The 56,467-nt window shown below is 60.5% G+C and carries 56 protein-coding genes and 1 pseudogene (1 of these 57 cut by a window edge); 27 read left to right on the plus strand and 30 right to left on the minus strand.

Features of this window, described 5'->3' with window-relative positions; all coding sequences use genetic code 11:
* Positions 1-566: 566 nt before the first annotated feature.
* The 6 genes from HFO99_RS05950 to mug form a co-directional block, all read right to left on the minus strand.
* On the minus strand, positions 567-971 hold the full coding sequence (locus HFO99_RS05950) for a type II toxin-antitoxin system VapC family toxin (protein ID WP_222359925.1): 405 nt from the start codon (positions 969-971) through the stop codon (positions 567-569).
* Positions 968-1,237: an antitoxin gene (locus HFO99_RS05955; protein WP_222359927.1), complete on the minus strand. Its 270-nt coding sequence runs from the start codon at positions 1,235-1,237 to the stop codon at positions 968-970. The genes HFO99_RS05950 and HFO99_RS05955 overlap by 4 nt, the downstream gene beginning before the upstream one ends.
* 140 nt (positions 1,238-1,377) lie before the next feature.
* Positions 1,378-1,596: a hypothetical protein gene (locus tag HFO99_RS05960; protein ID WP_003547964.1), complete on the minus strand. Its 219-nt coding sequence runs from the start codon at positions 1,594-1,596 to the stop codon at positions 1,378-1,380.
* A 60-nt stretch (positions 1,597-1,656) separates the two neighbouring features.
* Positions 1,657-2,502: a pirin family protein gene (locus HFO99_RS05965; protein ID WP_222359929.1), complete on the minus strand. Its 846-nt coding sequence runs from the start codon at positions 2,500-2,502 to the stop codon at positions 1,657-1,659.
* Positions 2,503-2,597: 95 nt separating this feature from the next.
* Positions 2,598-4,358 carry an MOSC and FAD-binding oxidoreductase domain-containing protein gene (locus tag HFO99_RS05970; RefSeq protein WP_222359931.1) on the minus strand — a complete coding sequence of 587 codons (1,761 nt, stop codon included), beginning with the start codon at positions 4,356-4,358 and terminating at the stop codon, positions 2,598-2,600.
* A 52-nt stretch (positions 4,359-4,410) separates the two neighbouring features.
* On the minus strand, positions 4,411-4,953 hold the full coding sequence (gene mug, locus HFO99_RS05975; RefSeq protein WP_261316488.1) for a G/U mismatch-specific DNA glycosylase: 543 nt from the start codon (positions 4,951-4,953) through the stop codon (positions 4,411-4,413).
* Between the two features lie 263 nt (positions 4,954-5,216).
* Between mug and HFO99_RS05980 the strand changes: the two genes are divergently transcribed.
* A complete protein-coding gene (locus HFO99_RS05980) occupies positions 5,217-5,702 on the plus strand; it encodes a DMT family transporter (RefSeq protein WP_027690174.1) in 486 nt (161 codons plus the stop codon).
* On the plus strand, positions 5,699-6,136 hold the full coding sequence (locus HFO99_RS05985; protein WP_222359933.1) for a DMT family transporter: 438 nt from the start codon (positions 5,699-5,701) through the stop codon (positions 6,134-6,136). The genes HFO99_RS05980 and HFO99_RS05985 overlap by 4 nt, the downstream gene beginning before the upstream one ends.
* 128 nt (positions 6,137-6,264) lie before the next feature.
* On the opposite strand, the gene yghX is transcribed toward HFO99_RS05985, so the two are convergent.
* Positions 6,265-7,152, minus strand: coding sequence for a YghX family hydrolase (gene yghX, locus HFO99_RS05990; RefSeq protein WP_222359935.1), 888 nt, complete (start codon positions 7,150-7,152; stop codon positions 6,265-6,267).
* 329 nt (positions 7,153-7,481) lie between these two features.
* Here yghX and HFO99_RS05995 point away from each other — a divergent pair, with 329 nt between their 5' ends.
* From HFO99_RS05995 to HFO99_RS06025, 7 genes are all read left to right on the plus strand, one after another.
* Positions 7,482-8,639 carry a Gfo/Idh/MocA family protein gene (locus tag HFO99_RS05995; RefSeq protein WP_222359937.1) on the plus strand — a complete coding sequence of 386 codons (1,158 nt, stop codon included), beginning with the start codon at positions 7,482-7,484 and terminating at the stop codon, positions 8,637-8,639.
* A 13-nt stretch (positions 8,640-8,652) separates the two neighbouring features.
* Positions 8,653-9,537, plus strand: a complete 885-nt coding sequence (locus HFO99_RS06000; RefSeq protein WP_222359939.1) for a carbohydrate ABC transporter permease — start codon at positions 8,653-8,655, stop codon at positions 9,535-9,537.
* Entirely contained in the window at positions 9,534-10,391 is an 858-nt protein-coding gene (locus HFO99_RS06005) for a carbohydrate ABC transporter permease (RefSeq protein ID WP_018071212.1), read from the plus strand. Before HFO99_RS06000 ends, HFO99_RS06005 begins: the two co-directional genes overlap by 4 nt.
* Before the next feature lie 73 nt (positions 10,392-10,464).
* The gene (locus tag HFO99_RS06010) at positions 10,465-11,670 is read left to right on the plus strand and encodes an ABC transporter substrate-binding protein (RefSeq protein ID WP_222300861.1); all 1,206 of its coding nucleotides are present in this window, start codon (positions 10,465-10,467) and stop codon (positions 11,668-11,670) included.
* Between the two features lie 94 nt (positions 11,671-11,764).
* Positions 11,765-12,898, plus strand: a complete 1,134-nt coding sequence (locus tag HFO99_RS06015; RefSeq protein ID WP_222359940.1) for an ABC transporter ATP-binding protein — start codon at positions 11,765-11,767, stop codon at positions 12,896-12,898.
* A 158-nt stretch (positions 12,899-13,056) separates the two neighbouring features.
* The gene (locus HFO99_RS06020; RefSeq protein WP_222359942.1) at positions 13,057-13,596 is read left to right on the plus strand and encodes a hypothetical protein; all 540 of its coding nucleotides are present in this window, start codon (positions 13,057-13,059) and stop codon (positions 13,594-13,596) included.
* A 317-nt stretch (positions 13,597-13,913) separates the two neighbouring features.
* Positions 13,914-15,002 carry a Shedu immune nuclease family protein gene (locus HFO99_RS06025; protein WP_222250449.1) on the plus strand — a complete coding sequence of 363 codons (1,089 nt, stop codon included), beginning with the start codon at positions 13,914-13,916 and terminating at the stop codon, positions 15,000-15,002.
* A gap of 284 nt (positions 15,003-15,286) precedes the next feature.
* Here HFO99_RS06025 and HFO99_RS06030 read toward each other — a convergent pair whose 3' ends face one another.
* From HFO99_RS06030 to HFO99_RS06040, 3 genes are read right to left on the minus strand one after another with little or no spacing between them, the layout of a single operon-like run.
* The gene (locus tag HFO99_RS06030; RefSeq protein WP_222359944.1) at positions 15,287-16,387 is read right to left on the minus strand and encodes a D-TA family PLP-dependent enzyme; all 1,101 of its coding nucleotides are present in this window, start codon (positions 16,385-16,387) and stop codon (positions 15,287-15,289) included.
* The gene (locus tag HFO99_RS06035) at positions 16,388-17,863 is read right to left on the minus strand and encodes a M81 family metallopeptidase (protein ID WP_222359946.1); all 1,476 of its coding nucleotides are present in this window, start codon (positions 17,861-17,863) and stop codon (positions 16,388-16,390) included.
* Between the two features lie 31 nt (positions 17,864-17,894).
* Entirely contained in the window at positions 17,895-18,377 is a 483-nt protein-coding gene (locus HFO99_RS06040) for a hypothetical protein (RefSeq protein WP_222300804.1), read from the minus strand.
* Between the two features lie 111 nt (positions 18,378-18,488).
* Here HFO99_RS06040 and HFO99_RS06045 point away from each other — a divergent pair, with 111 nt between their 5' ends.
* The 5 genes from HFO99_RS06045 (at position 18,489) to HFO99_RS06065 (ending at position 23,079) form a co-directional block, all read left to right on the plus strand.
* Positions 18,489-18,878 (plus strand): RidA family protein, encoded by a 390-nt coding sequence (locus tag HFO99_RS06045; protein ID WP_222300802.1) that lies wholly within the window; start codon positions 18,489-18,491, stop codon positions 18,876-18,878.
* Between the two features lie 22 nt (positions 18,879-18,900).
* Positions 18,901-19,764 carry a MurR/RpiR family transcriptional regulator gene (locus HFO99_RS06050; protein WP_222359948.1) on the plus strand — a complete coding sequence of 288 codons (864 nt, stop codon included), beginning with the start codon at positions 18,901-18,903 and terminating at the stop codon, positions 19,762-19,764.
* Between the two features lie 24 nt (positions 19,765-19,788).
* Positions 19,789-20,565, plus strand: coding sequence for an SDR family oxidoreductase (locus HFO99_RS06055; protein WP_222359950.1), 777 nt, complete (start codon positions 19,789-19,791; stop codon positions 20,563-20,565).
* A gap of 15 nt (positions 20,566-20,580) precedes the next feature.
* Positions 20,581-21,780: an MFS transporter gene (locus HFO99_RS06060; RefSeq protein WP_222359952.1), complete on the plus strand. Its 1,200-nt coding sequence runs from the start codon at positions 20,581-20,583 to the stop codon at positions 21,778-21,780.
* Positions 21,781-21,876: 96 nt separating this feature from the next.
* A complete protein-coding gene (locus HFO99_RS06065; protein WP_222359954.1) occupies positions 21,877-23,079 on the plus strand; it encodes an ROK family transcriptional regulator in 1,203 nt (400 codons plus the stop codon).
* Between the two features lie 34 nt (positions 23,080-23,113).
* Here HFO99_RS06065 and HFO99_RS06070 read toward each other — a convergent pair whose 3' ends face one another.
* The gene (locus tag HFO99_RS06070; protein ID WP_222359956.1) at positions 23,114-24,028 is read right to left on the minus strand and encodes a DMT family transporter; all 915 of its coding nucleotides are present in this window, start codon (positions 24,026-24,028) and stop codon (positions 23,114-23,116) included.
* 277 nt (positions 24,029-24,305) lie between these two features.
* Between HFO99_RS06070 and HFO99_RS06075 the strand changes: the two genes are divergently transcribed.
* Positions 24,306-25,046, plus strand: coding sequence for a helix-turn-helix domain-containing protein (locus HFO99_RS06075; RefSeq protein ID WP_222300859.1), 741 nt, complete (start codon positions 24,306-24,308; stop codon positions 25,044-25,046).
* A gap of 79 nt (positions 25,047-25,125) precedes the next feature.
* Here HFO99_RS06075 and HFO99_RS06080 read toward each other — a convergent pair whose 3' ends face one another.
* Positions 25,126-25,941 carry an oxidoreductase gene (locus HFO99_RS06080; RefSeq protein ID WP_222359959.1) on the minus strand — a complete coding sequence of 272 codons (816 nt, stop codon included), beginning with the start codon at positions 25,939-25,941 and terminating at the stop codon, positions 25,126-25,128.
* Between the two features lie 90 nt (positions 25,942-26,031).
* On the opposite strand from HFO99_RS06080, the gene HFO99_RS06085 reads away from it, so the two are divergent.
* Positions 26,032-26,508 carry a winged helix-turn-helix transcriptional regulator gene (locus tag HFO99_RS06085; RefSeq protein WP_222300789.1) on the plus strand — a complete coding sequence of 159 codons (477 nt, stop codon included), beginning with the start codon at positions 26,032-26,034 and terminating at the stop codon, positions 26,506-26,508.
* Positions 26,509-26,594: 86 nt separating this feature from the next.
* Here HFO99_RS06085 and HFO99_RS06090 read toward each other — a convergent pair whose 3' ends face one another.
* Positions 26,595-28,616 (minus strand): beta-N-acetylhexosaminidase, encoded by a 2,022-nt coding sequence (locus HFO99_RS06090; protein WP_222359961.1) that lies wholly within the window; start codon positions 28,614-28,616, stop codon positions 26,595-26,597.
* Between the two features lie 490 nt (positions 28,617-29,106).
* On the opposite strand from HFO99_RS06090, the gene HFO99_RS06095 reads away from it, so the two are divergent.
* Together HFO99_RS06095 and HFO99_RS06100 are read left to right on the plus strand one after the other, a co-directional pair.
* A complete protein-coding gene (locus tag HFO99_RS06095) occupies positions 29,107-30,648 on the plus strand; it encodes a DHA2 family efflux MFS transporter permease subunit (protein ID WP_222359963.1) in 1,542 nt (513 codons plus the stop codon).
* A gap of 105 nt (positions 30,649-30,753) precedes the next feature.
* Positions 30,754-34,041, plus strand: a complete 3,288-nt coding sequence (locus tag HFO99_RS06100) for a GH36-type glycosyl hydrolase domain-containing protein (RefSeq protein WP_222359965.1) — start codon at positions 30,754-30,756, stop codon at positions 34,039-34,041.
* A gap of 21 nt (positions 34,042-34,062) precedes the next feature.
* Here the strand turns inward: HFO99_RS06100 and HFO99_RS06105 are convergent, their stop codons facing one another.
* From HFO99_RS06105 to kduI, 3 genes are read right to left on the minus strand one after another with little or no spacing between them, the layout of a single operon-like run.
* On the minus strand, positions 34,063-34,803 hold the full coding sequence (locus HFO99_RS06105) for a FadR/GntR family transcriptional regulator (protein WP_222359966.1): 741 nt from the start codon (positions 34,801-34,803) through the stop codon (positions 34,063-34,065).
* 43 nt (positions 34,804-34,846) lie between these two features.
* Positions 34,847-35,611, minus strand: a complete 765-nt coding sequence (kduD, locus tag HFO99_RS06110) for a 2-dehydro-3-deoxy-D-gluconate 5-dehydrogenase KduD (protein ID WP_315860472.1) — start codon at positions 35,609-35,611, stop codon at positions 34,847-34,849.
* On the minus strand, positions 35,608-36,444 hold the full coding sequence (kduI, locus tag HFO99_RS06115; RefSeq protein ID WP_222250482.1) for a 5-dehydro-4-deoxy-D-glucuronate isomerase: 837 nt from the start codon (positions 36,442-36,444) through the stop codon (positions 35,608-35,610). Before kduI ends, kduD begins: the two co-directional genes overlap by 4 nt.
* A 212-nt stretch (positions 36,445-36,656) precedes the next feature.
* On the opposite strand from kduI, the gene HFO99_RS06120 reads away from it, so the two are divergent.
* Positions 36,657-36,917 carry a hypothetical protein gene (locus tag HFO99_RS06120; RefSeq protein WP_130687737.1) on the plus strand — a complete coding sequence of 87 codons (261 nt, stop codon included), beginning with the start codon at positions 36,657-36,659 and terminating at the stop codon, positions 36,915-36,917.
* Positions 36,918-37,068: 151 nt separating this feature from the next.
* On the opposite strand, the gene HFO99_RS06125 is transcribed toward HFO99_RS06120, so the two are convergent.
* From HFO99_RS06125 to HFO99_RS06145, 6 genes and pseudogenes are all read right to left on the minus strand, one after another.
* Entirely contained in the window at positions 37,069-37,215 is a 147-nt protein-coding gene (locus HFO99_RS06125; RefSeq protein ID WP_003548073.1) for a DUF1127 domain-containing protein, read from the minus strand.
* 182 nt (positions 37,216-37,397) lie between these two features.
* Entirely contained in the window at positions 37,398-38,378 is a 981-nt protein-coding gene (locus HFO99_RS06130) for a 3'-5' exonuclease (RefSeq protein WP_222359968.1), read from the minus strand.
* Positions 38,379-38,472: 94 nt separating this feature from the next.
* Positions 38,473-39,852 (minus strand): sensor histidine kinase, encoded by a 1,380-nt coding sequence (locus HFO99_RS06135; RefSeq protein WP_222359969.1) that lies wholly within the window; start codon positions 39,850-39,852, stop codon positions 38,473-38,475.
* Entirely contained in the window at positions 39,849-40,523 is a 675-nt protein-coding gene (locus HFO99_RS06140) for a response regulator transcription factor (RefSeq protein WP_011655266.1), read from the minus strand. Before HFO99_RS06140 ends, HFO99_RS06135 begins: the two co-directional genes overlap by 4 nt.
* Before the next feature lie 135 nt (positions 40,524-40,658).
* Positions 40,659-40,921 (minus strand): annotated as a pseudogene (locus tag HFO99_RS33785) (hypothetical protein).
* A 96-nt stretch (positions 40,922-41,017) separates the two neighbouring features.
* On the minus strand, positions 41,018-41,908 hold the full coding sequence (locus HFO99_RS06145) for a haloalkane dehalogenase (RefSeq protein WP_222359970.1): 891 nt from the start codon (positions 41,906-41,908) through the stop codon (positions 41,018-41,020).
* On the opposite strand from HFO99_RS06145, the gene HFO99_RS06150 reads away from it, so the two are divergent.
* The 3 genes from HFO99_RS06150 (at position 41,909) to HFO99_RS06160 (ending at position 45,019) form a co-directional block, all read left to right on the plus strand.
* Positions 41,909-42,421: a MarR family winged helix-turn-helix transcriptional regulator gene (locus HFO99_RS06150; protein WP_222359971.1), complete on the plus strand. Its 513-nt coding sequence runs from the start codon at positions 41,909-41,911 to the stop codon at positions 42,419-42,421. It abuts the gene before it with no gap.
* A 62-nt stretch (positions 42,422-42,483) separates the two neighbouring features.
* Positions 42,484-43,755 (plus strand): flavin monoamine oxidase family protein, encoded by a 1,272-nt coding sequence (locus tag HFO99_RS06155; RefSeq protein WP_222359972.1) that lies wholly within the window; start codon positions 42,484-42,486, stop codon positions 43,753-43,755.
* A 232-nt stretch (positions 43,756-43,987) separates the two neighbouring features.
* Positions 43,988-45,019, plus strand: coding sequence for an aldo/keto reductase (locus HFO99_RS06160; protein ID WP_222359973.1), 1,032 nt, complete (start codon positions 43,988-43,990; stop codon positions 45,017-45,019).
* A gap of 153 nt (positions 45,020-45,172) precedes the next feature.
* Here HFO99_RS06160 and HFO99_RS06165 read toward each other — a convergent pair whose 3' ends face one another.
* On the minus strand, positions 45,173-45,817 hold the full coding sequence (locus HFO99_RS06165) for a LysE family translocator (protein ID WP_222359974.1): 645 nt from the start codon (positions 45,815-45,817) through the stop codon (positions 45,173-45,175).
* A 131-nt stretch (positions 45,818-45,948) separates the two neighbouring features.
* Positions 45,949-46,776, minus strand: a complete 828-nt coding sequence (locus tag HFO99_RS06170; RefSeq protein ID WP_222359975.1) for a helix-turn-helix transcriptional regulator — start codon at positions 46,774-46,776, stop codon at positions 45,949-45,951.
* 195 nt (positions 46,777-46,971) lie between these two features.
* Between HFO99_RS06170 and HFO99_RS06175 the strand changes: the two genes are divergently transcribed.
* A complete protein-coding gene (locus HFO99_RS06175; RefSeq protein WP_222359976.1) occupies positions 46,972-47,448 on the plus strand; it encodes a carboxymuconolactone decarboxylase family protein in 477 nt (158 codons plus the stop codon).
* 73 nt (positions 47,449-47,521) lie between these two features.
* Here HFO99_RS06175 and HFO99_RS06180 read toward each other — a convergent pair whose 3' ends face one another.
* Complete coding sequence (locus tag HFO99_RS06180) at positions 47,522-49,306, minus strand: APC family permease (RefSeq protein WP_222359977.1); 1,785 nt, start codon at positions 49,304-49,306, stop codon at positions 47,522-47,524.
* Positions 49,307-49,554: 248 nt separating this feature from the next.
* Here HFO99_RS06180 and HFO99_RS06185 point away from each other — a divergent pair, with 248 nt between their 5' ends.
* The 4 genes from HFO99_RS06185 (at position 49,555) to HFO99_RS06200 (ending at position 53,483) form a co-directional block, all read left to right on the plus strand.
* Complete coding sequence (locus tag HFO99_RS06185) at positions 49,555-51,924, plus strand: DUF1989 domain-containing protein (protein ID WP_222359978.1); 2,370 nt, start codon at positions 49,555-49,557, stop codon at positions 51,922-51,924.
* A gap of 268 nt (positions 51,925-52,192) precedes the next feature.
* Complete coding sequence (locus tag HFO99_RS06190; RefSeq protein WP_003548109.1) at positions 52,193-52,402, plus strand: cold-shock protein; 210 nt, start codon at positions 52,193-52,195, stop codon at positions 52,400-52,402.
* Positions 52,403-52,629: 227 nt separating this feature from the next.
* Positions 52,630-52,854 carry a hypothetical protein gene (locus tag HFO99_RS06195; RefSeq protein WP_222359979.1) on the plus strand — a complete coding sequence of 75 codons (225 nt, stop codon included), beginning with the start codon at positions 52,630-52,632 and terminating at the stop codon, positions 52,852-52,854.
* Positions 52,855-53,102: 248 nt separating this feature from the next.
* Positions 53,103-53,483: a DUF6481 family protein gene (locus tag HFO99_RS06200; RefSeq protein WP_222359980.1), complete on the plus strand. Its 381-nt coding sequence runs from the start codon at positions 53,103-53,105 to the stop codon at positions 53,481-53,483.
* A 43-nt stretch (positions 53,484-53,526) separates the two neighbouring features.
* Here HFO99_RS06200 and minE read toward each other — a convergent pair whose 3' ends face one another.
* From minE to HFO99_RS06225, 5 genes are all read right to left on the minus strand, one after another.
* Positions 53,527-53,787: a cell division topological specificity factor MinE gene (minE, locus tag HFO99_RS06205; protein ID WP_003574994.1), complete on the minus strand. Its 261-nt coding sequence runs from the start codon at positions 53,785-53,787 to the stop codon at positions 53,527-53,529.
* A complete protein-coding gene (minD, locus tag HFO99_RS06210; RefSeq protein ID WP_025397600.1) occupies positions 53,784-54,599 on the minus strand; it encodes a septum site-determining protein MinD in 816 nt (271 codons plus the stop codon). The genes minE and minD overlap by 4 nt, the downstream gene beginning before the upstream one ends.
* Positions 54,600-54,683: 84 nt before the next feature.
* Complete coding sequence (minC, locus tag HFO99_RS06215; RefSeq protein ID WP_222359981.1) at positions 54,684-55,403, minus strand: septum site-determining protein MinC; 720 nt, start codon at positions 55,401-55,403, stop codon at positions 54,684-54,686.
* A 209-nt stretch (positions 55,404-55,612) separates the two neighbouring features.
* Positions 55,613-56,215, minus strand: a complete 603-nt coding sequence (locus tag HFO99_RS06220) for a PAS domain-containing protein (RefSeq protein ID WP_222359982.1) — start codon at positions 56,213-56,215, stop codon at positions 55,613-55,615.
* Positions 56,216-56,335: 120 nt separating this feature from the next.
* Positions 56,336-56,467: the 3' portion of an NAD(P)-binding domain-containing protein gene (locus HFO99_RS06225; RefSeq protein ID WP_222359983.1), read on the minus strand. It continues 1,206 nt past the right edge of the window; 132 of the gene's 1,338 nt are visible here — the last part of the coding sequence; its start codon lies beyond the right edge, outside the window — the gene reads right to left on this strand; its stop codon occupies positions 56,336-56,338.

Here is a 56,467-nt window from a genome sequence, read left to right on the forward strand (position 1 = left end):
CTGAGGTCGAGCAGTTCGGCAGCCTGGACAACGCTCAGGCGTTCGTCACGGATCTTCTGGATGACTTCGAGGCGATGCAACTCTTTCTGCGACATGGTGATCATAAAGGACATGACGACTCCGACCGTTCCTGGTCTCGACCAGGCTGAAGGTCGTCATCCTTGCTCCCGACGTTGGCATTGACCAGTGCGTCGAGAGGCGAGACTGTCGCATCTCTAACTGGCCCAACTGTCGCATTACTAAATAGCCCTTACATGTCAAAGTGGCGTAATCCATCTTATGGAACAGATGGAACTATATGCGTGTGCGTGGCTTTGGGTTATCCGCAATCCTGCGACATTTGCCTGCTCCACGGCCGTCGTCGGGGATCTGGTTTAAGTAGGTCGAGGGACATTCGCCGGACGCGACCGCGATGATCCAATGCGCCGGCGCTCAACATCGAGGCTGATATCTTCCATCCGTGACCAATGATCCTTTTGGTTGGTCCGGAGTGCAGGCCGGATCCCAGGTAAGAAGGAACACGCCAGGACAAATCGACATTGAATTTCCAAAATGGCTTATGGCCATCAAACCAACCAGTTTTCGACCCGCAAGGCGCGAATACGCATGAACTCGCCAACGTTCGCCGTCACTAGAACCGCTCCGAGGGCAGATGCGTGGGCAGCGATGAATAGGTCATTCGGACCGATAGGCTTGCCAGCGGCCTCCATTTCGACCCGGATGCCGCCGTATGCAGCATCGGCGGGCACATCCAGCGCAAGCACCGATAGGCTGCCAAGGATGGCTTCGATCTGGGCTAGTAGTTTCGGTGATCCCTTCTTGGCGCACCCGTAGCGCAACTCCGACGCCATGATAATGCTGACGCAGATTGCATCGGGCCCAGCTTCGGCGATGCGTTGGGCGACTACGCCCCTGGGGTTTCGAGCAAGCTCCGACACGATATCGGTGTCCAGCATATAAAGCCTGCTCAAAGGTCAATTTCTTTCACAGGAAGCAGGGTATCGCCTACCTCAGGAAACTGATCGTCAGGACCAAGCGACTCCAAACCGGCGAGAACCTCCAGGAGGTTTTTGCGGTGCACAGGCTCAATAATGAGCCGATCTCCGTCGCGGTGGATCATCACCCGGTCACCGGGTAGCTCAAAGTCAGCCGGGATTCGCACAGCCTGACTCTTGTTGTTTCTGAAAAGCTTCGCCTCCCGCGGGGGAATAGGTTCTCGATGTAGGGAATAGGCCACATCAGACTCCTGTGTATATACATATGCATATACAATGCGTCGGCGAAGATTTCAACCAAGGTCGAGCCTTGTTGATCTCCTATCTGATAGAACCGGAAGGTGCTTTGCCAACCTCGCAGCCGATCTTGTCGGTTTCTCGGTCAGGCCGTTCGTCCAAGGGTGGAAAGTGCATCCTGCAGTCTGAGCGCCGCCAATGCCTCGGTTGCCTCATCCGAAGACCATCCCGCTTCCAGCGCCGCAGACAGGACCAGCGATTCCGTTTGAAGCTCGAGCTTCTCATATAGCGGCTCGATGGCTTCGCGGGCTGTTACAACGTGCTGGTCTGGTGGAGTGATGGGTGTGGCGGCAACCGTAGGCATGAAATGCTCCTCCTATTGAACGCTAAGGTTCGAAACCCATTCAGGGCATCCTTGTTCCATTCATATCGCCTTTTCGGTCTTCGAGCGGCGATGCGAAAGATGACGACGCCACATGTGGCGAAATTTCCTCCATCGCAGGAACGCGCGAATGATGATTGCCGGCGGGATCTTCTTGTGGTCGCCGACAGTCCCCTGCCTGGTGATAGATGCGTTCGGGTCGAGCAGAAACGCGACCAACGTGCTTGCACTTTGCGCCTCTACTTCGAGCTTGTCATCCGATAAATGCAGCCCCTGCTCGCCTTCGGCGAACGTCTGCTTATCGACGACAACGGAACCGCTAAAGACATAGAAATAGAGATATCGGCCTTGTTTCTGCGGGAATTCCACCCGTACGCCCGCGTCCAGCCGCATGTCGAAGACATCGATTGCGCTGCGGACATAGAATGGCGCGCCCTCCCCTTCCGGCCCGACCAGGTGTCGCCAGACGTTTGCCGTGGCAGCTGGCATCGGCCCGTGCTGGATCTTCGGCTCGAGATCAAGCGCATAAGGCCGAACGAGGATCTGCAGCATTCGCAGAGGCGGATCGGATGCCAGCGTCTCTTCGGAATGCCAAAAGCTTGCTCCGGCATTCATCACCATCAGATGATCGCGGTCAATCACCAGTCGGCCAGCGGCCTTGTCGTCGTGACGCATGACACCTTCGGGCACCCAGGAAATAATCTCGTCATTCCTGTGCTCGTGCATGGCGATCAAGCGGCCGGGATCGAGGATGGATTCAACGACCATGGCGAGAGGGCCTTGGCCGTGATCGGTCGGCTTCGGCTTCAACCAGCCCGGCATGTTCAGATGCGCGACGAAGCCTCCCATATCCCGCACCACGAATGTTCGTTCGCCCTTGAGCAGCATCGCATCCTCCATGCTTGCAAGGCAGTGACGACACCGGGCGATTACCGCGCCGCGCCTCGTGAGCAAGAATCACGGTCGGCGCGTTCGTCCAGGCATTACAAATCAATCACGATGTCGCCTTCAGGCCTCGCGCAGCAAATCAGCACATAGCCATCCGCCGGCGCATCGACAGGGTCCGGCCGGTAGCCGACGCTTCCCTCCACAAGTCCGGTCTCGCAAGTGTGACAGACGCCGGTTCGGCACGACCATCGCACGGGCACGTCGCAGGCCTCTGCCAGTTCGAGCAAGCTCTGGAATGTCGGCTTCCAGCGCACATTGAGACCGGTGCGGGCAAACGACACCATCGGCCCCGAGCCTGGAAGTCCTGCCGGCAAATGTGGTGGCCGGCGGGGCGAAGCAGCTATGCCGGGGGTCATCGCGGGACCGGCGCCGAACATCTCGGTGTGGATGCGATCAGGCGCGATACCCAAGGCTGCAAGACCGACGGTCAGATCGCTCATGAAGGTCGACGGTCCGCAGACATAGACGTCACAATCGCTCGGCAGGTTGAGCGACTTGAGCGCCTGCGCATCCAGATGGCCGCGAGCGTTAAAATCGATATCGGGCCGATCCTTGGGGTCGGGAGAGCTGTAGCAAATGTGGCTGTGATGATGAGCGAGCGCCTTAAGCAGGCCGCGCGCCTCCTCGGCAAACGGATGTTCGCGGCCGTTGCGGGTTCCATACAACCACCAGACTTCCCGGGGCGATGCTTCGGCCGCCAAAACATTAAGCATCGCCAGCACCGGCGTCACTCCGATCCCGGCACTCATCAGAACAATCGGCCTATCGCCCGGCTGCAATGTGAAACTGCCGCGTGCCGCACTTGCCTGCACGATGTCGCCAACCCGCAGCTCGTCGTCGATGTAGCCGCTGGCTGCACCATGGACCTCCCGCTTGACGCTGACGCGATAATGCGTGGCGCTGGGCTCGCCCGAGAGCGAATAGCTGCGCATCAGCTCACGCGCCGAATCCCGTCCGAGCCGCAGCACCACGAACTGCCCGGGGAGTGCGGCGGCAACAGGTTGGCCATCCGCCGGTTCGAGCACGAGGGAAACCACGCCGCCGCTTTCGCGCACCTTGCGCGATACACGCAGCGGGCGGAACCCGCGCCATGCCGGAGGCCGGCCGGGAGCAGCTGTCAGCCCGGCATTTCCTGTCGTCGCTCCTTCCTTCCGCTCCTGCTTGAGCAGGGCCTCGAAAGAATGACGCCAGCCTGGGCTTAGCGCCGGGATGCGCAGGGCGCGCTCCAACTGATCGCGCGGGTGACCCGGCATATAAAGCAGCGCGTTGATCTCGAAAACGGTCATGCCTTCAGGCCCGGACGCCACCTTGGTGATCTCGTCGCCGGCCTGCACTTCGCCTTCCTCCAGCACGCGGAAATAGAAACCAGGTCGGCCGTGTTTGACCACCAGCGCGGCCATCTCCGGCTCGTCCATGCGTATGCCGAGCCGGTAGCACGTGACGCGCGGTTGCGTCACCTCGAACAAAGCGCCGCCGATCCGGTAACGGTCTCCAATGCAGACCTCTGCATCCGGCAACCCATCGACGGTGAAATTCTCGCCGAACTGACCGTAAACGAAGTCGTCCCGGCGCAATTGCTCCTGCCAGTACCGATAGGAATCGATCTGATAGACAAAGACTGCGCGGCGTTCGCCGCCGTGGCCAGCCAGATCGCCCTGTCCATCGCCGTCCACGTTCAGGCGCCGCACCATACGCGGGCCGTCGACCGGCGTCTTCCAAATGGCAGTGTTGACGATCTTGCCTTGCCAGGTGACGTTGCGCGGCAGGCCCACATTGACCGAAAGCAAGCGTACCATGACATTTCTCCCGAATGACGATCATCGCTATTTCGAGATCGACGGAGGATGGCTACAGCGTCAATCTCAGTTCGAGATAGTGTCCGGTCAAAGTCGTCAAGGTGAAGGCTCTGTTGAGGCCGCTCGGATTTGGCAACAGCCAGACACCTGCGCCGGCAAATTCCTCGGGCTGCCGACCCCATTCAACATTGGCTCGAAGACTGATGGCCGCGTATGCCGGCTTTCCAAGAAAGGCCAGTTTGGCTGGCGCAAACTCTCGTATCTTGTTTTCCAGGATGGGCGCGGCGCTGAGATAATCCTGCCTCTTAAGCTCGCTTGCGCTTTTCGTGGGACGTGAAACCGCCGACGTCAGACCACAGCCATATTGCAGCAGCTCGCGCTCTTCATCGGCGCGCAGCAACCGCGGTGTAAATCCAGCCAGATGCAAGACACGCCAAAAACGATTGCTCGGGTTCGAGAAATTATGCCCGTCGCGAACGGCGGAGAGAGCCGGATTCAATCCGCAGAAAACCACGGAAAGGCCCGGCGCGAGGATTTCCGACAATCCGGCTTTCGGCATCGTGGAGGCGTCTGGACCATCGAGTTCCGCGGACATGGCATCATCTTGCATTGTAGGGCGTCGCTCGAATTTAGCCTGTCAAATACACCAACCATGCGTCGATCGGACGGTGCTAATCATCTTGCTGAAAATGCCGATGAATGGCCTTACTGCATAATTCCTGAAATCGGAATCGATTTCAGGAATTATGCAGCCATTCAAAGTGCTACAGCGTCCTTTGCGCGTCCGAAAAGACGCGCGGCGCTGTAGTGACAATTTGAAAAATATCAGGCGCAATCGATTCTTTGACGGGATCTACAATGACCACCGAAGCAGCGCGTAATTCGCATCCCATCTATTTCATCGGAGCTTTTGCCACGGGTGGGCTCCTGACGTTCATGGTACACCTCAATGGGGAGTTGGCCCGTTATGGGAATCCCCTGTTCTCATCGTGGACCGCTCACGGCACAGGCATCATAGCAGCCGTCGTTCTTCTCCTGGTGGTCCACCGCCGACGCACGCCGAGGCTAGAAAAAGCCCCTAACGCGCCTTGGTGGGCTTACTTCGGTGGGATATCCGGCGCGGCAACGGTCATTCTGACTTCGACCGCGGTCAACTCACCGCTCGGGCTCTCCGGCACCTTGGCTTTGGGTTTGGCAGGCCAGGTCGCCTTCAGCGTCGCGGCCGACAGTTGGGGACTGTTTGGTCTGCCAAAGCGGCATCCGGATACACGAGACATCGTAGCACTCGGCTTGGTCGTCACGGGGGCTGCACTCATTATCCTGTTTGGGCGAGGTGCGGCGTGACGGTGTTCATTCTCCTGGCTTGCCTGGGCGGTGTGCTCGTCGGCCTCAGTCGTCAGCTCAATGGGCGGTTGAGCATATCCACCACGCCGCTGGTCGCATCCTTCTGGAACCATGCCATAGGCTTTGCTGTCCTCACCTGCCTTGGTCTCTTTGCCGGGGGCCTGCTTCCTGCGGGTGCTGCCGAGGCGCCTTGGTATGCCTATCTGGGTGGTTCCATCGGCGTTGTTTTCGTGGCGGCGGGCAGTTGGGTCATCGCCCGAATAGGTGCGGTTAATTCGGCTCTGCTGATCATCGGTGGCCAGATGGTAACAGGGGTAGCGTTTGATTATATCAGCGCCGTTCCAGCGTCATTTTGGGCGAACGCGACCGGAATTGTTCTCATCGTCGGCGGAATGATGATCAGCCGCCGACGCAAAGCCAGCGGCTCGCAATAGCCAAACGCCGTGCTGCGATTACGGTGCTACTGCGACCGGGCAATTTCATCGGCCGGTCGCAAGCCACGGGACGGATGGACGGCGGGGAAAGCCTCCCCGCGCGCATCATCGTTCAGGCCGCAGCCTGCTCAGGCGAGGTATTTCGTAAACCAGTCGACCGTTCGCTGCCAGGCGAGCTTGGCTGCTGCTTCGTCGTAGCGGGGCGTGGAATCATTGTGGAAGCCGTGATTGACGTTAGGGTAGATGTAGACCTCGAATGTCTTTCCAGATGACTTCAGTGCAGCTTCATAGGCCGGCCAGCCTTCGTTGATGTCCTTGTCCAGACCGGCATAATGGAGAAGCAGCGGCGCCTTGATCTTCGGCACGTCTTCGGCGCGCGGCTGCCGTCCGTAAAAGGGCACGGCCGCGGCAAGTTCCGGATAGGCCACTGCCGCCGCGTTGGCCACGCCGCCGCCATAGCAGAAGCCGGTGATGCCGACCTTGCCTGTCGTGAGATCGTTGTTCATCAAAAATTCGACCGCCGCGAAGAAGTCGTTCATCAGCTTTTCCGGGTCGACCTTCTGCTGGAGTTCCCGCCCCTTTTCATCGTTGCCGGGGTAGCCTCCGACCGACGTGAGTCCATCCGGCGCAAGTGCAATGAAACCTGCCTTTGCCACGCGCCGCGCCACATCCTCGATGTAGGGGTTCAGACCTCTATTCTCGTGGACGACCACCACAGCCGCAACTTTGCCGGTCGCGTTTTTGGGGCGGACGAGATAGCCGCGGACATCGCCATTTCCCTTTGGCGAGGGGTAGGTAATGTATTCGGCTGATATATCGGGATCGGTGAACTCGACCTGGGTCGCCAGCGCATAGTCAGGGCTCAGCGATGAAAGAATGGCGGCTGCCGTAAGTCCGCCGACAGCGAATTTGCCGGCCCGGTCGAGAAACTCCCGCTTGGTAATTCTCCCATGCGCGTAATAATCGTAGAGTTCGAGAAGTTCTTGAGGGAAATCCTTGGCTGTCATACGGGTCATGATGGCTCCTCCTTGCCTTCGGGTCTCGCACTATCCTACACACGTAAACTCGTGGCTCTTTTCAACATTTCGCGAGTTCTGCGTGAGCTTGCCGGGGCGATCATTGGCTGCGCCAACTGTCGCTGAATTCGCTGCCTCGGCGTCAAGAGATGCGCCCTGTTCGCTTTGGCAATCGGCATCCGGCCGGTGGCAGCCAGCAATCGACCGCCGGCTACCGATCTATGAAAATTAATTTCATACTCGCGCTTTGAGGCCCGTTTTCTATTGACGCCTCCCGATTTTTGTCCCAACTTAAAGAAAATAAATTACTAAATGGGAACTTGATCGGCATGAAAGTGGGAATCATCGGGCTAGGATTCCGGCTCGGCTATCTCGGCTATGTTTTCAAGGCAATCGATAGCAGCTTCGACATTGTCGGCTATGTGGATCCGGAACCCGCCGGACTTCCTGGATTGACGGAAAAGGGCATTTCAGTCGGCAAGGCCTATGGTTCGCCGGAAGAATTGCTCGCCTCCGAAAAGCTCGATCTGCTGATGATCGGTTCCCCCAATCACATGCATCTCGATCATATCAGGCTCGGGCTTCAAGCCGGTCTCAAGGTCTTTTGCGAAAAGCCGATCGTCACGACGATCGCCGAGAGCATCGAGCTCGCCCATCTGATGGCGAAGTTCGGCCACGAGCGGCTGATGGTGGGTCTCGTATTGCGCTATTCTCCGCTCTACAAGGATCTGCGCGCCATCCAGGCCGAGGGCAAGCTTGGTCAGATCGTGTCGATCGAGGCCTCCGAACATATCGAGCCTTATCACGGCGCCTTCTTCATGCGCGACTGGCGCCGCTATGAGCGCTATTCCGGCAGCTTCATGCTGGAGAAATGCTGCCACGACCTCGATCTCTATAATGGTGTCGTCGGCGCGCGGCCGGAGCGCGTCGCAAGTTTCGGTGGCCGCAAGAGCTTTATCCCGGCCAACGACCCGGCGCGCGAGGGCATCAACGACCTCGAGCTTTTCCACCGCAAGCCGAGCGGATGGATGGGATCGGACAAGGTCTTCGACAGCGATGCCGATATTATCGACTATCAGGTGGCGATCGTCGAATATACCAATGGCGTCGGCATGAACTTCCACACCAATCTGAATGTGCCCGACCAATTCCGCCGCTTCGCCATCATGGGCTCGCGCGGCATGGCCGAAGGCGATTTCGTTCGCGGTTATCTTGATGTGCACGAACAACTGACCGGCAACAAGATTGTCGAAACCAAATATGCCGCCACCGAGCTCTCCCAGCACTACGGCGCCGATGAACAGATGGCGAGCGACCTGCTTGAAAGCGTGCGCACCGGGCTCGAACTCCCCGTGTCCACGCTAAATGCGCTCGAAGCCGGCATCCTCGCCTTGGCGATGGACGAAGCGAGGATGAAGAAGGCGGTCGTCGATCTCAGACCCATCTGGGACCGCTTCGACGAAGCCCTTCACGCAAGAGCGGCTTGAGGGGGGCGGCAGGATGAGTGTTCAAAGAAGCACCTTCATCTTCGCTTGCATCCTTCTTCTTCCGGCTGTGCTCTATGTTCTGGCGATCGTCGCCTATCCGCTGGTTGATACCTTCATTCTCTCCTTCACCGACGCGTCCCTCAGGAAGACCACAAATTGGGTCGGCTGGGTCAATTACGAGAAGATCTTCAACGAGCGGTTTGCGGAAGTCATCATCCGCACCTTCATCTGGACATTCTTCTCGGTCGCGCTGAAAATGGTGATCGGCACTTTCGGTGCGACCATGCTGAATGCCGCGGTCCCCGGCCGCTCGCTATTCCGGCTTTTGACCATGCCGCCATGGATCGTGCCGATGGCGATCGGCATCTTCATGTGGGGCTGGATGTATAATGGCCAGTTCGGGATGATATCAGGCATGTTGCAGCGCTTCGGTCTGGTCGACGGTCCGGTCGCCTTCCTCGCTTATGGAAGCACCGCCTTCTGGGCAACGATCATCACCGATGTGTGGATCGGGGTGCCGCTGGTGACGATCTACTTCCTGGCCGCAATCCAATCCATTCCGAAGGATCTCTACGAGGCCGCCTGGACCGATGGCGCCGGCCGCTGGTATCGCTTTCGCCGCATCACGCTGCCGCTGATGGTTCCGGCGATCATCACCATGTCGATGCTGTCGCTGATCGCGACCTTCAACTCGTTCGACATTATCTGGATCCTGACGCAGGGCGGACCGAGCGGCGAGACGACGACGATGATCATCGATACCTATCAGACCGCGATCGGCTCGAAGAAATACGGTGAAGGTGCCGCGCGCGCCGTTTTGATCTGCATCTTCCTGTCGCTCTTCTGCTTCGCCTATTTCCGCGTCACCCGCCGCCTCAACCCGGAGAAGCGCGCATGAGCAATGCAGCCATGATCGACCGTTACCGCTGGTGGGAAATCATCCTGATCTATTGCGGTATCGCGCTGTTTCTTTTCTTCGTGCTGTCGCCCTTCGTCGAAGGTTTCCTGGTGTCGCTGAAGCCGCTCAGCCAGCTCTTCTCCTCGCCCTACCGCTTCTGGCCGGAGAACGGCTCGTTCGAAGCCTATCGGACGATGTGGATCAGCGTGCCGGGCTTCGGGCGTTATATCTTCAACTCGTTCTTCATCTCGATCATCGTCACGCTGATCGTGCTCTGCCTGGTCATTCCGGCGGCCTATGCCTTTGCGAAGTTCGAATTCAAGGGCATGGGCATCCTGCTCGGCGCCTTCCTGACGGTGAACATGTTCTCGGGCGCCGTGCTGTTGATCCCGCTCTTCCGGCTGATGCGGAGCATCGGCGTGCTCAACACCTATCTCGCCATGATCGTGCCTGGCGTCGCCTTCCTGATCCCTTCGGCGATCTGGCTGCTGCGCACCTACATGATCCGTATTCCGCAGGAACTCAACGAAGCGGCCTACATGGATGGCGCGAGCCACTTCTACACGCTGCGCCGGGTCATCCTGCCGATTGCGATGCCGGGGATTATCGTCGTCGCCATCACCACCTTCATCGGCGCCTACGCCCAGCAATTCATCTTCGCGCTGACGTTCAACTCGAAGACCGAATACATGCCCTTGCCGGTGGGGCTCTTTGCTTACTTCGGAAAGCAGGAGGTTATCTGGAACGAACTGATGGCGGCTTCCTTCGTCGGTATCGCGCCGGCGATGGTCGTCATCTTCTTCCTTCAGCGCTACCTTGTCGGCGGGCTGACCGCCGGTGCGGTGAAACAATAAGAGCAAAAAACGAGTGAACAGCTAACACAAGAACGGGAGTTACGACGTGAGCATATCAATCAAGACAGGCCTTATGGCGCTCGCCTTGCTCGGTTCGACGGCATTGACCGCGGTCACTGCCCAGGCGGCCGACAAGGAAATCAGCTGGATCTATTGCGGCGACACGATCGACCCGGTCCACACCAAATACATCAAGCAGTGGGAAGAAAAGAACGCGGGTTGGAAGATCACCCCCGAGGTCGTCGGATGGGCGCAGTGCCAGGATAAGGCCACGACGCTTGCCGCCGCCGGCACGCCGGTGGCGATGGCCTATGTCGGCTCGCGCACGCTGAAGGAATTCGCGCAGAACGACCTCATCGTTCCGGTGCCGATGACGGATGACGAGAAGAAGGCCTACTATCCCCACATCGTCGACACGGTAACCTTCGAGGGTAACCAGTGGGGCGTTCCGATCGCCTTCTCCACCAAGGCGCTTTACTGGAACAAGGACCTCTTCAAGCAGGCCGGCCTTGACCCTGAGACGCCGCCGAAGACCTGGGCTGAAGAAATCGAAATGGCAAAGACCATCAAGGAGAAAACCGGCATTCCGGGCTTCGGTCTTTCCGCCAAGACCTTCGACAATACGATGCACCAGTTCATGCATTGGGTTTACACCAACAACGGTGCGGTGACGGATGCCGAGGGCAAGGTCACGCTCGACAGCCCGCAGATTCTTGCCGCACTGAAGGCCTATAAGGACATCGTCCCCTACTCCGAGGAAGGCCCGACGGCCTATGAGCAGAACGAAGTCCGCGCCATCTTCCTCGACGGCAAGGTGGCGATGATCCAGGCAGGCTCGGGTGCAGCCGACCGTCTGAAGAAGACGCAGATCAGCTGGGGCATCACGACGCTGCCGCTCGGCCCCGACGCCAAGGGTCCCGGCACGCTGCTGATTACCGACAGCCTGGCGGTCTTCAAGGGCTCGGGGGTCGAGGACAAGGCGACCGAATTCGCCAAGTTCATCACCTCGCCCGATGTACAGTCGGAATACGAACTGCAGGGCGGCGCCGGTCTCACTCCCCTGCGTCCCTCCGCAAAGGTCGACGAGTTCGTCGCCAAGGATCCTTACTGGAAGCCCTTGATCGACGGCATCAGCTATGGTGGTCCCGAGCCGCTCTTCACCGACTATAAGGGCTTCCAGAACTCGATGATCGAGATGATCCAGTCGGTTGTCACGGGCAAGGCCGAACCGGAAGCCGCGCTCAAGAAGGCGGCCGGCGAAATCGAAGCCTTCAAGTAAGTTTACTTGAGGCTTCTTCGGGTCGCGGCGGGATGGCCGCGGCCCCTCCCCTTATAGCGAATGTGCGACGAAGGCCGCCGGCGGAGACAGATTTTTGGGACAGCTCCTTCTCAACAAAGTTCAGAAGTTCTATGGCGACTACGAAGTTCTGAAGGGCGTGCAGCTCGAGGTGAAGAACGGCGAGTTCGTCGTCTTCGTCGGCCCGTCTGGCTGCGGCAAGTCCACGTTGCTGCGCATGATCGCCGGCCTCGACGCGACAACGGCGGGTGACATCGTCATCAATGGCATCAGGGTCAACGACCTGCCGCCGGTCAAGCGCGGCATCGCCATGGTGTTCCAGTCCTACGCGCTCTATCCGCACATGACCGTCTTTGAAAACATCGCTTTCCCGCTTCGCGTCGAAAAGATGGAGGAGGCAAAGCTCAAGGCCAGGGTCGAAAATGCGGCGCGCATCCTGCATCTCGATCAGCGGCTGCAGCAGAAACCCGGCATGCTTTCCGGCGGCCAGCGCCAGCGCGTCGCGATCGGCCGCGCCATCGTGCGCGAACCGAAGATATTCCTGTTCGACGAACCGCTTTCCAACCTCGACGCAGCACTTCGCGCCGACATGCGCATCGAGCTCGCCAAGCTGCACAGGGCGTTGAAGGCGACGATGATCTATGTCACGCACGACCAGGTCGAAGCCATGACCATGGCCGACCGCATCGTCGTGCTCGACGCCGGCAACATCTCCCAGACCGGCGCGCCGCTGGAGCTGTATCACAAGCCCGCCAACCAGTTCGTCGCCGGCTTCATCGGCAACCCGAAAATGAATTTTCTCCCCGTGACTTGCAAGGGCGTCAGCGCGGGCGGCGTCGAAGTCGATTATCTCGGCCAGTCCGCCGTTCTGCCGGTGACGCCGCGTGACGGCATGGTCGGCAAGCCTTTGACGCTCGGCATTCGTCCAGAGCATATCCAGCTCAACGGCGGCGATATCGTCTTCACCGTGACGCCGACCGTCATCGAGCGCCTCGGTGCCAATACGGTGGCTTATGCCTCACTCAACGGCGAGGCCGAGAATTTCTGCGCCATGCTCCCCGGCAGCGTCGGCATCCGCGCCGATGCGCCTGTCTCAACCGGCATCAATGCCGCGGACTGCCATCTTTTCGACGAGGCAGGCATTGCCTTCGAGCGGCGCGTTGAACTGACCGAAATCGATATGAACGTGATCAATCCGACGGCGGCTTGAGGCGGCTGGCTCTGTTTCAGCAGTCATATTATCCTGGTGGTAATTCCACAAGCACCGAAGATCGGACCTCTCAAAAGGGCAATTGACGGTTCCTTGATAAATTGCAGGGACATAAAGCGGTGATCCAAATAGGAGTGCCATTCGATTAGGAGGCCAAAATGAGCGATATTTGGGCCATTCGCGACTCTCGCCTACTTGAAGAGGAAAAGCCTATTGTCAACGATCTACGCGAGGCAGGCGCGAACATCACCTCGATCTGGGACCTGGTTAACAGCAGAAGTGGGTATCCGAATCTGGTGCCGATCTTGATGAAGCATTTGCAATTCCCTTATTCCGATCGAACACGAAGCGGAATTGCCAGAGCTCTAGCGGTTCCCGCGGCCAGCGAATATTGGGATTTCCTCGTTCAGCAATACATCAACGCCAAACAGGGCAAAGGCTCTGTTTTTCCCGGTGAGGAGACGGAATTCGTGCTGGGTTTTAAGGAGGCGTTAGCTTGCGCGCTTTCCGGATCGGTAACTGAAGAGACGCTTCCCCAACTTATTGAATTGGCAAAAGATCCCGCCAATGGAGAAAGCCGCCTCTTGCTGATTGGACCTTTAAGACGGTCGAAGGCCGTTATCAGCAAAGATGCGGTTGACGAACTACGACACGATCCGCAACTCGCTAAAGAAATCAACTCCTGGCGGAAGAAGTAGCGGACGTGGCATTGTAAAGTTGATGGTCGCAAGTCCAGGAGCTTTGGGACTTGGAGCATAGGTGAAGGCGACGAATCGGTGACCGTCTGTGAAGGTCTCCGAGCCGACCTGCGCCGCATGTGACCTGGGCGACTGCCTTCCGCCAATATCAGACATAGCGCGGTAGCGATGACAGTTTTAAAAGCCGCAAATTCATTTATCGCACCGATTTTAGCCGTCAGCCACCCGAAGTCGGTGAAGCGATGCTGGGCGGGATTCATTAAGCTGAGCGCTCGTCTTAGCTTTGAAAGCATTGCAACTGATGGTACCATTTCCACATGGGCGACGACACCGAATATCTCAAGAATTACAAGCCAAACCAGCTTTATAAACACCCCACCCGCCAAGGCGCATACGCGACGATCGTTGGCGAAAGCGAGGACTTCATTGGCGAAATTGATGTCACCCCCAAATGCAAGTTGGCCATAAGCGCGTTTTGGGTGCGGGATCGAGGCGATTTCGGCACTTTCAAGATTACCAAGATGAAACACCACGCACGATTTGGTTGGAGCGCCGACGGTGAGGTGAAGGTCAACCAATTTCAGCTTTCGCAGATCAATCAGTTTCTATCTGTGATCTCGCGAATTGATCTGAGCGAGGAACAGGGCATGCAGCTGTCGCTTGATGATCTTAACCTCGGTGCGCTTGGAGCGATACTCAAGAGCACAAAGGGACCGGAGTTACTGGCGAAGCTGGCCGAGGCGCCTGAACTCCACACTGACGTGTATGCGGTGGCGTCGAAGCGGCAGGCGCTCGCTGAATTTGAACAACGTCTTTCTGAAACCGGAAACGAGCGCAGTTGGCAGACCTTCTTCGAAGCTAATCCTTGGATATTTGGGCACGGACTTAACTACATCTTTCTCGACGGCTTGGGTGGTAAACTCGAGAAAACAACGACCGGCAACGCGTTTGATCGAAGCGGCAAGCGTGCAGATGCGCTGATGCGGACCCGCGCTGAAATCAGTCAATTCGTCTTGGTAGAACTAAAAAAGAGCAGCACCGGTCTGCTCCAGCCTGATTTGTATCGTTCGGGTTGCTGGGGGATTTCCCAAGAGGTATCGAACGCAGTCACGCAGGTTCAGAAGACTGCGTATGAGTTCGCCCGCGACCGTTTTCGTGAGCATCTAAAAGACGAGTGGGGGAACGACACAGGGGAGGTGGTGTATTCTGTCGAGCCGCGCAGCTACCTCGTCGTGGGTCATTTAAATGAGCTCGCAGGTAACGATGACAAAATTACTTGTTTCGAGCTATTCAGGCGGAACATCCGTTCGCCTGAGATTCTAACTTTTGACGAGTTGTATCACCGCGCTCGCTTTATCCTAGAGACCGTTAGCGACGAAGTGCAGGACGACGATCGATCCTTCTGACTGGCGGGCATTGTCTTCCGCCCGACTGGTCAAAGAAGCTTGTCTGTTCGGGACTCAAATGCGCTTTCTTACGCTTTCCCAGACAGCAACTATCTTCATGGATGTTTCCGAAAGCGCGATTCCGCTCCCGGCCCCAAAGCGGACACTCGCCCGTAGAGCCGATGTCCGCCATTGGCAACGAAGTCGCCCGCGGCGCACACGTCTTGCGATACTAGCGTCCGAATCCTGCTGATACCGAGGCCTTCAGTGATCAGGGCCATCTCGCCCTCAACCGCAGCCGCTCCCTACCAGACAAGCCCGCGGGCAGCGACCTCCTCGACGCGGGTCACCACGCCACCGCGATGAAAGACCATCGTATCGAACAGGTTGGACACCACGCAGGTGTGGTTCGGGATGATGAAGAGCTTCTCGCCGATCTGCGGCCGGGGGCCGGTGCAGTTCGACAGATCGATCACCCCGTGTTCTTCCGAGAGGCTGGTGATCTTTGCCTCGGGATAGCCGACGATCAGGCCGTAATCGCTAAAACCCTGAAGATCCGAGGTCAGCGCCTTCGAGCCGGCATCGATGACGGCGCGGTCGGCGGTTGGGCGTGAGACGACGGTCGCCAGTACGTGCATGGCGCAATCGTCCTCGGTGCAATGGCCCATGCGCACCATCTGGCGGTCATTATAGATATAGGTGCCGGCGCGGTGTTCGGTGGCCGATTTGACCAGATGCGCTTCGAACAGGCTTGGCGTTCCGCCATTGCTGACGATCGGGCAGGTTATGCCTTCCGATTGCAGCCGTTGCAGCACCTCGGTGATGAAGGCTTCGACGGCGGCGGCCGATTGCGGCTTCGGGTAAGTGACGATGCCGCCGAAGGTGAGGCCGTCGGCAGCAGCAATGCGCTTGGCAAGGGAGGCTGCTTCCTCGGAGGTCTGCACGCCGCAGCGTCCGCCGCCGGTATCGCATTCCACCAGCACGGCCAGCGGCTTGTGGCCGGAGAAATGGGCCGCCAGCCCGTCGACCGTCACTTCGCTGTCGGCGACGACCTTGAGGGCCGGGATTTTCGTGTTCAACTTGGCCAGGCGCTCGATTTTCTGCTGTCCGAGGATGTTGAAGGTGATCAGGATGTCGCCGAAGCCGGCTTCGGCGAAGACCTCGGCTTCCGTGACCTTCTGGCAATTGATGCCCTTGGCGCCGGCGGCGATCTGCGCGACGGCGAGAGCGGGGATCTTGTGTGTCTTGATATGCGGGCGGAAGTTCAGCCCGTGCTGATCCATATAGGATTGAACGCGGCCTATGTTTGCCGCCAGCCGGTCTTCATCGATGACAGGACGCGGCGTCGAGAGATCGGCGATCCTATCACCTGCCTTGGCGACGACGGCAAAGCTGACATCATGCATCTAGGCGGCTCCGCGTTCTCTTCCATGTGGATCGGCCACGATCGGCCAGATGGTCTTCGGCGCCCGCCGGTACGGCGTCGTCGCCGGATTATTGGGATAGGGCGTTCCGGCCGAGCAGTAAAGGATCTCGGCCGCGATCCTGGAGAAGGACGCGAAGAAATGATTGGTCGATTTGATCACCAGGATCTTCTGCTTCACGGGATCGATGCCCATCACCGAAAACAGGCTCGGATCGAAGCTCTGGGCGCGCGTCGAATTGAGGATGATGTCGATGCCGTTGAGGACGATGTGTGCGGCATCGCCGAAAGGCGCGAAGCTCTCGCCGAACTGCATCTCGGCATTCTTCACCAGCTTGACGATCTTGACGGTGCCATCGATGGGATTGCCAGTGCCGGGCGCCGACTTGGCGCCGAAACGCAACGGAATTTCCGCCCCCTCGCCCGCCGCAAAACAAATCTGGACAGCCACCGGATCCCAGATCGTGCCGATCGCAGCACTCATGACGCCGCGGGCGATCAGCTCTCCGAGGATAACAGTCGCGTCCCCTGCCGTGCCGCCCCCCGGATTGTCCCAGACATCGGCGATGACAACTGGCCATGCGGTTGCGGCAAGCGCGCGCGTGACGGCTTCCTTCTCGTCGATCTGCGGAACCATGAAGGTACCGCGCTTGGAAAACAGCTCGAGGCCGAGTTCGCGCGCCAAAGCCGCGCCCTTCTCCGGCTTATTATCAGTCACGACAAGCAGCTTCGTTCCCATTTCGGGAACGTCGCCGACCATGAACCCGTGGATCACCGAGATCGACAGGACGTCCGGATCATCCGTCTCGATCTGCATGATCTTGTCGACGAAGGAACGCATGGGCTCGCGCGATGTCGGGAAGACGTCGATCATCCGGCAGTCGAACACCGACATATCAGGCTTGATCCGGCCTTCGAGCGTTTCGACGGCGATGCGCCAGAGATCCTCGGCGCGGTCGACGAAGTCCGTATGCGGAAACTCCTTGAAATAGACAGCGAAATCGAGCGCAGCGACGCGTTTTGCGGTGAGATGGCTGTGCGGGTCGAGCTCAGCGCAGATGAGAACATCAGGCCCGACGATTTCACGGATGCGCTGGAGAAGATCGCCTTCCGTATCCTCGTATCCGGCTGCCACCATGGCGCCATGCAGGCCCATGACAACGGCGTCGACGGGCATTGCCGCGCTGAGCTGCCCGAGGATTTCGTCACGCAGCTCCTCGTAGGTCGCCCGGTTGACGAGGCCTGCGGGATCGGCCCAGGTGGCGGTTCCTTCGATCAGGTCCCAACCCTTTTCCCGGGTGACGCGCCTTCCGACGGTGATCGGCGCGGTGCAGAGCGTCGGTGTTGCGGGATGTTGGCCGGGCGAGGCATAAAGCGAGGCTTCGAATGCGCGGCGATCCACGCAGATCGGGGAAAAGGTGTTGGTCTCCGTCGCCAATGCTGCCGTGAAAATGCGCAAGAAAGTGGCCTTCGTGTTGTCGACCCCTGCGTCAACCCATCGGGTTCGGCAGGTAGCCGGTGAAACCTGAGATCTTCCAGCGTCCTTGGTGAAGCCTGCAGTAATAGAGCGTCTGCCATTGCAGGACGTCCCGGGTGTCGTCGCTCTTGGTAATGCCGCCGTCGAATTTCTTGCGAACGAGGGCCATTTCGCCCTCGATTTCGATATCCTCAAGCGTCGTCGTGGTGAAGATCGCCGTGCGCGCATCTTCTGCGAAACTCTGCTCGGCGAAATCCTTTGCCTGCCTCAGCCATTCCTGGCGATAGGCTGACAGCGTCGGAAATGCCAGACGCCACCTGTCGGGGCTGACCTGCTTCTGGGCATCGATACCGATGAAGCCCTCTTCGACGAAGTCATGCTCGACCATCGACCAGTCGGCGGCCAGAAACGCATCGATATCGCGCGAAACGAGCATTTCCCAGATTGCATGCCGGGCACTGCCTGACGGGAAAGGATTCTGGAAAGGATCGCGCATATCAGCCCCGGATTGAAATTCTTTTCATAAATCGTGTTTTTCACTGGTCAAATTCTGCTTTCTATGGTCATTTGTCAACTTATCAAGAAAATAATTTGCAAGGACTTCAGCATGCCGATCAAGCGCTATGGCACTGTTCAAACGGGCGCCGGCGGCAAGGCGCTGCCTTTCGCACGTGCGGTCGAAGCCGACGGATGGCTGTATGTTTCCGGACAGGTTGCGATGGAAAATGGCGAAATCATCGACGGCAATATCATCGCCCAGACCCACAAGACGATCGCCAACGTCCTGGCGATCCTCGATGAAGCCGGATATGGCATCGAGGACGTCGTGCGCGTCGGCGTCTGGCTCGATGACCCGCGCGATTTCTGGACCTTCAACAAAATCTATGAGGAGTATTTCGGCGAACATCCGCCGGCACGCGCCTGTGTGCAATCGTCGATGATGGTTGATTGCAAGGTTGAGATCGACTGCGTGGCCTATAAGAAGAAGGTTAGATAGAAAACCATCGGGGGGGACGGGCTTGGATATCTTTTCAACGCTGCAGGAAGACAAGGGTCGTCTCTCTCCCTCTGAGAGCCGCATCGCGGAGATTATCGTCAACGACTTCGAGTTTGCCGTGAATGCCTCGATCATCGAGCTAGCGGAACGGGCCAAGGTATCGCCGCCGACCGTCACGCGCTTTTGCCGGCGGCTCGGTTGCGAGAGCTTTTCCGACTTCAAGGTGCAGCTTGCCCGCACCGCCCATATCGGCGTGCGTTATCTGAAACCGGAATCGAAAAGCACCGATCCGGCCGATGTTGCCCAGGATATCATCACCAAGGCCCAGAACGCGCTCTTTCTCCTGCATCGGTCGCTCGATCTGGCCGCGATCGAGGCCGCCGTTTCGCATATCGCCAAGGCCGATATGATCTATGCGTTCGGCTCGGGCGGCAATTCGTCGATGATCGCCGACGAACTTCAGAACCGGCTCTTCCGTCTCGGGCTTCGCATCACGGCAAGTTCCGACCACAGCATGCAGCTGATGATGGCTGCCGCGGCAAGGCCGGGCGACGTGTTGATCGGCTCGTCCTTCTCGGGGCGCAATATGGAGCTGGTGCGGGCCTTCGAGCTTGCCCGCCAGACTAAGGTGAAGACGATCGCGCTCACCCAGACGGCCAGCCCGGTTGCCAAGGCCGCCGAAATCGTCGTGCCGATCGATCTTCCCGAGGGCCACAATATCTATCGCCCGACCTCGACGCGGATCGCCTACATCGCGACGATCGATATCCTGTCGAGCCTGGTCGCCTATGCCGTTCAGCCGAAGGCGACGACCACGCTTCGGCGTATCAAGCAGCAGTTGGTCATTCACCGTGACGGCGACGACCGGCAATTGCTTGGAGATTGAGTTCATGAGCGGGAGCGACAGAAAATGACGCAGTCGATAGCCATCGTTACCGGCGCTGCAGGCGATATCGGCGCGGCGATCGCCGCACGGCTCGCCGATGACCACGACGTCGTGTTGCTCGCCGATATCGATGCGGAGGCCGCGGCTGCCGTGGCGTCGAAGCTCGGGCCGGACGATCGCTTCGTCGCCGTCCAATGCGATGTGACCAGCGAGACGAGCATTGCGGAATTGGCAAGACGTGCCGCCGACGTCGGTGTGGTTCGAACCCTGGTCAACAATGCGGGTGCGGCCCGCGCCACCAGCCTGCACGACACGACGCCCGAGATCTGGCGGGCGGACAATGCGCTTAATCTCGAAGCGGCATTCTTATGTTTCCGCGCGTTCGAGCCCATGTTGAAGGCCTCGAAGGGTTCCGTCGTCAACATTGCCTCGGTCAACGGCATGCATGTCTTCGGGCACCCGGCCTATAGCGTCGCCAAGGCCGGCCTTCTGCATTTCACCCGGCTGGTCGCCGTGGAATACGGCAAGTTCGGGATCCGGTCCAACGCCGTCGCACCCGGCACGGTGAAGACTCAGGCCTGGGAAGCCCGTGCGAGCGCCAATCCGAACGTTTTCGAGGAAGCACGCCGCTGGTATCCGCTGCAGCGGGTCATCGATCCGAAAGATGTTGCCAATGCCGTGGCCTTCCTTGCCGGTCCCCAGGCCGCTTCCATCACCGGCGTCTGCCTGCCCGTCGATTGCGGCCTCACGGCAGGCCAGGCCGAGCTCGCGCGGACATTCTCCCAATCGGAGCACTACTGACATTCAGATGCCCGCATGAGCCGCCTTTTCCCCGACGTCTTCCGCAATCCGGCGATTCGCGCCAGCATGATCGCCATTTTCACCTTCGGGATGGCGGGGGCGATGACTGCACCCTATCGTTCGGTCGTGGGTATCCGCGAATTGGGGCTGAGCGATGGCCTCTATTCCTTCCTGAGTTTCGTCTCGGCAGCGGTGAACGTCGTCATCAGCATCCTGCTCGGCAATCTCGCCGACCGGCTAGGCGAGTACCGGTCGACGATGATCGGCGCCTGCCTGTTCGGCATCGTCGGCTACGGCATGGTCTACGCCTTTCCCAGCGCCGCCGTCTTCGTCATCGCCGGCTTGCTGCCTCTGCCGATCTACGGGGCGCTGAACTCGCTGCTGTTTGCCAATGCGCGCGCGGCGATGCATGGCATGACCCGAAGCGACATGGTGACGGCCAACTCAGGCGTACGCGCCATGATCTCTCTGTCCTGGGTCCTGATCCCCGGCATCACCGGCCTGCTGCTGTCTGGCGCATCGAGCATGCTGCCGGCCTACCTCTTTGCTGGCCTTTCATGTCTGCTCTGCCAGGGAATCATCATCTTCGCCTTGCCGAAGCGGGCGGCGACGGAGATGGCAGCAGTTCATCATCTCACCTATCTCGGCGCGCTTCGCCAAGTGGTTTCGCCGCGGATTTCCGCGCATATTTGCGGGGTGGCGCTGATCACCAGCACGCTGCATCTCAATGACGCCCTGCTGCCATTGATTGTCACGGGTGCCGCGCATGGCAGGCTCAGCGATGTCGGCATTCTTGTCGGCATCGTCGCATTGCTGGAGGTCGTCTTCATCATCATCTGGTCGCGGATCGCGCGGAAAACCGGCCAGATGGCGGCACTTGCGGCCGGCACCATAATCTACGCCGTCTTCCTCAGCCTTCTCGGCCTTGCCTCTGAGCCGTGGCATCTCTATGGGCTCACCTTGCTCGCCGGCATCGGAGCGGCGGCGATCATCAGCTTTCCGATCACCTATCTGCAGGATCTGATTGCCGATCGACCGGGGCTCGGCAGCGCGCTGATCTCCGTCAACATCTTTGCCAGCGCCGGGATCGGCGCGCTGGTTTTTGCCGCCGGCACCTATGTGACCGGCTATTCTGGAACGGCCATCCTCAGCGCCGTCACAGGACTATCGGGGATAGTCATCCTTGGCTTTCTGCAGAGACACCATGCCCATTGAGCCGATGTCACGGCAAACAGGACGTGACGAAGAATGGAGCTTTCATCAGTGTTCGTCTTGTGACAAGGGTGATGCTGCATTTCCTTTGAAGGCGACATGAAGGCAATCTCCGGCACGAATCTCGAGCAGGCCAAGTCTCACAACCGGCGTGTGGTGATCGAGGCTGTCCGCACGAATGGTCCCTTGTCGCGCGCGGCAATCGCCCGGATGACGGCGCTGACTGCTCAGACTGTTTCGAATATCGTCGAGGAACTGGAGCGATCGCACATTCTCGTTCCGTCCGAGGCGCAGAAGCTGGCCCGCGGCCAGCCGATCATTCCCTACACCATCAATCCGGGCGGCGCCTATTCGATCGGACTCGAACTTAGCCGCCAGCGGGCGAGCGGCGTTCTGACGGACCTCTCCGGCGCCGTTTGCGCGCGCATCGAGCGCCATGTCGAACATCCCGATCCGCAACGGGCCATGCCGGCTCTCCAGTCCATCGTCGAGGATCTTCAGCAGGCCTTCACCTTCGACCGGAACAGGCTGCTCGGCGTCGGGATGGCCCTGCCCGGCCGCTATGCCGATGGTGGCACCACGTCGCTCAGTCCGCTGAACCTGCCCGGCTGGCAGGGTTTTCCTGTCGGGCATGAGCTGGAACAGCGGGTAAAGGTGCCGGTGCTCGTCGAGAATGACGCGACGGCAGCGGCGATCGGCGAGCGTCTTCATGGCGTCGCCCGCGGTTTTGGCAGCTTTGTCTATCTGTTCCTCGCCGGCGGCGGTGGCGTCGGCGCCGGGATGTTCCTCGACAGTCACCTCTACAAGGGCAGCCGCAACAATGCCGGCGAGATCGGCCACATCATCGTGGAACCGCATGGCAAGCTCTGCAGCTGCGGCAAGCGCGGCTGTCTGGATCGCTACATCTCGCTGTCGGTCGCCTATGAACTCATGGGCATTGCCAACGCCGAGGAACTGTCGCCCGACGATCTCGACGCGCTGATCGCCAGGGGCGGCGAAGGTCTCGATACCTGGCTGGATCAGGCCGTCGAGCCGCTGCGGCAGACCGTCGATTTTCTGGAACTGGCCTTCGATCCGCAGACCATCGTGCTCGGCGGCAGCATATCGACATCGCTGATGCTTCGGCTTGCAGAGCGGCTGGAGCCGCTGCACACCCCGATCGATCCTAACCAGCAGCGGACGGTGCCCCGCGTGATGATCGGCATGACCGGCAAGGATACGGCAATTCTCGGCGCTGCCGCCCTGCCGATCTTTTCCGAAACCAATCCGCGCTTCGACGTTCTGCAAAAGCCGCTCGGCTAGAGCCTTTCCTGGTCAGATTGCCGAGGCCGGCCCCTCATCCGCCTACCGGCAGCCTCGCCTCTGACTGCGGCGGGCGACGGGCCAGAGGTCGCGCAAAGATGACCACGTTGCCGAGAAGCGTCAGCGCCAGGCCGATCAGACCTAGGCCGCTCCAGTGGTAGCCCTCGAAGACCGTCGACAGGGACAGGGCGACGATCGGGAACAGGACGGTGGCATAGGCAGCGCGTGAGGAGCCGATGCGCGACACCAGCATGAGATAGGTGGTGAAGCCGATCACCGATCCGATTGCCGCGAGATAGAGCAGCGCGGCAAGATAGGTGATGTTGGGCGGCGCCACGATCGGCGTTCGCGTCACGGCAATCAGGAAGAGGAGGATGATCGTGCCATAGGTCATGCCCCAGGCATTGGCGATCAGCGGTGAGATTCCGGCCGCGCTGTTTCGACGCGATGCCATGTTGCCCAGCGAGAAGAACAGCGTGCCAAGCGCCGCGAGCCCGATCCCTTTCAACGTGCCCATGTCGAAATCGACGACAACGTCCTGTCCGAAAAGGAGGAGGAGCCCGGTTGCTCCGAGCGCCGCTGCGAGAAGTGTGCGGCCTGTAATGCGGTCGCCGAAGAAGAGGCGCGCATTGACGGCATTGTAGATCGTTGCGAGCGAGAAGATCACGGAGATCAGCCCGGACGGGATAGAGGTGGCGGCGTTGTAGAAACAGATGAAATTGAGGCTGAACAGGCAGAGCGCTTGCGAAAGGATGAAAGGTTGATCGCGCAAGGCAGGGAGCTTGAGCCGCCGCATGACAGCCAGGATGGCGATGAGGATCACGGCTGCGACCGCAAATCTGTAAAAGACCGAGACCAGGACCGGCACGGGACCGACCTGCATCGCAATGGCGATCCAAGTCGTTCCCCATATCAGGACGGTGGCGATGAAGAGAGCGGCATTTGCCATGGCGTGATCCTCGTTTTCTTGATCGATATGCCAACGCTGACCCGGTCTCTTGCAGATTCTTGCTATGAAATAGATTTGCCCGGACTTCCTGCTCGCCATGCGGGCCACCCACCGGTATTGTTCGCAAGGCGTGGCCAGGTGCGGGGAAGAATTGGTGAAAGATAGCCGTCTCTCGGTTTTCAGGTTTTTGTCCGCATCTCCCTCTGCGCGGATGTCGCAGTCCATCGATTTGGGGTTCGGGCGATCTGCGGCCCTCTGGAGCAATGGCAGCGACAGGATGAGCTATGAGCGCCCGGACGGACATACGTTCAGCCTTTATCTCAACGGCGGCGCCGGAACCCGCCGTCTGGACGGCAGCCCCACCGCTCAAGGCCGGCCCGGCGCCTTGTGCGTCATGCCGCAGGGGCACTCGTCCGAATGGGAAATCACCGATCCGTTCGAATTCGTTCATCTCTACGTTCCCGACGACCAGATGCGCCGGATGTTTGCCGAGACGTTCGACCGCGATTCCAGGCGTATGGCTGTTGCCGAAGCGACCTTCGCCGATGCACCCGTCTTGGCGCATAGGCTTCGGCAGTTGAGCGAAGCGATGTTGGCGGGTGATCACCTGCTGGCTGAAGAAGCGATGACGCAGACGATCGACGATTTCTTCGTTGATCCGCGTTACGGAGGGATGCGTCCCCGTGCGATCAGCGGCGGGCTCGCTCCTCACGTGCGGCGCCGGATCCTGGAGTATATCGAGGCCAATCTCGGTGAGACAATCCGCTTGCAGGATCTGGCGGCGATCGGGCAGCTCAGCGCCTTTCATTTTCAGCGGATGTTCCGGGCAAGCTATGGTGTGTCCCCACATGGCTGGGTGGCTCACCGGCGTATCGAGCGCGCCAAATCGATGTTATCCGGCATGGACCCGATCGCGCAGATCGCTTCGGCCTGCGGCTTCAGCAGCCAGAGCCACATGACACGGGCATTTAAATTGGGCACAGGCGTCACACCCTCCGCCTACCGGCAACGGCAGTGAAGCGCCTTCGCTCGGCACGTGTTTGTTCGCTGGGCGGGACGGCAGCCTTGATCTCTTGGCCGACAACGCCGGCGCTGGCTCAACCGGGAAGTTTGTTGAATTTCCGGAGGCTCTTGTCGACGAAGGACTCGGGCAGGAAGCGGCGGATGAAACGCACCTGTCCGGCTGCTTTCCCGGCTGTGTAACGTCTCTTGGGCGAGGCCGCATTGGCAGCCCGGATGACGGTTGCGGCGACCACCTCGGGCGCATCGCCCGTCGAGATGATCTCCCGCATCAGCTTCTCCGCGTCGGCGCGCACCGCATCATAGACGGCAAGCGGCCGGTCCGGCCGCGTGATGTTCTCCTCGAAGGAGGTGCGGGTGATGCCCGGTTCCACGAGCACGACACGGATGCCCTGCGTGCGTACCTCATGATCGAGGGATTCCGAATAGCCTTCGATCGCGTGCTTGGTCGCCGCGTAAAGCGCGTTGAAGGGCGCCGGGATCAGCCCGAGGATCGAGCTCAGGTTGATGATCCGGCCGCTGCGCTGCCGCCGCATCACCGGCAGCACGGCATTGGTCATACGCATCGTGCCGAAGACGTTGACGTCGAATATGGCTTTGGCCTGTGCCGTGGTCGATTCCTCGGCGCCGCCGAGCAGGCCGATCCCGGCATTGTTGACGAGAAGATCGATCCGCCCCGTGCGTTTCAGGACCTCGTCGACGACGCCCTGCACCGACTGATCGTCGATGACGTCGCAGACCAGCATGGTGATGCCGTCGGCGGTGTCGGCCATCGGCTTTCGGCTGGTGCCGAACACCCGGTAACCGTCGCGTAGCAAGGCCTTCGCCGTTACCAGCCCGATGCCGGAAGAAGCCCCTGTGACCAGGGCAATGCCGCGTTCTTTCTTGCTCATTGACGTCTGCCTTCGTTTTTGTCGTGGAACATCCATGCGCATTCTGTTACTATCAAAAAGATAGCAAGTCACTACTAAAAAGATATCGATATGAAGAATCTTTCCGAACAGCCCTGCCTGATCGCCCGTAGCCTGGCGCTCGTCGGCGATGCGTGGAGCATGCTGATCATGCGCGACGCCCATGCGGGGCTGACCCGCTTCGATGAATTTCGCAAAAGCCTCGGCATCGTCCCGACAATGCTGACGGGGCGGCTGTCATCGCTGACCGAGGAAGGATTGCTGGAAAAGCGTCGCTATTCCGAGCGTCCGCCGCGCGACGAATATGTGCTGACGGAAGCCGGCCGCGACTTTCTGCCGGTGCTGTTTGCGATCGGCGCCTGGGGCCGCAAGCATCGCAGCGGCGGTGCAGTCACCCGTTTTTTTGACGCTGAGACCGGAACGGAGATCGATCCCCTCACAATCGACCGCGCGACAGGCGCGGAGATTGGAACCCGTCCTATTCGTATCGCCGCACCCGAATGCGAGCTGCCCGCGGCAGATGAAGCGGCACCTGACAACGCCCTTTGAAAGCCATGTCAGTATCCCCCGCGATCACCGCCTCCGGCGATGGCGAGGGTGATCCTCAAATCAAAACCCGCGGCCCCAACCGAGCGCTACGACTGCTGCAGCCCGTAGAGCAGCGGCATCAGTCCTGCGAGCGCCCTGAAGCGCTCCCACGACTTGGACGACGGCTTCGTCCAGCCCGTTTCGGCAAGTGCGGAAAGGCGCGGAAAGACGAGGCGGTCGAAAACCGCGCGGTCCGTCATCGGCTCGGACCAGATGCAGGCCTGGATGCCGAGGAGTTTCTGTTTCTGAGCTGCCGTCCAGCCGCCGATGGGATCGAAATTGTAGAGCTTCTCGGCATCCGAAGTCCCCGCCCAGCTGGCGCCGGGCTCGTCCCAGTCGGGCCGCAGCGCCATGTCGAGGTAATAGACCTGTCCGGGGCAGACGACCATTTCGTAGCCGCGCTCGGCAAGTTCGGCCGAGACCTCGACATTGCGCCAGCTGCAGAGATAGCTCTTCGATTTGTCGATGACATCGCCATGGGCTGCCTCTTCCCAGCCGCCGGTGACGCAGCCCTTGCTGGCAAGAAAGCGCTGGACGCGGCTCAGGAACTCCGCCTGCAAGATGGCGGCGCCCGAGCCGTGGATGTCGTCGGCGCCATGGGTATTGGTGACGACGTTCAGCCGCTTGGCATGCGCATCGGCAACCTCGGTCCCCGCCACCCTACGCAGGCGCTCGAGCGCTTCCGGCGAACCGGACCATGCGCCGAGCGGAACCTCGTCGGCGCCGAGATGGATGGTCTTGAACGGAAAGAGCTCGATGAGTTCTAAGAGGATCGTCTCGACGATTTCATAGGTCTTCTCGCGGGCCGGATTGATGCAATTATCGGGGAAGCCCTGAACCGAATAGTAGCTGCCGACTTCGGCTGGATCGCGCAGCTCCGGTATCGCCTGCAGCATGGCGTAGCAATGGCCTGGCATATCGATCTCCGGCACGATCTCCACGCCGACGCTCTTGGCATGCGCGACGATCTCGCGGATCGCAGCCTTGGTGTAGTAACCACCGGTGCGAGCCGGGCTCGAACCGAGCAACGGCGGAACGGCCAGACCGTGGCCGCGCCAGGCACCGACCGCGGTCAAATCAGGATAGGCGTCGATCTCGACGCGCCAGGCTTCGTCGTCGGAAAGGTGCCAGTGGAAGCGGTTGAGCTTGTTCCAGGCAAGCACCGCCAGCAGCTTCTTGACCTCGGCTGCGCTATAGAACTGGCGGGCGACGTCGAGATGCAGGCCGCGCCAGCCCATCGACGGCTCATCGACGATCTCGCCGGAAGCCGGAAACTGGAAGACCTCGGGATGCAGCCTTGCACCGCGCCAGATCTGGCCGAGTGTGACGAGGCCATAGAGGAAGCCGGTCTGGCTGCTGGCCGTGATCGTGATCGTCTCACCCTCGAAACTTAGCCGATAGGCCTCCGGCCCGAGCCCGGCGGCATCCTTCAGGGTGACTGGAACCGCGCCTTCCGCCTCGGTCCGGACGATGCCTTCGACGGCGAAGAGATGCTCGACCAACGTTGCGAAACTTCTTGATGCCGCCTCCCCTTCAGCGCTCTGCGCTTGCGGCGCAAAACCGGCCGGCAGCGGACGTCGGGAAGTGACGGACACATGGTTCGGCCATGGGACGATCGACACTTGAACAGGCGCATTGACGGGCACCGGATAGATCTCGGCGCCACGCTTCAATGGCGCGTTGCTGACCGAAGACCGCGTCGGCTCTATGGTGAGCACGATCGTGCTGCCATCGGAAAGCGCGAGATAGCCGCTCGTCGCGCCGTCCGTCCAGTGACGGAACTGCCAGCTGAGCGCGTAGACCGAGATCGTCCACGTCTCGCCGGCGCCGAGAACGAAATTGGCCGGCGGCTGGAATTCGGTGAAATTCGACAGCCGCTGCGAAACTGTGGCGCCGTCGACGCGCCCGGCGGGATCGACGCGACCCGGGCCACTGACGCACAGCGAGAAATTCGAAAGCGATTCGGTGCCGAGGTTCTTCAGGCGCAGGACATAGGAAAATTCCTTGCCATCCGCAGGCGGATTCCAAAGGGTTTCGAGCCGCAGGGCTTTTGGTCGCGGTGTGGACATGGTCACTCTTTCCTCTTGGAGATCGGATCACGAATATCCCGGCGTAATACCGGGAGCGCAATTTTGGGTAAGCATGGCGCAAGCGGCCGTTGGTAAAAGGCCGCCCGCGATCCCATTGTTTTGAAGTCAATCAAATTGATTTAAGATTGATAGTCAGTTTCCCGTCGATACGTCAATTGGCAACTGGAAATTTCTGTAGCGTCCTTCGGATCGGCTCTTGGCAGACATTTAGCTGGGCACGCTCTTCCGGACCAAGTCCTTTGATCACGATCGAGCCTGGCCTTCCCGATCAGGCTCGATCGCGTTCGATTCACTCCTGAAAATTTGTGCCGGCGGTCCCTATCGCTTCCATCCTCATCCGAACTATGGTGTCGCAATCGGCGAAATCGCGGTTAATTTCCGGGCCATGCTGCCCGTCGTCTCGATCGCAACCACGATCGACTTTAGTCTTCGCAGCCGAGGCGGAGAACGCAGCGCGCGGGATCATCACATGTCGGAACGACTTGAATCTGCCCGTCCTGATGAAGTGCCCGCCATCGTCTGGCTCGGCTTCATGGCGATGTGCGTCGGCATGTTCATGGCGATCCTCGACGTCCAGGTGGTGGCGACATCGCTGCCGACCATCCAGTCGGCGCTCGATATCGATCCGGATCAGATGAGCTGGATACAGACGGCCTATCTCATCGCCGAAGTGGTGGCGATCCCGCTCACCGGCCTCTTGATGCGACTTCTGACGATGCGATGGCTGTTCGTTACCGCCATCAGCTTGTTCGTCGCAGCCTCGGCCGGCTGTGCGGCGAGCGGTGGCTTCGGCGAGCTGGTGGCTTGGCGGGTGCTGCAGGGTTTTTCCGGCGGGACCTTGATCCCATCGGTGTTTTCAGCCGTGTTCATTCTCTTCCCGAACGAGCGGCAGGCGCTTGCGACGACGATCGCCGGCGTCCTCGCGGTGCTAGCCCCGACCGTCGGACCGATCGTCGGCGGGTGGCTGACGCAGACCTATTCCTGGCACTGGCTGTTTCTGATCAACGTCATCCCCGGCATCGTCTCGGCAATCATCGCTGCGCGGTTCCTGCCGCGGCAGGCGCCCGATCCGTCCGAACTCAAGCATCTTGACGGGCTGTCGCTTCTGCTGATGGCAACTGCGCTGACGAGCCTGGAACTCAGCCTGAAAGAGGCCCCGACGAGCGGCTGGATCTCGGCCTATGTGCTCAGCCTGCTAACGGTTTGCCTTGCATCGGGAGGCGTCTTCGTCTGGCGAACGCTTCGCCGCCGCCGGCCCGTCGTCGATCTCGGCAATTTCGGCGACCGGAACTTTCTCGTCGGCTCGGTTCTGAGCTTCGTCCTTGGCATCGGCCTCTTCGGATCGGTCTATCTCATGCCGGTCTTTCTCGCGTTCATCAGGGGACACGACGCGCTCGAAATTGGCATGACGATGCTGGTCACCGGCATCGCGCAGCTGGTCACCGCGCCGATCGCGGTCGCGCTGGAAAAGCGCATGGATGCTCGCCTGCTGTCGGCCGTCGGTTTCGCGCTCTTTGCGATCGGTGTCGGAATGAGCGCCTTTCAGGATCCTCGTACGGATTATGACGCGATGTTCTGGCCGCAGGTCGTGCGCGGCGTCGCCATCATGTTCTGCCTGTTGCCGCCGACGCGGCTGGCGCTCGGCACACTTCCGCCAGATCGCATTCCCGATGCGAGCGGGCTTTTCAACCTGATGCGCAATCTCGGCGGGGCCATCGGCATTGCCCTCATCGACACCATCATCTACACGCGCTCGGAACCGCTTGGACAAGCCCTCTGGACGCGTCTTCAAGCCGGCGACATCGAGGCTGCGACATTCGTCGGCGCCCCTCTTCAGACTATATCGGGGCATAGTGGCGGCTTCGATGCGGATGCCACGGCGATGCTCGATCCGCTGGTCCAGACCGCGGCCAGCGTCCAGGCGATCAACGAAGCCTGGATGATCGTCGCCGCCCTGACCGGCTGCGCCCTGCTCTCAGTGCCCTTCGCCAGGCGGCCGGCGTCAACGTGAAAACCATGGTGACAAGTTGCCGATCTTCCGATCGCCGGTAAGATTTCTCTCAATCATTTTGCGTCATCCTCCAGTTCCCCTCTGAAGCCAATCGACGAGATCTTAATGGCCCCGGTCCTCAAGCGCAGTTTTCAAATGCCACGACGCGAAGAGCTTGGCCTCTTCACGATCAGCAATGGGTCCGGCCTGTCGATAGCGGCCTTGCCGAACGGCACGCTATTTGCCATCGAATATGCCGACGACAAGGGATCAGTGCAGATCAAACAGATCCAGGGCTCGCCGCTCGCCGGCGGCATCAGCCGCCTTTATCTGCGCATCGGCGGTGCTGCGCCTGATGTCGTCGAAATCGTCGGGCCCCGCGCCGATGGCAGCTTCGGGCACGATGCGACGAGCTTCTCCTGGAGCGGCAAGAGAGGCGATATCGGCTACACCGTCCGCCTCGAGCTTCATCCCTCCGAAACGGCCTGGTTCTGGCGTGCCTCAATCCGGCATCTAAAGGATGGAACGCTGCCGGTCGATCTGGTGCTGGTCCAGGACGTCGGTCTCGGCGATCGCGGCTTCCTGATGAACAGCGAAGCCTATGCCTCGCAATATGTCGACCATCATATCGCCGATCACGGGAGATTCGGTCCTGTCGTGATGAACCGGCAAAATCTGAAGCAGTCGGGCGCCCGCAACCCCTGGCTCGTGCAGGGTTGTGTCGACGGGGCGGCTGCCTATGCCACGGATGCGATCCAGCTGGTGCAGGCGAGCGACCGCCTCGAGGACCTGCTGGTCGGCCCCTTCGGCACCAGCCTGCCGAGCAAACGGCGTCAGCAGGAGACGGCATGTCCCGCCATCCAGTCGAGACCGCTCTCCGTGCCGGCAAGCGGGGCGACCGCGACTTTCTTTGCCGTGTTCGCCGCCGATCATCCCGAAGCGTCGAGCGATGCCGACCTTTCACTGCTCGATGAGATCGCCGCGACAGATAGTGCGGCCGCCGATATCGAGGAGGTTGCTCCGGTCCGCAGCCTGCTCCAGGATGCCGCCCTGCTGAAGGCCGAGGCGCTGGATAAAAAGGCGATCGGCAAGCTCTATCCGGATCGAAGCCTGGAAGAGCGCGTCGACGGAAAGCTTCTTTCGTTTTTTGTGCCGGACGGCGTTTTGAACCGCCATGTGGTCCTGCGCGACAAGGAACTCCTTGTGGCGCGCCGTCACGGTGCGATCGTCAGAAGCGGTGAGAACATGCTGCTCGACGATGCGACGCTTGCCGCGACCTGCTGGATGCAGGGCATTTTCGCGGCACAGCTGACGATCGGCAACACCTCCTTTCACAAGCTCTTTTCCGTCTCCCGTGACCCCTACAATCTGACGCGCGCAAGCGGGCTGCGCATCATGGCGGATGTCGGCGCCGGCTGGCAGCTTCTGGCGGTGCCGTCGGCTTTCGAAATGGGGCTCAGCGATTGCCGCTGGATCTATCGCCTCCCCGAACGCACGATCATCGTGTCGGCGGTCGCCTCCGGCGAGGATGCGGCGATGCAGTGGACCGTCTCCGTCGAGGGCGAGCCCTGCCGCTTCCTGGTGTTCGGTCACATCGTCCTCGGCGAGCGCGAATATGACGCGGGTGGGCAGATCGAATTCGATAGGTCAGGCAAACGCATGCTTTTTCGGCCGGACCCGGCCTGGCTCTGGGGCGAGCGTTATCCTGATGCCGGCTATTGGCTGGTGAGTTCGACGCCCGATGCCATCGATGAGATCGGCGGCGACGAACTGCTCTACAGTGATGGGATTGCGCGCAACGGCGCCTTCGTCGCGCTTAGATCCCGGCCGACGCAGGCGCTCTCTTTCGCTGTCGTCGGCTCGATGACCGATGCGGCGGAAGCCGAGCGCCTGGCGCAGCGTTATGAGGCCGGCGTCACCGATGAAGCCATGGTTGCCTCGGCATCAAAATTCTGGCGGAACACCGTGCGCGGCCTGACGATCGCCAGCACCTCGCCCGACCTCGCGGCGCAGACGACCCTGCTGCCCTGGCTCGCGCATGACGCGATCGTGCATCTGAGCGTACCGCACGGCCTCGAGCAATATACAGGTGCGGCCTGGGGCACACGCGACGCATGCCAGGGGCCGATCGAATTCCTGCTCGCCTACGAGCATGATCGCGAAGCCAAGGAGGTGTTGAAGACCGTCTTCAGCGAACAATACCTGGAAAAAGGCGATTGGCCGCAATGGTTTATGCTCGAGCCCTATGCCAACATCCGGGCGGGCGATAGTCACGGCGACATCGTCGTCTGGCCGCTGAAGGCGCTGTGCGACTATATCGAAGCGAGCGGCGATCTCGCCATCCTCGACGAGAAAGTCTCCTGGCGCGACGAAAAGACGATGACCAGGGCGCCGGAGCTCGACACCATCGCGATCCATGTCGAGAAGCTGCTCGAGACCGTTCGCGAAGCTTTCATCCCGGGTACGCATCTGATCCGGTATGGCGAGGGAGACTGGAACGATTCCCTGCAGCCGGCCGATCCGCATCTGCGCGACTGGATGGTCAGCAGTTGGACCGTTGCCCTGCTCTACGAGCAGATCGTCCGTTATTCGGCGATCCTGCGCCGCCTCGGCCATAGCGACAAGGCCAGGGGCTTGCGGAAGATCGCAACGGCGATGCGCCGGGACTTCAACCGCCATCTCGTGCGCGACGGCGTCGTTGCCGGCTACGGTATCTTCGATCCCGCCCATGACGGCGTCGAATTGCTGCTGCACCCGAGCGACCGGCGCACCGGCCTGCATTTCTCGCTGATCTCGATGACGCAGGCGATGCTTGGCGGCCTCTTCACGCCGGTTCAGAGACGCGATCATATGAATCTGATTGAAGAGCATCTGCTCTTCCCCGACGGCGTGCGGCTGATGGAGAAGCCCGCGACCTATGCCGGCGGGCCCGAGACGCTGTTTCGGCGGGCCGAATCCTCCTCCTTCTTCGGCCGCGAGATCGGGCTGATGTATGTGCATGCGCATCTGCGCTATTGCGAGACGCTGGCGCTGGAGGCGGAAGTGGACGAACTCTGGAAGGCGATCGCCGTCGTCAATCCGATTTCTGTCACCACGGCGCTGCCGCATGCATCGCTGCGCCAGCGCAACACCTATTTCAGCAGCAGCGACGCGGCTTTCCATGACCGTTATCAGGCAACGGCCGAATGGGAACGCGTCAAGGCGGGAGAGATCGCCGTCGACGGCGGATGGCGCATCTATTCAAGCGGCCCGGGGCTCTACACCAGGAGCTTCGTCGAAAATATCCTGGGCTTCAAACGGCGCTTCGGCCGGCGCAAACGCAAACCGCTTCTGCCCGCAATCCATGCCTCCGCCGATCTGCAAACGGACCACGCCGCCTGGCGGCGGCTGATGAAGCCGAAACCCAAGGTGTAACAGTTCAGGACGATGCGTTGTCTATGCAGTAGCGTCGCGCAGCTCTTCGAAGCGCGCGGCACTCTTCGATAGGTGGCTTCGGATGGCGCGGCGCGCGGCAGCCTCGTCCCGGTCGCGGATCGCCGCGAAGATGGCGTGGTGTTCCCTGCGCATGCGCGCCGCGTGACGCTTGCGTTCGGCTGATGTCATCTTGTCCAAGCGCGCCCATTGCCGCGGCACCATGATGTTGCCGAACGTGTCGAAGAGGCGGCCGTAATAGGAGTTTTGCGTCGCGACCAGAATGGACCGGTGGAAGGCGTAATCCTCCTGCGCGCCGTACCCGCCTTCTTCGAGCGCCTTGTCGAGGGCATCGAGCCGGTCCTGCATGCGGTCGATATCCTCCTGTGTGCGCCGCAGCGCCGCAAGACCGGCAGCTTCGTATTCGATCCCCATGCGCAGCTCCAGCACGCGCAGAACCTCGTCAATCGACTGCAGGTCGTTTGGAATGATAGAGAAGGATCTGGGCGTCGGATCGTTCGAGACGAAAGCCCCAAGGCCTTGCCGCGTGGTGATCAACCCCTTCGCGCGCAGCGCAGCGAGCGCTTCGCGAACGATCGTCCGGCTGACGCCGGCCGCCGTCATGATCGCCTGTTCGGTCGGCAGGCGCTGGCCAGGTTTCAGGTCGCCGGACTCGATTTGCGCGGTCAACATATCGGCAAGGTTGCTGCGCAGGTTCGGCGCTTGCTGAATGGTATTGAAGACTGCGTTGTCTTTGTGTGCCATCCTGTTTCGGTCCTGGTGTCGAGGCGGCTGCGCCAAGAGCGATTTACCGCGCCAGCCAGCCGCCGTCGACGGGCAGCACCGTTCCGTGCACGTAATCGGATGCCGACGACGCCAGGAACACGGCCGCACCGCCGAGTTCGGACGGCGTTCCCCAGCGACCGGCCGGAATGCGGGCGAGGATGGCGGCATTGCGGTCGGCATCCTCGCGCAGCGCCGTCGTGTTGTTGGTGACGAAATAACCGGGGGCGATGGCGTTGACGTTGACGCCCTTGCCGGCCCATTCGCAGGCAAGCAGCTTGGTCAACCCAGCAAGTCCGCTTTTCGAGGCGGTATAAGACGGGATCCGGATGCCGCCCTGGAAGGATAGCAGCGAGGCGATGTTGATGATCTTGCCCCTGCCCTTGTCGACCATATGGCGGCCGGCCGCCTGCGACAGGAAGAACGCGGTCTTCAAGTTGACGTCTATCACCGCGTCCCAGTCTTCCTCGGTGAAGTCGAGCGCATCGGCGCGGCGGATGATGCCGGCATTGTTGACGAGGATATCGAGGCCGCCGAAGGTCTGGATGGTCTCAGCGACGATCCCCTTGACCGGTTCGATGCTGGCGAGATCGGCCTTGACGACATGGAAGCGACTGCCCGCTTCCTTCACCAGCGCCTCGGTTTCGTCCATCGAGGAGCGTCCGACGGCGACGATCGACGCACCGGCCTGCGCCAGTGCCGCCGCGATGGCCTGGCCGATACCGGTATTGGCGCCGGTGACGACGGCAGTCCTGCCTGAAAGGTCGAAAGGATTTGCCACGACGCTCACCTCAGATCCGCAATGGCGATATGGTCCATGTCGGTAAAGCTCTTATTGTCGCCGGCCATCGCCCAGATGAAGCTGTAGTTCTTGGTGCCGGCGCCCGAATGGATCGACCAGGGCGGCGAGATGACCGCCTGTTCGTTGGCGACAAGCATGTGCCGGGTCTGCTGCGGCTCGCCCATGAAGTGGAACACACGCTGCTCCGCTTCGAGATCGAAATAGAGATAGGCTTCCATGCGCCGGTCATGCGTATGGGCAGGCATGGTGTTCCAGACGCTGCCCGGTTCGATCATGGTGAAGCCCAGCGTGAGTTGGCAGGACTGGCAGACCTCAGGATGGATGAACTGGTAGATCGACCGCTTGTTGGCTGTTGCGGCTTCGCCCGGCGTCAGGTGACGGGCCTTTTCGCGGGTGAGCAACACGGTCGGGTGCGCTTGATGCGCCGGCGTCGAGACCAGATAGAATTTTGCCGGATTGGCAGCATCCGCGCTCTCGAACCTGATGTCCTTGGCGCCCTTGCCGACATAGAGGCAATCATATTTGGCAAGATCGTAATTCGCGCCGTCGACGATGATGCGGCCGGCGCCGCCGATGTTCAGGGCGCCGAGTTCACGCTCGGCAAGGAAGGTTTCCTGTCCGATCGCCGTCGGCGCCGTCAGCGTCAGCCCGGGGCCGAGCGGCGTCGCGCCGCCGATGACCATCCGGTCGTAATGCGAATATGTCAGCCGGATCTCGCCGCTCGCGAAGACGGTTTCCACCAGAAAGTGACGCCGCAGCGTCTCCGTGTCGAAATCACGCACGGCCTCGGGATGGGAGGCGTGCCTCACGTCGATCTGCATGTCAATTTTCCTTCCGCTTTATTGTCACCAGGGGTCGTCGCTATTGCGGAAGCCGATCTTATCCGGCCTGTTCCGCCGCGGCGGTATCCATCCGGTTACATAGTTGTACGACAAGTTTGGTGTCAACAGGTTTGTCGGTGCGCGCTTGAGGAGACGCAAGGCCCGCAAGAGCACGAAAGAAAATCTGGGAATAGACAGGAGAATTTCCGGAGATGATGACGCCATCATCAAGCGATGATCGCAAGTGGTCGCTTCGGCGCGGTCCGGAATTTTCTTGGGCCAAAACGAAAAAGCCTGCCGCGGGAGGAGGTGCGGCAGGCTTTCGTAAAAAACCGAACGACAGCTGGGAGGAGGAGTGCTGTCATTCCACAGACGACCCTGGGAGGAGGATGGGGCGCCTGTACATCGAAGGGATGCGGGAGGAGGTGCATCGCTTCGATAGAAATAATCATACTTATTTTTTGCTCAGTTGATAGGCACTTCTTTGCAGGGCAGCTATGCGTTATGCGAAAAGCGGGAGGCTCGATCACATGGTCCATCTGCCGGAAGCACAAAAGCAAAGCGCCCGCTCGGGAGGAAGCAGGCGCTGGCATAGTCTTTGAAGATGCTTGGTCTAAGCTGCCGTTAGCGGGCGATGGCTGCGCGGGCGACGTTGCGGATTTCGCTGCGGCCGATGCCGAGGTCGTCCAGTTCGCGGGCGGACATACGACCCAGTTCAGCGACCGTCTGACGATACTTGCGCCAGTTATTGAAAGAGCGTGCTACGTTCATGATGATCCCCTTTCGTGGGCTTTCGAAGCTTAGCTGCCAGTCCTTGGCGCTTCGTTCGCTTCGATGAGTTGTATATAATACGAGACCGCTGATTATTGCAGCGCCAATGCATCAGTGCACCTATGCGGCGCTTGCATGGGTTGCCATATCTTGCAGCGATCAGGATCCGAACCGCTTCGCGGTCAGAGTTTGAAACGATCGAAGGCCGTCAGCCGCACGATCGGCGGCTCCGCCTCGGCCCAGCGGTAAATATCCGAGCGCAGATAAGAAAGCTCGTCGCCGAGATCCTCTTCGCCGACTTCGATCCACCAGGACTTCAGGCGGCCGTCGCTTCCGTCCGACCAGCGATAACCCCTCGCCTTCAGATGATCCTTCATCTCGAACGGGCTGTGTTCGGCAAAGATACGGATGCGCGAGCGCTGGCTGGCGCGGTAAAGCTCGGTGAACGGACTTTCACCGTCGCGCTGCTCCCGATCGAGGATTTCCAGCAGTGCGTGGCAGTCGTCCACGGCGCGATGGCCTTCGTGAAAATAACCGGCCTGGCCGACGAGATAACCGAGCTTCGTGCCCTCGAAGCCGCGGGCGCTCCAATCGATCTCCGAAACCGAGCATGCCCAGGCCTTGCCGGTGAAAATCTTCGAGAAGGCCTCGCAGAACGGCCGGTCGAAACCGGCATTGTGGGCAATGATCAGGTCCGCCGGCTCGATCAGAGTTCTCAGCGATTGGATATCGATGAGCTGTCCTTCGACCATCGCATCGGTGATACCGGTCAGCCGGGTGATCTCGGGCGGGATCGGCCGGGACGGCTGTTGCAGGCCGCCGTAAATGCCGACGATATCGCCGATCGTGCCGTCATCGTCGAAGGTAAAGGCGACAGCGCCGATTTCGATGATCTGGTCGTTGCGGTGGTTGAGACCGGTGGTCTCCGTATCGAGGATGACGCCGAGCCGCGAGAACCCGGGCCGCCTGACTGACGCAATCGGCCGGGCGGCCAGTTTTCTCAAGATGCGATAGTTGCCGCTCTCTTCGAGCGCCCGCGCCATGTCCTCATCGGAACGGACGAGCGGCTGCGACGGCCGCCGGTGCGATGGACCGCGCGCCTTGGCAATCGCGGCCGATGCCTTGGCAAACATGTCGAGTTGCGAATCTCTGTGCACGCTCATCGAATCTATATGTCACGGAGACGCGATTTAATCCATCGCATGACAACGCCGCGCGTCTTTTCGCGAGGCGCAACGAACGCTGTAGCACCTTGAATTATGCAGTCGCCAGATGCGGTGGAGTATCAACGCGTACCCTTTTGTCTGGCGGGAAGCTCAGCCGGCAGACCGCGCCGGGACTGCGGTTGTCGATCGTCACCTCGCCGCCGTGCATGCGCAGGATGTCGCGAACAAGGTTGAGGCCGAGGCCGGCACCGCGTCCGTCGTGATGGCGCTTGAAGAACGGCTCGAATATCCGATCCTCCATATCGGCGGGGATGCCCGGTCCCTCGTCGCTGACTTCGATCCAGTTGCAGCCTGATGTCAGCGAGATGATGCCTTTCCTGCCGCCGTGGTTGATCGCGTTCTGCAGGATGTTCATCAGGGCGCGCTGCAGCGCCAGGGGATCGCCCTCGATCTCGCCGGCGCCGTCGACATCGAACTGCACCGTGTAACCGGCGGCAAAGGCCAGTGGCGCCATCTCGATGATAACCTTCCTCGCCAGTTGGCCGAGATCGATCTTGATGAACTGGACCTTGCCCTGTTTCAGTCGCTGAAGATCGAGCATCTGCTCGGTGAGAACCGCAAGCCTTGCGGCATCTTCCAACAGGTCGGTCTTGATCGAACTGTGCGGCAGGGATCCAATTCTCGTATTCAAAATGGCGATCGGTGTGCGCAGTTCATGGGCGGCATCGGTCAGAAACCGTTCCTGCCGCTCATAACCCTCGTCGAGACGGCCGAGCGCGCGGTTGACGGCATGCACCAGCGGCGCGATCTCTTCGGGAGTATCGTTTTCCGACAGCCGCCCGCCACGCTGGTCGATATCGATCGTATCCGCCTGGAGCGCGGCCTGGTCGATCCCGACCAGCGACCTTCGCACGACCAGCGGCGTCGCGATCAACGCACCCAACGCCATCACTGCGACGATCGGAATAACAATTTTCGCAAGGACCAGCGAAAGCTTGAGCAGGATGAAGGTGGACGAGTTGGGGCCGTCGGTGCCCGTCAGAAACTGCACCTGTCCCCCATCCGTGGCAATCCACTTCATTCGGGCAGCCGGACGGTCGTGGTCGCCGAGGTTCGAGCCGAACTTGGCCTGGCCGACATGATCGAGCGTGTTGCCGATCGCGGCATATTCTTCCGGAATCCGGCCCTCAGTCAAAACATGTCCCTGCATGTCGCGTATGGTGTACCAGAGATCGGGCGCCTCCTTCTGCAGCTGTCGCAGATCCTCGGTCTCCCTCAGGCTCAATTCTCCGCTGGGCTGGCGGAAGACGGCCTGGCGCAGGATCTCGATCGTGCCCTCCGTCGACCTGAATTCGGATATCTTGCCAACCGAAATCAGCACGATCATCACCAGGAGAAGCACGACCGATTGCACGGCAAGAAGCCGCCAGAACAGGCGCTTGCGCAGCGAATAGGAGCATCGTTTGCTCATGATGCTTCACGCAGGAGATAACCCACGCCCCGGATAACGTTGATGACCACACCTGCTTGCGATGCCGCCAGCTTGCGCCGCAACCGCGATATGTGGGAATCGAGCGCGTTCGACTGGATCTCGTCGTCGAAGCCGAAGACCGCTTCCATCAAGGCCGGTCGCGGCACCATACGACCGGCACGGCGCATGAGGCATTCGAGCACCAACGCCTCCCGGCGCGGCATTTCCAAACGCAGGCCGGAGACGATGATGTCGCAATAGGTCGGATCGAACGAAAGCCGCCCGATCGAGATCAGCGCCGGGCGCAAGGTTTCGGAGCGGCGCATCACGGCACGCAGCCGCGCCAGAAGTTCGTCGAAGACGAAGGGCTTGGCAAGGTAATCGTCGGCCCCGGTCTCAAGGCCGGTGATCCTGTCTGGAACCTCTCCCTTGGCGGTAATGACGATGATCGGCAGCGTCAGCCCCTTCTTGCGGATCTTCGGAATGAGTTCGAGACCATCGCCGTCGGGCAGTTGCCGATCCAGAAGCACGGCGTCGTAGGCGCCGTCGCCGATCACCAGCTCGGCGTCGCACAGCGTCGAAACGTGATCCATCACCATGTCGTGCCTGGTCAGGGCGCCTCGGAGCGCCACGGCCATTTGAGGTTCATCCTCGATCAGTAGTATGCGCATCTCACATTCCTATCGGGGGTGCCCATCGGGGACTGCCGGTCCACAGGTGGAAACCATATCACCATCAAGCAAGGCTGCGGTGCCTTCAGAGCATCGAATGGAAGATCGCCGCCTCGTAGCAAAGGATCCTATCCATCATGATGCACGGCGCTGCTCGATCAAAGCCATCGGTTGGTACCTGCGGCTGATGCGGTAGACTGCGGCCGGCGGGATATTGCGCAAGGTCCAGCCGATGCTCTTTGAGACAAGACCAGGGAGTCGAGGATTTCGATGGGCACCGAGCATTTTGGGCCGTAGGTCAGGCCCGCAAGGCGCGGGCCTGATGGCGTGATCGAAGCGATGCACAGCGGCGCACGAAGCCAAGCAAGAAGAAAGCGTCGTCGATCGAAACGTGGCATTGGACCTTCACAGTGGCTGATTGATTCCACCCATGAACCGGCTCAACATTGCAACAGTCTGTCATGTCGCAGTCACGGTGACGCCGATGCAGATCTTCATGCCTGAGACGCGACTTTCCGGTGGGCTGCTCTCAGCCGTCTCCTGTCGATCCAGCTTTTGATTTCGGCGGCAATCGCCTCGGGCTGGTCCTCGGGGGCAATGTGGCGCGCCGGCCCGCACCCCCTGATCTCCAGGCCGGCGATATTGTCGCGGCACCACGATATCATCTCGCTGCCGATCAACAGCGTTTCGGAGGGACCGTCGAAGGTCAGCAACAGCTTGGGAGTCTGAGAACTGGCGGAAAGCCAGCGGTCATAGGCCTCGATCTTGGCGACCACGTCGGCCGGCTCGCCGTTGATCGGCATGGCGCGCGGCCATTCCAGCAGCGGGCGCCGGCTGTTACGGTCCGGATAGGGTGCTCGGTAGACATCCCAATCGGCATCGCTCAGCCCTTTCAGCGTGGTCGCGCGCAAGGCCTGTTCGATGAAGAAATTTTCGTCGAGGACCTTGGTCTCGCCGGTTCCCGCACCCCGCAACAGTTCATAACGCGCCTTTCCGCCGCCCGGCAGATCATACCAGCCCATCGGCCGCAGGATGGTTTCCATGAAGGCGATGCCGCGCACCCGCTCGACGTGGCGTGAAGCCCAGTCGAATGCCAGCGCGCCGCCCCAGTCGTGGCCGACGAGCACGACGTCGTCGAGGTCAAGCGCATCGAACCAGGCGTCGAGATAGGCGATGTGATCGCCATAGCGATAGCCGATATCGGGTTTGCCGGAGCGTCCCATGCCGATGAGATCGGGCGCTAGGTAGCGGCCAGGCCCGATACCGGGCATGATGTTCCGCCAGAGATGCGATGAGGTGGGATTGCCGTGAAGGAAGACGATCGGGTCGCCCTCCCCCAGCTCCTCGTAGGAGATGAACGAGTTGAGGATATCGATGGTCCGCATATGGAGCTCCACGCTTTCGTGCTATATAGGCAGGCGACTGTCCATTTATCATATAGACAGGTAACTGTCTATATCGCTGCGCGGGGTTTCATGTCGTCTTCTTCCCTTGGCCTGTTGTTGCGTCTGGTCCATCAGCATTGGACACAGGCCGTCGAAGCGGCACTCGATGAGGCCGGCTACGGCGATATCCGCCCGCCGCACGCCAATGTCTTTACCTTCGCGCGGCCGGAGGGCATCCAGGTCAGCGAGCTGACCAAGCTCGCCCGTGTTCGCAAGCAGACCATGACGCAGGCCGTCGAAGAACTCGAGCGCTTGGGTTATGTCGAGCGCCGGCCCGATCCGAACGACCGGCGCGGCCGGCTGGTGTTTCTGACGGAAAAAGGCCAGGGGGTCAGGCCGATAGCGATGGCGGCGGGCCGGCGCGTCGATGAAGGCTGGGCCGCCCTGACCAGCCAGCAGCAGATGGACGATCTGCGCACGGCACTCCGGCGGCTGCTGGAACAGCTGCAATAGCAAGCGGGTTGGCATGAGAGCGACCCTTTCCACTTAACCGTCGCGCGACCGAAGGAGAATGTATGCCTGGTGACAACAGCAAAGGTGCCGACGAGGATGTCGTTATCATCGGCGCCGGTGCCGCCGGCATTGCCGCCGCCCGTCGCCTGCTGGCAATCCGCCCGGATCTGTCCATCCTCCTGCTTGAAGCTGGCGATCGTCTCGGCGGTCGCGCCTGGACGGCCAGTCTGCCTGAAGCAGCCGATATCGGGCTCGATCTCGGCTGCGGCTGGCTGCATGGCGCGCGGACCAATGCCTGGACTGCGATCGCCGGCGAGGTCGGACTGACGGTCGACCGCACGCCGGCACCCTGGAATGATGGCGGACGGCAGCTTCCGCGGGATGGCGCGGAGGCGCGTGCCGCAAGGCAGGCGATCGGCGCCTACTTCGAGCGCCTCGAGAGCCACGCGGGGAATGACGCAGCCATGGCCGATATGCTCGAGCCGGGCAATCCCTGGAACGGCCAGATCCGGGCGGTCGGCACCTATATCACCGGCGCCGAACTGGAGCGGTCGTCGGTCGTCGATTACAACAGATACGATCCCGGCCCTGGCCCTGACTGGCGGGTGCGCGAGGGCTATGGAACGCTGGTCTCGCTTTACGGCAAGCCGGTTCGGGCAAGGCTCGGCACCGAGGTCACGCGCATCGACCATCGTCATGCCGGCCATATCGGCATCGAGACGAAGCAGGGCGTGCTCAGCGCCCGCGCGGTGCTGGTGACGGTTTCGACGAATGTGCTTGCCGCCGGCAAGGTCGCCTTCGACCCGCCTTTGCCTGACAAGATCGAGGCAGCAGCCCGTTTACCCCTGGGGCTCGCCGACAAGCTCTTCTTGAAGCTCGCAAATCAGGAGGCGCTGCCGGCGGACACGCATATGTTGGGCTCTACCCTTCGTGGAGCGACCGGCACCTATCAGCTCCGGCCGTTCGGCGCACCCGTCGTCGAAGCCTATTTTGCCGGCGACCTCGCGCATGATCTGGAGGGGCAAGGCAGAGAAGCTGCCTTCTCCTTCGCCCAAGACGAACTGGCGGCACATTTCGGCGCGGATATCCGCAAGGAGCTGTCGGTGGCCGCAATGTCGGCCTGGGCCGCAACGCCCCATGTCGGCGGCTCCTATTCCTACGCCGAACCTGGCGCCTCCGATCAACGCGGCCGTCTCGCCGCGCCGCATGACGGGCGGATCTTCTTTGCCGGCGAAGCCTGTTCGACGTCTCGTTATTCGACGGCGCACGGCGCCTACGAGACCGGTGTCGCCGCAGCCGATCTGATCTCGGGGTCGTTTTCGCAAAATCCGTAACCCCTGCCGGCCGCGATGGCAGACAGGAATATTTTTTTCTCACTTGGTCGCGCGGGCGGGATTGGTTATGCTCCCCCTCGCCCCTGTGCTCCCAGCCCAGGGCGCTATACGTCATCCGGCGGCAAGCGGCCGCCTCAAGCACAATATTGTCATTGTCATTGATTGCAGGAGCCCCGGCTTCTACCCCGACCGTTTGCGTGTCGGCTGCGGGTATCCGCATGAGGAGGAAGAAATGGATTATCGCAAGCTCGGTCCCAGCGGGACCGTCGTCACCGCCTATTGCCTCGGCACCATGACCTTCGGCGCGGAGGCCGATGAGGCCGCCTCGCAAAAGCTGCTCGACGACTATTTCGCCTGGGGCGGCAATTTCATCGATACCGCCGATGTCTACAGCGCCGGCAAGTCGGAAGAGATCATCGGACGCTGGCTGAAGGCGCGCCCGACCGAGGCCCGCCAGGCAATCGTCGCCACCAAGGGGCGTTTTCCCATGGGCAACGGCCCCAACGATATCGGCCTGTCGCGCCGGCATCTTAGCCAGGCGCTCGATGATTCGCTCCGCCGTCTCGGCCTCGAGCAGATCGATCTCTACCAGATGCATGCCTGGGACGCGCTGACCCCGATCGAGGAAACGCTGCGCTTCCTCGACGATGCGGTTTCATCCGGCAAGATCGGCTATTACGGCTTCTCCAATTATGTCGGCTGGCACATTGCCAAGGCCTCGGAGATCGCCAAGGCGCGCGGTTATACCCGTCCGGTGACGCTGCAGCCGCAATATAACCTGCTGGTGCGCGACATCGAACTCGAGATCGTCGCGGCCTGCCAGGATGCCGGCATGGGTCTGTTGCCGTGGTCGCCGCTCGGCGGCGGCTGGCTGACCGGCAAGTACAGGCGCGACGAGATGCCGACGGGCGCCACCCGCCTCGGCGAAAACCCCAATCGCGGCGGCGAATCCTATGCGCCGCGCAATGCCATGGAGAGAACCTGGGCGATCATCGCTGTCGTCGAGGAGATCGCCAAGGCGCACGGTGTCAGCATGGCGCAGGTGGCGCTCGGCTGGACCGCGGCGCAGCCGGCGATCACATCCGTCATCCTCGGCGCCCGCACGCCGGAACAGCTCGCCGACAATTTGGGCGCCATGAAACTCAAACTCTCCGACGACGACATGGCGAGGCTCAACGAGGTGAGTGCGCCCCAGCCGTTCGACTATCCCTACGGCAAGGGCGGCATCAACCAGCGCCACCGCAAGATCGAGGGCGGCCGCTGAGCCTTTCGGCCGCAACTGAACAACCTGTCCGCTTCTCGCCGAGGCGGACAGGGTGCCAGGACCATCGACCGGCGCCGGGAAAATTCTGTTCTAAATTAAAGAGTTAGAGCATGATGTCGTCCGAAAACCGCTCACACTTTTCGGCATCATGCTCTAGCGGCGGCCGCTTCGGTTCCCCGCAAAGGCAGCCGTCAGCCCAAGGCCGATCAACAGGACCCCGCTGACATAGCGTTCGGCCGTGAGATAGCGGCGATTGCGCCTCAACCAGTTGCCCGCGATACCGGCGGCGAACGCGTAGCTGCCGTCGGTTATGATGCCGAGGCAGGTGTAGATCAGACCCAGGAAGGCGATCTGCATCGCTGCGTGACCCCGATCTACCGCGACGAACTGGGGCAGGAAGGCAAGAAAGAACAGCGCGGTCTTGGGATTGAAGAGATTGACGACGAAGCCGTCGCGGAGAAGGCGCGCATGCCCGAACGACTTCGAGCCGGTCTCGGTGTCGGGAAGTTGGCTTGGAGCAAAGATCTTCTTGAACCCAAGCCACATCAGATATGCCGCGCCCGCGTATTTGACGGTGCTGAACGCTAAAGCCGACGAAGCCAGGACCGCTGACAGGCCCAACGCCGCGACGATGACATGCACCAGTGTCGCAGCGTGAATGCCGAGAATCGATACAAAGCCGGCGAGGCGGCCCTGCTCAACCGAGCGGGCAAAGATATAGAGAACCGCCGGCCCTGGAATCAGGAGCAGGGCCAAGGAAGCGCCGATAAACAACCAGATATTGCCGAAGGTTGGCATGATAATCGCCCTGCTCCTGTTTTCCCATCGCCTCGCAGGAACGTCGCTGGAACCAGCCCGTGGCTACCCCCGCGAAAACGCTGCGCAAGAGTGGACAGCATGCACAGGTGGAAGCGCCGCTGTCTTGAACGCTATAAACCTTTCGCATAGTCGGCGGGCGTCACGCCCGTGGTCTGCTTGAACAGCCGGGAGAGATGGCTCTGGTCCGCGAAGCCCACCATCTCGGCCACCTCGGCCGGTGACGTGCCCGACCGAAGCAACTGCCGCGCCCGGCTCAGTCGCAATTGCCTCTGATAGGCATGCGGCGGCAGCCCGACAAACGAGCGGAAGGACCGCACGAGGTATATTGGGTTCAGCCCGACCAACCGGGCAAGGTCGGCAAGGGCAATGCGCCTGTCGTATTTGGCGTCGAGAAATTCACGAACGGTCGTGACGTGCCGCGGTTCTCTCCCTGCTTCGATCCTTGTGTGCCGCTCCCCGGAATAAGCGGCCAGCGCTGCAAGACCAGCTGTCAGCAGCGTCTCGGCTTCAAACGCGTCATCGTCAGTTTCGAGGTATCGATGAGCACTGCCAAGGCTCTGAAAAAGCTTGATATCTCCAAGGCATAGCAATCGCTCGAACAGCGGAAGGTGTGTCGCCCCAGGATCGAGCACTGCATATTGTAAAAACGCAGGCGATACGAACAGGCAGCGGTAGTTCAACGCCTGTTCGTCGGCCGGCAAGCACATGTGAACGACGCCGGGTGCAAGGACGTTTATGTTGCCTGGTTTCAGGGCGACCTGAGGCTGACCATATTGGAACGCCATCGTTCCGCGTTCGTGGAGATGGATGGCGTAGGTATCGTGGAAGTGTTTCGGAAAGCGATGCTGCGTTCCCGACGCGCGCAGCAATTCCACTTCGGCTACGGCGTCGTTACGCCAGATTCGAATGCGCCTCGCATCCTGCTTGATCTGCACCATTCGATAGTCTTTCTACAGACCGTCTCCGCCTTCAAGCGATTTCCATAACAATCTTGCCATCGACCGTTTGCTGGAAAAGGTCGCGCGGTGAGGCATGCGGCGCCACTGGCCGCATAAATCAATAATTTCCGTGAGCCGTCACATCGGGAGATCCCGGCCCGTCATAATAGCGGCAACAACAGAAGGAAGCCAATCATGACGACGAAAATAGATCTCTTCGCAGCTGCCCCTTCGCTGATGAAGTCTTGGCAGCGGACATCGATCGAACTCGACGTCGCTGCCAATTTCGACCCGATCCTTTCCGAACTGGTCAAAATCCGCGCCTCGCAGATCAATGGCTGTGCCAACTGCATCAATCTCCATGCGTCCGAAGCGCGCGAGAATGGCGAAAGCGAGCAACGCATCTACCTACTGCAAGCCTGGCGGGAGGCGCCTTGCTATACCGATTGCGAACGGGCTGCGCTCGGCTGGACCGAGGCCCTGACACGCCTTTCCGAAGGACGGGAGCACGCGACCGCTTACGAAACCCTCAAGACCCAGTTCACGGAGGAGGAGCAGGTCAAGCTCACCGTGATGATCAACATCATCAGCGGGTGGAACCGTATCGCTGTCGGCTTCGGTCTCTATGTCGACGCGGCCGCCATCAAGGCCACCAGGGCTTCGGCCGCCTGACGCCACGACCGTCCACGCAAAAAGCCGCCATGTTTCCATGGCGGCTTGGCGGCTTTTCTGCTTGGGAGGAGATTTAAGCCGGAAGCTGGAAGATCACGTTGGCGATCAGGACGATCGCCAGGCCGCCGGCGAGTGCCAGATAAGGCAGGACGCCGGCTTTCTTGATGCCGAGATCCTGGCCGACGAGTCCGAGATCCTCCATCGCGCCGGCGGGGAATTTGCCGCCGTCGCGCACATAGTGGCGATAGGCGAAGACCGGCAGGATCAGGGCGGCGAAGATGAAGCCGACCCAGAGCGCATTGGAATAACCCCAAACCTTGGCACCTGCACCGAGGAAGAGCGCATTGACGAAGGCCAGCACGGTGTTGAGGCCGATCAGCCAGGTCGGCGCCTTCCAGGGACGTTCGATATGGCCGGAATCCATCCGGTGGATCCAGCCGGAATTGAGGTTCAGGAAGTTGAAAATGATGTAGCCGACATTCGAGACGGCGAGCACGAAGAAGTAGCCGCCGGCATCCGAGGCGATCGCCAGCAGGAAGAGATTGAAGGCGAAATCGGTCCACATCGCCCGGGTCGGGGCGCCGTGCTCGTTGACGTGGTCGAGATATTTCGGCAGCCAGCCATCCTTCGAGCCCTGGTAGAGCGTGCGCGAGGAACCGGCCATCGCCGTCATGATGGCGAGGAAGAGTGCCATGATCATCAGTACGACGAGCAACTGGGTAACGACGCGGCCGGCGCCGATCAGGCCGCCGAGCGCTTCGGCGACACCGGTGCCATCGACGATGCCCGGCGCCAGCATGCCCGCATGGCCGAGAACGCCCTGGAAGGCGAAGGGCACGAGGAAGAAGAACAGGCAGCAGGCAAGGCCGGAATAGAAGATCGCCTTGAAAGTGTCGGTCTTCGGGTTCTTGAGTTCGCGGGTGTAGCAGACCGCCGTCTCGAAGCCGTAGGTCGACCAGGCGGCGATATAGAGGCCACCGAGGAAGAGTGTCCAGCCGCCGTTGCTCCAGGTGCCGTCGGCAGCGGCATAGGCGGCTGTCGGCGGGACGAGACCGGTGACGTTGGTGGCAAGGATATGGCCGCTGACGATCGGATAGAGGCCGATGATGAGCAGCGGCACCAGCACGATGATGGCCAGCCACTTCTGCACGCTTGCCGTTTCCGAAATGCCGCGATGCTGGATCGCGAAGATGATCAGCATCAGGATGCCGCCGATGAAGAAGGTGGCGTTGATATTGGCGGTGGCAAGAAAGGGAATATTAAAGCTCAAGAGCGACCAGCTGCGGATCGCCGGCGTCAGAGCGGCGATACCGTCGGTGCCGAGCAATGCCTTGACGGCGTCATCCGGCGTCGTGCCGGCATGGGCTGCGATATATTCGGCGACGCGGGGGCTGTCGGCCGTGATGGAAGCGGCATGCGCTGAGATCCAGTCGAGGACCATTTGCGAATCCGCTGCAGGAATCGGGTAGAATGCGTTGAGGATGTAGCCGGCGGCGATGGCGCAGCCGAGCGACAGCACCGGCGACCAGGCAAACCAGTTGCACCAGACGGACAGCGGCGCGATGAATTTCGAATAGCGCAGCCAGGCGGTGGCGCCATAGACTGAAGCGCCGCCGGACTTGTTGGCGAACATGCCGGCGATCTCGGCATAGGTGAAGGATTGCAGGAAACCCATCACCATCGAGATGATCCAGACAACGAAGGCGAGCTTGCCCGTCGTGCCCGCAATCCCGCCGATGGAGAAAAGAACAAGCGGCGGCACGCCCGCAGCCACCCAGAATGCGCCCTTCCAATCGAGCGCGCGTACAAGCTTACCTTCGGTGCCGGATGCAATCCCGGCCTCCACAATGTCTGTCATCAGTGAAATTCCCCACTCTATTTGTTCCGGACGTATCTTTGTACGTCTCCCTGAACGTGTCTCCCTCACAGTCTCAAGCCCGCCCGGATGATTTTGGCGATCCGTGTTCCCGACGGATTCCCGAGTCTGAACTCTTTATGCATAGTGAAGATATTTTCTTTTTAGTCAACATCACTTTACTTTCCACAGCCATTTTGTAAACCTGTATCCGCATGCCTGAGGGCATGCCCGATCCCCATGAGGGCAGAATGCGAGAACTTCATCCTGCTATGACAGGCCTGCGGCCGGCCACTCCGAGCCTCGTGCATTATCCCGGCTTTCCCACCCTGCCGGAGGGAACAGAGCGCTACAGGGCAAAGGGCGGCGGATCGGTCGTTATGCGCGTCGAGCCGGGCGACCAGGTCAGCGTCATCGACAGCGAAGGCGGGCAGGTCTGCGAGATCTCCTTCCTCGACGAGAAAGGCCGCTTCCTAGCCGTCGGTCTCGGAACGGCATTCAGCAATTCAGCCGAGGGTTTGAAGGCCATTCTTCAAGCGGAAGATGAGAGTGCTGCCCGCACGCGTGCAGCGCTTCAGCGTCGCGGCGCCGATCTGGCAGCGGCCGGCGCACTCTGCATCTTCGGGGCAGGATCGACCCCGGGCAGCCGGGCGGATTTCACGATTTCCATGAAGGGCCTGCTGATCGTCGCAGCACCCGCCAGCGCCATGTCGCCGGAGGCGCAGGATACGGCGACGCCGATCGAGATCACGATCAAGCGCAGCCTGCTGATCCGCGATTACGCTTCCGCCCTGCCGGAACCGGCCGCCGATCCGGTCGAGGATATCCGCATCCGGGCGGCGACCGCTGCAGCCTATTTCGTGCGTGCCGGCGAATTTATCCAGATCATCGACGTCTATGGACGCCAGTGCACCGATTTCCAGGCTTTTGCCGCCCGCAAGGTCGACAAGGGTCTCGACCTCGCGCTTGATTCCACCGTCACCCGCACGCTGCTCGGCCGCAGCTATCCGGTGCCGGGTCTCCCCTCCAAGGCCTTCGACCGCGACTTCGAGCCGTTGGTCGAAATCGTCCAGGATACAGTCGGGCGTCACGACGCTTTCGCGACCGCCTGCAATTCGCGCTATTACGACGACATGGGTTATCCCGGCCACGTCAACTGCACGGATAACTTCAACGCTGCGCTGGCGCCCTACGGCATTGCCGGCCGCAAGGGCTGGGAAGCGCTGAACTATTTCTACAACACCAATATCGACCACAACAACCAGCTCTATCTCGATGAGCCTTGGTCGCGTCCGGGCGATTACGTGCTGATGCGCGCGCTGACCGATCTCGTCTGTGTCTCCTCGTCCTGCCCTGACGATATCGATGCGGCGAACGGCTGGGATCCGACGGATATCCACGTCCGCACCTTTTCCGGAAAAGAGAAATTCTCACGAGCGGTGGCCTATCGCATGACCCCAGATGCAAACGCCGAACTGACGCGCGAAACCGCCTTTCATTCCCGCCTCTCCGCGTTGACGCGGGACTACACCGAATATCGCGGCTACTGGCTGCCGAACCGATTTTCCAGCGAAGGCCCGGTCGAGGAATACTGGGCCTGCCGCGAGCGCGCTGCCGTCATCGATCTATCACCCTTGCGGAAATTCGAGGTGACGGGGCCGGATGCCGAGGAACTGCTGCAATATTGCCTGACGCGCGACGTGCGCAAACTGTCGACCGGCCAGGTCGTCTATTCGGCCATGTGCTACGAAAACGGCGGCATGATCGATGATGGCACGCTGTTCCGGCTCGGCGACAAGAACTTCCGCTGGATCGGCGGCGATGATTTCAGCGGCATATGGCTGCGCCAGCAGGCGGAGAAGAAGGGCTTCAAGGCCTGGGTCCGCTCTTCGACCGACCAGATGCATAATATCGCCCTGCAAGGTCCGAAGAGCCGCGATATTCTGAAGGAGATCATCTGGACGGCGCCGCGTCAGCCTGATATCGGCGAGCTCGAATGGTTTCGCTTCACCGTCGGCCGCATCGGCGGCTTCGAGGGTGCTCCCGTCGTCGTCTCGCGCACGGGTTATACCGGCGAACTCGGCTACGAGATCTTCTGTCATCCGAAGGATGCGCTGACGGTGTTCGACGCCGTCTGGAAGGCGGGCCAACCGCACGGATTGAAGCCGATGGGACTGGAGGCGCTCGACATGGTCCGCATCGAGGCAGGTCTGATCTTCGCCCATCATGAATTCACGGACCAGACGGACCCCTTCGAGGCCGGGATCGGCTTCACGGTGCCGCTGAAATCCAAGCAGGACGAATTCATCGGCCGCGAGGCGCTGATCCGGCGCAAGGAACATCCGCGCCATCTGCTCGTCGGGCTCGACATCAAGGCCAACGAGGCCGTCGGCCATGGCGATTGCATCCATATCGGCCGGGCCCAGGTGGGCGTTGTCACCAGCGCCACGCGCTCGCCGATCCTCGGCAAGACGATCGCGCTCGCCCGCATCGACGTGATGCATGCAAGCCCCGGCACCGAGGTCGAGATCGGCAAGCTCGACGGCCACCAGAAGCGCCTGCCGGCGACGATCGTGCCGCTTTCGCATTACGACCCGCAGAAGACGCGGCCGCGCTCGTAATGCCTGCTTTTGAGGTCGAGGCGGCGATCGGCGTCGCGGCATGCAAGGCGGCCGAGATGCAACCTGATGATGAGTGAACGGCCCTAAAAACTAAAAGTTGACAAATTCGGGTTGAATGACTATATCTCGGTAGTCGATATTGCTTGTTTGACTTTTGTTATCGCGCGCTGGCAACGTGCCCTGGACGAACTTCCCTCTTCAAAATCGAGATCATCATCCGTCGTGCTTCCGCACGTGCGGTCGTTCAATTGCTATGAAAGGGTTTGTTATGACCACTGGCACAGTTAAATGGTTCAATTCCACCAAGGGCTTCGGCTTCATTCAGCCTGACGACGGCGGCGCTGACGCCTTCGTTCACATTTCTGCCGTCGAACGCGCTGGCATGCGCGAAATCGTCGAAGGCCAGAAGATCGGCTACGAGCTTGAGCGCGATAACAAGTCGGGCAAAATGTCCGCTTGCAATCTCCAAGCTGCTTAAACTGAAATCTGCTTTCCTTTGACCGCGGATGTACCGGCACTGTCGAAAGTATGATACTGTCAAGGTCAGGCACGTTGCCTGGCCTTTTTGCTGAGTCGGCCAGCGGGCTGCTGCACAATTTCTTAAACGCGGAATCGGTTTAAGGAATCATGCAGTAATTCAAAGCGTTACAGCGTCCTTTGCGCGTCTGAAAGACGCGCGGCGCTGTGATAAAATCCAGGATTGATATGACAGAGTCGCACAGCAAATCACGCAAGCAGGCGGAGATTGCCTTCGGAAACGTGCAATCGCAGTTCCTGGCGCGAAGCCGCGCGGTCGAAGAGATCGATTCGACCGTACGTGCCCGCGAGGAAAAAACCTTGCGGTTACGCGAAGCGCGTGAGGCCAAGGAATTGCAGGATCGCTTGACAGGGGTTACTGCTCCTGCCGCGAAGCGAAACAAGAAAATCTGACCCTGCTGCATAATTCCTTAAATCGGATTCGATTTCAGGCTAAAACCATGCAGCAGTTCAAAGTATTACAGCGCCTTTCCGCGTCTGATGACGTGCGGCGCCGTAGAACAGGATGATTTTAGGCCGGATCGGCCTAAACTCTGGATCCTGTTCTAAATTAAAGAGTTAGAGCATGATGTCGTCCGAAAACCGCGCACGCTTTTCGGCATCGTGCCCTAGGGTCGAAGTCAAACAGTCAGGAAACAGATTTGAAAAACGCCAGAAACAACGAGCTTTCCGATCGCCGCAGCGCCGCTGCCGAAGCCAAGGCGGCTCTTCTCAATGCGTATCGTAGCGCCAAGGATTCAGCCGAACCCACAAGGCTGGCAAAGCAGGCGGAGCGTCAAGCCATTGCCGCGGCCAGGGAAGAACGTCGCGCTCAGCGAGAACGTGTCAAGCTCGAGGAGCTGGAGCGGGCTCAGGCCGTCGAGGCCGAACGTCAGGCTGCAGCCGAGGCCGCAGCACGCGCCGATGCCGACGCTCGCGAAGCGGCTGACAAAGACCGGATCGCTCGTGTGATTGCCGATGAAGCCGCCCGAAAGGCCGAACGCGACCTGCGTTACGCCAATCGCAAAGCCAGGAAGTCCTGATCGTCAGCGCTGCCTGTTGTCGCAACAGGCAGCGCGTTGTCGTTCACGCGGCCTGCACGGCTGCATTCAGCGGGATTTCGACGTCGATCTCGAGCGTCGAGACGTACTCGTTGCGATCGATCGTCACCTGCACCTTGTCGTGGTCGAGCTGCACGTGCTTTGCGATCACCGCAAGGATTTCCTCGCGCAGCAGGGAGACCAGGTCCGACCCCGCCGAGGAACGTTCGTGGGCGAGAAGGACCTGCAGCCGTTCGCGGGCGGCCGGTGCGGTTCTCTGCTTGTTGAAAAGACGGAATATATTCATGCTGCCCTCCGTCCGAAGATCTTGCCGAAAATGTTCCTCTTTTCCTCTGGGATGGCGATCGGCACAACTTCGCCGGCGAGCCGGCGAGCGGCATCGAAATAGGCCATCGCAGCCGCACTGCGGCTGTCTGCCAGCGTGACCGGCGCTCCGATATTGGATGCCCGCAGAACATCCATGCTTTCGGGTATGATGCCGAGCAGCGGGATGGACAGGATCTCCAGGACGTCGTCGACCTTGAGCATGTCGCCGCGTTCGGCGCGGTTGGCGTCATAGCGGGTGAGCAGCAGGTGCTTTTCCATCCGCTCGCCGCGTTCGGCCTTGGCGGTCTTGGCATCAAGCAAGCCGATGATACGATCCGAATCGCGCACCGAAGAGACCTCGGGATTGGTGACGACCACGGCAACATCGGCGTGGCGCATGGCAAGCGTTGCGCCGCGCTCGATCCCGGCGGGGCTGTCGCAGATGATCCAGTCGAAATAGCGCTTCAGGTCGTTGATGACGCGTTCGACGCCCTCGGCCGTCAGATTGTCCTTGTCACGCGTCTGCGAGGCCGGCAGCAGGAACAGTGTTTCCAGCCGCTTGTCGCGGATCAGCGCCTGGGTAAGCTTGGCATCGCCCTGGATGACATTGATCAGGTCGTAGACGACCCTGCGTTCGGCGCCCATCACGAGGTCGAGATTGCGCAGGCCGACGTCGAAATCGACGACGACGACTTTTTCATTGCGTTGCGCCAGCGCCGCTCCCAATGCGGCGGTCGAGGTCGTCTTGCCAACCCCGCCCTTGCCTGACGTGACGACGATCACTTTCCCCATCATTGTCTCTCCTTTGCCGTGGCCCCAGTAATTCGAAATGTTTGAGCGTCCTTGCCCCTCTCGAAGAGACGCGCGGCGCTGCCGTCAGATCAGTTTCTCTGCCATGATCGCGTCGTCTTCGAGCCAGAGCTGAACAGCCTGTCCGCGAAGATTGGGCGCCATGTCTTCCGCCATTTTGTAGATGCCGTCGATTGCAACCAGTTCGGCCTCGAGCTTGCGGCAAAAGATCCGCGCCGATGCGTTTCCGATGGATCCCGCCATGGCTCGGCCACGCAAGGCGCCATAGATATGGACGGACCCGCCGGCGATGACCTCGGCACCCGAGGCGACTGAACCGATGACGGTGACGTCGCCTTCCGGAAATATTACCGATTGCCCCGAGCGCACCGGCTCCCGGATGACGATCGATTGCATGGCCGGGCGGGTCTCTGCCACTGCCGGTTTGCCGGGCGAATCGGCAGGCTCCTTTGCCTGAACCTCGATATCGGAAACCGACCGACCGCCTTTGAGTGCCGGCGGCATGCCGGACCCAAGGATCGAAGGCCGAGCGCCCTCGATGCCCATGATGCTGACATTGCGCTTGGCAAGCTCGGCAATCAGGTCCTTCAACTGCGAGCGGTCGATTTGCAGGTCCGTCAGGTCGAGCACGACAGGCCGTCCGAGGAAGAAGCCGGCCGAACGCGCAGCCAGATCGTCCAGCCGGATCAACCAATCATCGATCGGAAGATCTGGAGACAGCATGACCGCGAGGAAAGAGCGGCCCTTGATGCGGATGGAGCGAGCGTCTGTTAGCACTTTGGTCATCTATGTAAAGAAATCGTTGACCATGTCTACCGCTGCTATGGTTAACAAAAAGTTAACGCGGCCTTAACATTACCCACAATCACAGCAGATTCTTCAAGCGCCGGATTGCCGCAAATCATTGGAAAAGCGGTGCAATTTCCGGAAGAACGGAACGGTTAATAATGCGGCTTCGATCTTGGGCCGCAAATCTGCCGCTGCTTGGGTAACGCTCAGCCTTCCGCCTTGCGTTGTGCGTTGGAAATGGCGCGTGCGGCCTCTTCGGAGGAGTTGGCGAGCGTGCGCATCTCGGCGGCCAGCACCGCAAAGCCCGATCCGGCCGTGCCGGCGCGAGCAGCCTCGATGCCGGCATTGACGGCGAGCAGCTTGAGGTAACGCAGCGATTGCAAGATTTCGTTGGTCTTCGAGGCGGTGACGCGCATGCCGGAGGTCTGTTCATCGATTCGCTGATAGAGCGATTCGATGTTGATGATGCTGCCTTCGAGATAGAGAAGCTCACCCCTCTCGTCCCAGATGCCGCCGCCGGTCTCGGTGACCCAGATGAGATGCCCCACGGCGTGGCGGATGCGGTATTCCATCGTCCAGTCCGTGCGCTTCTCCAGTGCCCGTCCGACGATCTCGTCCATCAGAGGCACGTCTTCCTCGTACATGATCGAGGTAAAGGTCCGCGTGCGGTTGCCGATGATTTCGTCGACGGGATAACCGAAGATGCGCTCGATGCCATTGGTCATCTCAAGCATCGTGTAGTTTTCGTCGGCACGGCAGCGATAGAGAAATCCGCTCATGCGCCCGAGAATGCTCGTTTGAAAATCCATGAAGGCCACATTCGAAGAGAAGAGTTGCAGATGGATTTATGTCGTCTCATTTAAAAGGCGCACGTCATAATGCCGGAAGAGAGCGCGAACACCCTCCTCCGGCAATGCAGGCCCGCCTCATCAGTTGCGCAGGTATTCCTCCATGGAATCGTCGAGCGCCTCGACCCAGGGCGTGTGGTGCGTCGGCGACAGGTTGCCGGTCATCAGCGATCGGTATGCATGGTCGCGGAAGCCCATGATGTTGTGGGCCTT

This window comes from Rhizobium leguminosarum, from assembly GCF_019798305.1.
GTDB lineage: Bacteria > Pseudomonadota > Alphaproteobacteria > Rhizobiales > Rhizobiaceae > Rhizobium > Rhizobium leguminosarum_U.

Excerpts from the sequence above, each read along its gene's own strand:
- HFO99_RS06190 (WP_003548109.1), top strand. The coding sequence starts at position 52,193 with ATGACCACTGGCACAGTTAAATGGTTCAATTCCACCAAGGGCTTCGGC.
- minC (WP_222359981.1), bottom strand. The coding sequence starts at position 55,403 with ATGACCAAAGTGCTAACAGACGCTCGCTCCATCCGCATCAAGGGCCGC.
- HFO99_RS06135 (WP_222359969.1), bottom strand. The coding sequence starts at position 39,852 with ATGAGCAAACGATGCTCCTATTCGCTGCGCAAGCGCCTGTTCTGGCGG.
- HFO99_RS06180 (WP_222359977.1), bottom strand. The coding sequence starts at position 49,306 with ATGACAGACATTGTGGAGGCCGGGATTGCATCCGGCACCGAAGGTAAG.
- HFO99_RS06075 (WP_222300859.1), top strand. The coding sequence starts at position 24,306 with ATGAGCTATGAGCGCCCGGACGGACATACGTTCAGCCTTTATCTCAAC.
- HFO99_RS05995 (WP_222359937.1), top strand. The coding sequence starts at position 7,482 with ATGAAAGTGGGAATCATCGGGCTAGGATTCCGGCTCGGCTATCTCGGC.
- HFO99_RS06025 (WP_222250449.1), top strand. The coding sequence starts at position 13,914 with ATGGGCGACGACACCGAATATCTCAAGAATTACAAGCCAAACCAGCTT.
- HFO99_RS06055 (WP_222359950.1), top strand. The coding sequence starts at position 19,789 with ATGACGCAGTCGATAGCCATCGTTACCGGCGCTGCAGGCGATATCGGC.
- HFO99_RS06170 (WP_222359975.1), bottom strand. The coding sequence starts at position 46,776 with ATGGTGCAGATCAAGCAGGATGCGAGGCGCATTCGAATCTGGCGTAAC.
- kduI (WP_222250482.1), bottom strand. The coding sequence starts at position 36,444 with ATGCAGATCGACGTGAGGCACGCCTCCCATCCCGAGGCCGTGCGTGAT.
- HFO99_RS06065 (WP_222359954.1), top strand. The coding sequence starts at position 21,877 with ATGAAGGCAATCTCCGGCACGAATCTCGAGCAGGCCAAGTCTCACAAC.
- HFO99_RS06095 (WP_222359963.1), top strand. The coding sequence starts at position 29,107 with ATGTCGGAACGACTTGAATCTGCCCGTCCTGATGAAGTGCCCGCCATC.
- HFO99_RS06150 (WP_222359971.1), top strand. The coding sequence starts at position 41,909 with ATGGAGCTCCACGCTTTCGTGCTATATAGGCAGGCGACTGTCCATTTA.
- HFO99_RS06030 (WP_222359944.1), bottom strand. The coding sequence starts at position 16,387 with ATGCATGATGTCAGCTTTGCCGTCGTCGCCAAGGCAGGTGATAGGATC.
- HFO99_RS06100 (WP_222359965.1), top strand. The coding sequence starts at position 30,754 with ATGGCCCCGGTCCTCAAGCGCAGTTTTCAAATGCCACGACGCGAAGAG.
- HFO99_RS06085 (WP_222300789.1), top strand. The coding sequence starts at position 26,032 with ATGAAGAATCTTTCCGAACAGCCCTGCCTGATCGCCCGTAGCCTGGCG.
- HFO99_RS05980 (WP_027690174.1), top strand. The coding sequence starts at position 5,217 with ATGACCACCGAAGCAGCGCGTAATTCGCATCCCATCTATTTCATCGGA.
- HFO99_RS06125 (WP_003548073.1), bottom strand. The coding sequence starts at position 37,215 with ATGAACGTAGCACGCTCTTTCAATAACTGGCGCAAGTATCGTCAGACG.
- HFO99_RS06195 (WP_222359979.1), top strand. The coding sequence starts at position 52,630 with ATGACAGAGTCGCACAGCAAATCACGCAAGCAGGCGGAGATTGCCTTC.
- yghX (WP_222359935.1), bottom strand. The coding sequence starts at position 7,152 with ATGACCCGTATGACAGCCAAGGATTTCCCTCAAGAACTTCTCGAACTC.
- HFO99_RS06185 (WP_222359978.1), top strand. The coding sequence starts at position 49,555 with ATGCGAGAACTTCATCCTGCTATGACAGGCCTGCGGCCGGCCACTCCG.
- HFO99_RS06040 (WP_222300804.1), bottom strand. The coding sequence starts at position 18,377 with ATGCGCGATCCTTTCCAGAATCCTTTCCCGTCAGGCAGTGCCCGGCAT.
- HFO99_RS06020 (WP_222359942.1), top strand. The coding sequence starts at position 13,057 with ATGAGCGATATTTGGGCCATTCGCGACTCTCGCCTACTTGAAGAGGAA.
- HFO99_RS06155 (WP_222359972.1), top strand. The coding sequence starts at position 42,484 with ATGCCTGGTGACAACAGCAAAGGTGCCGACGAGGATGTCGTTATCATC.
- HFO99_RS06060 (WP_222359952.1), top strand. The coding sequence starts at position 20,581 with ATGAGCCGCCTTTTCCCCGACGTCTTCCGCAATCCGGCGATTCGCGCC.
- HFO99_RS06090 (WP_222359961.1), bottom strand. The coding sequence starts at position 28,616 with ATGTCCACACCGCGACCAAAAGCCCTGCGGCTCGAAACCCTTTGGAAT.
- HFO99_RS05970 (WP_222359931.1), bottom strand. The coding sequence starts at position 4,358 with ATGGTACGCTTGCTTTCGGTCAATGTGGGCCTGCCGCGCAACGTCACC.
- HFO99_RS06130 (WP_222359968.1), bottom strand. The coding sequence starts at position 38,378 with ATGAGCGTGCACAGAGATTCGCAACTCGACATGTTTGCCAAGGCATCG.
- HFO99_RS06145 (WP_222359970.1), bottom strand. The coding sequence starts at position 41,908 with ATGCGGACCATCGATATCCTCAACTCGTTCATCTCCTACGAGGAGCTG.
- HFO99_RS06000 (WP_222359939.1), top strand. The coding sequence starts at position 8,653 with ATGAGTGTTCAAAGAAGCACCTTCATCTTCGCTTGCATCCTTCTTCTT.
- minD (WP_025397600.1), bottom strand. The coding sequence starts at position 54,599 with ATGGGGAAAGTGATCGTCGTCACGTCAGGCAAGGGCGGGGTTGGCAAG.
- HFO99_RS06120 (WP_130687737.1), top strand. The coding sequence starts at position 36,657 with ATGATGACGCCATCATCAAGCGATGATCGCAAGTGGTCGCTTCGGCGC.
- HFO99_RS06070 (WP_222359956.1), bottom strand. The coding sequence starts at position 24,028 with ATGGCAAATGCCGCTCTCTTCATCGCCACCGTCCTGATATGGGGAACG.
- HFO99_RS06140 (WP_011655266.1), bottom strand. The coding sequence starts at position 40,523 with ATGCGCATACTACTGATCGAGGATGAACCTCAAATGGCCGTGGCGCTC.
- mug (WP_261316488.1), bottom strand. The coding sequence starts at position 4,953 with ATGTCCGCGGAACTCGATGGTCCAGACGCCTCCACGATGCCGAAAGCC.
- minE (WP_003574994.1), bottom strand. The coding sequence starts at position 53,787 with ATGAATATATTCCGTCTTTTCAACAAGCAGAGAACCGCACCGGCCGCC.
- HFO99_RS06175 (WP_222359976.1), top strand. The coding sequence starts at position 46,972 with ATGACGACGAAAATAGATCTCTTCGCAGCTGCCCCTTCGCTGATGAAG.
- HFO99_RS05960 (WP_003547964.1), bottom strand. The coding sequence starts at position 1,596 with ATGCCTACGGTTGCCGCCACACCCATCACTCCACCAGACCAGCACGTT.
- HFO99_RS06010 (WP_222300861.1), top strand. The coding sequence starts at position 10,465 with ATGGCGCTCGCCTTGCTCGGTTCGACGGCATTGACCGCGGTCACTGCC.
- HFO99_RS06165 (WP_222359974.1), bottom strand. The coding sequence starts at position 45,817 with ATGCCAACCTTCGGCAATATCTGGTTGTTTATCGGCGCTTCCTTGGCC.
- HFO99_RS06045 (WP_222300802.1), top strand. The coding sequence starts at position 18,489 with ATGCCGATCAAGCGCTATGGCACTGTTCAAACGGGCGCCGGCGGCAAG.
- HFO99_RS06005 (WP_018071212.1), top strand. The coding sequence starts at position 9,534 with ATGAGCAATGCAGCCATGATCGACCGTTACCGCTGGTGGGAAATCATC.
- HFO99_RS06220 (WP_222359982.1), bottom strand. The coding sequence starts at position 56,215 with ATGGATTTTCAAACGAGCATTCTCGGGCGCATGAGCGGATTTCTCTAT.
- HFO99_RS06080 (WP_222359959.1), bottom strand. The coding sequence starts at position 25,941 with ATGAGCAAGAAAGAACGCGGCATTGCCCTGGTCACAGGGGCTTCTTCC.
- HFO99_RS06160 (WP_222359973.1), top strand. The coding sequence starts at position 43,988 with ATGGATTATCGCAAGCTCGGTCCCAGCGGGACCGTCGTCACCGCCTAT.
- HFO99_RS05965 (WP_222359929.1), bottom strand. The coding sequence starts at position 2,502 with ATGCTGCTCAAGGGCGAACGAACATTCGTGGTGCGGGATATGGGAGGC.
- HFO99_RS06105 (WP_222359966.1), bottom strand. The coding sequence starts at position 34,803 with ATGGCACACAAAGACAACGCAGTCTTCAATACCATTCAGCAAGCGCCG.